Here is a 57,127-nt window from a genome sequence, read left to right on the forward strand (position 1 = left end):
GGGCCAACAAGGGCTCGACAAAACGAGCAACCTTGTCGCGAATGAGGGGCTGCGCCTCGGCCTTGGGGTGGATGCCATCATTCAGCATGAGTTCAGGGCGAGTGGCAATATCATCGAGGAAGAAGGGCAGCAGTGGCCGCCCGTTCTCGCTGGCGAGATCCGGGAAGATCTGCTCGAACTGACGCAGGTAGCGTGCTCCGTAGTTGGGGGGGAGCTGGATCTGGGTCAAAATGGTGTGGATCCCCTGCTGTTTTGCCATGGTCAGCATCTTCGCCAGATTCTGGCGAGTGATGGCCGGTGGGAAACCGCGCAGGCCATCGTTCCCCCCCAGCTCGATCAGCAACCAGTCCGGCTTGTGCTGCTTGAGCAAGACAGGCAGTCTGGTCAGGGCTCCTTGCGTGGTTTCGCCGCTGATGCTGGCGTTGACCAATTGGTGCTGGCCACCGGCTTGCTGCCACTGCCGATCGAGCAGGGCAGGCCAGCTCTGCTCGGCCTGCATCTGATAACCGGCACTCAGGCTGTCGCCCAGTACCAACAGTGTCTGTGCCTGCAACTGGCCACAGGCCATCACCCACATTAAGGCGAACAGGATACGCGCCATGACTTCAACTCCCATCATTTCGATTAGCAACCTCGGCAAGTCGGTGCGCCTTGGCAGTGACAATCTGACCATCCTTGAGGGGATCTCGCTGCAAGTCAAGGCGGGGGAGACGCTGGCCCTGGTCGGTGCCTCAGGTTCGGGCAAGTCGACCCTGCTTGGCCTGCTGGCCGGGTTGGATCTGCCGACCAGCGGCGAGATCCGCATTCAAGGTCACTCCCTCGGTGAGCTGGATGAAGAGGGCCGCGCCCGCTTGCGATCCGATCACATCGGCTTCGTATTTCAATCCTTCCTGCTGTTGCCCACCCTGAGCGCGCTGGAAAACGTCATGCTGCCAGCCGAGTTGCGCGGCGAGCGCGACTGCGAACCCAGGGCTCGCGAGCTGCTGGCCGCAGTCGGCCTGAAAGACAGGCTGGATCACTTGCCACCCCGGCTCTCTGGTGGTGAACAGCAGCGGGTCGCCATCGCGCGTGCCTTCATGACCAGGCCAAGTCTGCTGCTGGCTGACGAGCCGACCGGCAACCTCGACAGCAAGACGGGGGATACCGTCATAGAGTTGCTGTTCGAACTCAATCGTACCCATGGCACCACCCTGGTGGTGGTGACTCATGATTTGGCACTGGCTCAGCGTTGCCAGCGTCAACTGACCATGGCCAGCGGCCGCTTGCAAGGCGGTCAGCACGGTGAAGCCAGCGCCGATGGTCGCGATGAGAGTGGCGCCCTGAGCGTCTGACGCAGCCCCGGGACCCGGTTTTATGTCGATAGGGAGCAGGAATGAGCCATTTAATCGGCTGGCATGAGCGCCAGCTTGTGAGGGAGCCGCAATGATGCATGTTCGATTGGCGCTGCGTCTGCTGCGCCGGGAAGGCGCCAGTGGCGAGTTACGCTGGTTCGTGCTGGCACTGGCGCTCTGCGTCGCCTGTGTGCTGAGTGTGGCTCTGGTCGCCGATCGGCTGGATGCAGGCCTCAAGGCGTCGGGTCGTGACTTTATCGCCGCGGACAGAGCCCTGGGGACGAGTCGTGCCCTGGAGCCCGAGCTGCTGGCCAGGGCGCAGCAGGACAAGGTGGCGGTGCAAGCCACCGTCAGCTTCAACAGCATGCTGTTTCATGGTGATGCTTTTCAGCTCACCTCTATTCGCGCCGTGCCAAATGGTTTCCCCTTCTACGGCACTCTGGAGCTGACTCCCCAGCGGGCACCAAAGCCGGGGGAGATCTGGCTGTCGGCGCGGTTGATGCAACTGCTGGACGTCAAGGTGGGTGAGGAGCTTGAGGTGGGCAATACCCATCTCAAGGTAGCTGGCCTGCTGGGCCGCGAACCGGATCAGGGTTTCAGCCCCTTTCTGCTTGCGCCGCGCGCCTTGATCCACAGTGATGACATAGCCGCAACCGGGGCCTTGTTGCCGGGCAGCCGCCAGCAGTGGCGCTACCTGTTTCAAGGAGCGAGGGCCGACATAGCCCGCTTCGAAGGCTGGATAAAACCCAAGCTGGTGTCGGGGCAGAAGTGGGTTACCCCGGATGACAAGGGTTCCCAGGTGGGGCGTTCCCTGGCCAACGCCGAGCGTTTCTTCCGGCTCGCGTCTCTGGCACGGGTGTTGCTCGGTGCCTTGGCCATGGGCATCGCCGTGCGGCATTTTGCAGAGCGCCAGACCAGCATGGTGGCCCTGCTCAAGACGCTAGGAGCGTCGAGGGGAACGCTGTGGCGCCTGATGGGCACCTTGCTGCTCTGCCTCACCTTGGTTGGCGCGCTGCTTGGTCTGGTGGCCGGCAGCGCCATGCAGTGGCTCACCCTGCATCTGCTCGGTGGTCTCTTGCCAGCCGACCTGCCACCGCCCTCCTGGCGTCCGTTCGCCCTTGGGGTGGCCGTGGCGCTCTTCATCACTCTGTTGCTCGCCTTCATCCCCTTCCTGCGTCTGCTCAAGGTGCCCCCGCTGCGGGTCTTGCGCCGGGAGCTGAGCGCCGGTGTGCCGCCCTGGCTGGCGCTGCCGGTGGGCCTGCTCGGTCTGTTCGCCCTGGTGTGGGGATTCACCGCCGAGCTCTGGTTGTCCCTGGGGCTGGTCGCGGGCATGGGCCTGCTGATGGTGCTGCTGGCCGTTATGGCGGCGGGCTTGCTCAAGCTCGGTGGCCGCCTCAAGGGCCCCCATGCCCTGCGTCTGGCCCTGGCTCATCTCTCCCGGGAGCGGGGCGCCGGCCTGTTCCAACTGGCGGGTTTCGCCCTGGCGCTCATGCTGTTTGGTCTGCTGTGGGCGGCCCGGGTCGATCTGCTCGACGAGTTCTCTACCCGCTTGCCCGCAGATGCGCCCAATCGCTTCTTGGTCAACATCAGCAGCGATGAGCGCATTCCCATATTGGCAGCCCTTGGCGAAGCGGGGGCCGTTACCTCGGACTTCTATCCCATGGTGCGTGGCCGCTTGATCAGTATTGCCGGCGATACCATAGGGCCCAATGGCCGGGAGGGGATAGACCGGGAACTCAACTTCACCAGCACGGTACAGTTGCCCGCCGACAACCGCATTACCCAGGGGCGTTGGCTCAGTGGCAAGGGCGAGGTCTCTGTGGATGACGAGGTGGCCGGGCGACTGGGCATCAAGCTGGGTGACAAGCTGGGCTTTAGCATAGAGGGGCGGGAGTTCGAGGCGAGTGTCACCAGTCTGCGTCATATCAAGTGGGACAATATGCGCCCCAACTTCTACATGATCTTCTCGCCGGATCTGCTGGCCGACTTCTCGCCGACCTGGCTTGGTAGCTACCGGCTGCCAACCAGTGGCAAGGGAGCCGAAGTGGCGCTTATTCGTCAGTACCCCACCGTCTCCCTCATCGATGTGGATGATCTCATTGAACGGCTGACTCAGGTCTCCCAGCAGGTGAGCCGGGCCCTGGCCTTGATGTTGGGACTGGTGACGGTGGCGGCCCTGCTGGTGCTGCTGACCCAGACCCAGGCCAGCATGGCGAGTCGACGCCGTGAGCTCTTGCTGATGCGCACCCTGGGCGCGAGCAGCGAGTTGCTGCAACGCATGTTGCGTTGGGAGCTGGTCGCGACTGGCCTGCTGGCGGGACTGTGCGGGGCGGCCGTGGTGGAGATAGCGAGCCTGGGTCTGCAACTGCTCTGGTTCGAAGGGCAGTGGCAGTTCCACTGGTTCATCTGGCTGGGCTTGCCGATGCTGGGGGCCGTGTTGGTCACCCTGGCCGGGCAGGGGATGCAGCGCCAGTTGTTGGCCGGCACCCTGAGCGATCGACTACGAGGTCTGGGTCAGGGGCTGCTGTAAGGCTGAGTCCATGTTGCAGCTTCCGCCTTGGCGATAAAAGCGAAACGCTTCACCCTTTGGGGGTGAAGCGTTTTTTTCTGTTAGGCATATCTGGTTATTGATTGGATGGGGGACGGTCAAGCAGATTGCTGAGCGCCTGGGGCAGAGCCGGGAAGCTGAAATGGAAGCCTGCGTCCTGCAGCCGCTTCGGCACGACTCTTTGCCCGGTGAGCAGCAGATCGGCGGCCTCGCCCATCATGAGCTGCAGAGCCCAGGCGGGAATGCGCATCAGATGGGGACGCTTCAATGACTTGGCCAACTGCTGGCTAAATTCTCTGTTGTTGACCGGGGTCGGTGCCGTGCCGTTGTAGATACCCTGGCAATCGTCATGTTCGAGCAGATAGAGCCAGGCGCGCACCAGATCCTGAATGTGGATCCAGGAGACCACCTGCCGGCCCTCACCCATGGGGCCGCCGAGACCGACCCTGTAGGGTGGCAGCATCTTAGGCAGCGCACCGCCATCGAGCCCCAGCACCAACCCGATGCGCAGTATGCAGACCCGGGTCTGTTCGCTGCTGGCCGCCAGGGCCAGGGACTCCCACCGATTGCAGAGCTGATGAGTGAACTCGAGACTGGGATGATCGCACTCCTCATCCAGGGGTTTGTCATCCTGGCGGCCGTACCAGCCGATGGCAGACGCACTGAGCAATGCCTTGGGGGGCGTGATGGAGAGCTTGATGAGGTCAACCAGCTGCTCGGTCAGCAGCCAGCGGCTATCGCACAGCTGCTGCTTGCGGGCCGGGTTCCAGCGTCCTTGGGCTATGGGTTCACCCGCGAGATTGATCACCACATCGATGTCGTTGAGATGGTCGAGTCTGTCCAGAGAATCAATCACCTGCACATCGTGACCGAGCAGGTGATACGCATGGCTACCCTGGCGGCTCAATACGACCACCTGATGCTGTACTTTAAGGTGGGCGACTAACTTGCGGCCGATAAAACCTGTCCCCCCTGTGATCAGTATCTTCATCTCGTCTTCCCCTCTCTTTCTGGCTCTACTCTAGTGAGTCGGCAGGCGATGAACAAGCCATGAGCGTGAGACAGGGTACTCCCGGTGGCACCATCTGTATCTGTTGTTTTCTTTCAAATGATCCAGAAACTATCCACAAAAGCTGTGGAAAAGTCTGTAGATTAGCGGTGTGTCTAGCGTTAGTTAGCTGATCTTAAAGGAGTATTTCATTATGATCTCGGCTGGGGTGCAATTGCGCAATCCTCTGGGGTGAGTGTGAGTGTTCGCTCAGGCGCTGTGCCAATATCGGCGAAGGTTTCAGGTCGCAGGACGAGATCTGCCAGGATCCGCTTTTGATCTGTGGGATCAACATAATCCCCGCCAGCCACAAAAAAACCCGCCGAGAGGCGGGTTTTTCACAAGGTTGCACGGCGGGGCTATTACTCGGCCTCGGCCTGGGCTGCCTGAATACCGGTCAGGGCGATGGTATAGACGATGTCGTCAACCAGGGCGCCACGGGACAGGTCGTTGACCGGCTTGCGCATGCCTTGCAGCATGGGGCCGATGGAGACCAGTTCAGCGGAGCGCTGTACCGCCTTGTAGGTGGTGTTGCCGGTGTTCAAGTCAGGGAACACGAACACGGTGGCTTTACCTGCTACCGGTGAGTTCGGTGCCTTGGACTTGGCCACGTTCTCCATGATGGCCGCATCATATTGCAGCGGACCGTCGATGATGAGGTCGGGGCGTTTGGCCTTGGCCAGTTGAGTCGCTTCACGCACTTTCTCTACATCGGCGCCGGCGCCGGAGGTACCGGTGGAGTAGGAGATCATGGCGACGCGCGGCTCGATGCCGAAGGCGGCAGCGGAGTCTGCGGACTGGATGGCGATCTCGGCCAGCTGTTCGGCGCTTGGATCCGGGTTGATGGCGCAGTCACCGTATACCAGCACTTGATCAGGCAGCAGCATGAAGAAGATGGAGGAGATGAGCGACGAACCTGGGGCAGTCTTGATGATCTGCATCGGCGGACGAATGGTGTTGGCGGTGGTGTGCACGGCGCCGGAGACCAGACCGTCCACTTCGCCACGCTCCAGCATCATGGTGCCCAGCACCACGTTGTCTTCGAGCTGCTCGCGGGCGACCACTTCGGTCATGCCCTTGTTCTTGCGCAGCTCGACCAGACGCGGCACATAACGCTCGCGCACTTCCAGCGGATCGATGATCTCGACGCGATCGGTCAGCACCACGCCCTGCTGTTCGGCGACACGGCGGATCTCTTCCCGGTTGCCCAGCAGTACCGGGCGGGCGATGCCACGCTCGGCACAGATAGCGGCAGCCTTGATGGTGCGCGGCTCTTCGCCTTCTGGCAGCACGACACGCTTGTTGGCCTGACGGGCCAATTCGGTCAGCTGATAACGGAATGCCGGCGGGCTCAGACGACGGGAGCGGGTGGATTTGGCAGAGAGGGACTCTATCCAGTGCTTGTCGATGTGGCCAGCCACATAGTCCTGCACCAGCTCGATCCGCTCGCGGTCATCTTCCGGAATATCGACGTTGAAGTTCTGCAGGCTGACCGCGGTCTGCCAGGTGTTGGTGCCGGTGATCATGATCGGCAAGCCGGTGGCCATGGCCTGTTGGCACAGGGCCATCACTTGCGGCTCCGGGTGATAGTTGCCGGTCAGCAGCAGGGCACCGAGCTTGACGCCATTCATGGCGGCCAGACAGGCGGAGACGATGACGTCGGAGCGATCGCCGGAGGCGACCAGCAGGCTACCCGGACGGAAGTGCTCAACCATGTTGTGGATGGAGCGGGCACAGAAGGTCACGGTCTGCAGGCGGCGGCTGTCGAGCTCACCCTTGTGCAGGATCTTGGCGGCCAGGTGCTTGGAGAGATCCTTGGCGCGGGGGGCGATCAGCTGGGTGTTCCAGGGGATGCAGCCGAGGATGCGCAGCGGGCTCTTGCCGAACACCTGCAGCACTTCCAGGTTGTGGGCGGTGTCGGAGGTGTGGTGATGCGCCTCGAACATCTCGGTGAGATCGGGGCGGGTCACGCCGTGTTCGTCAACCGGTGCGCCAACTTTGTTGATCACGCAGCCCACGATACGGGGGTTGTTGACACCACCGAAGTTGGAGCAGGCCAGCTCGATACGCTCTTTGAGCTTCTGGCTGGAATCGTGACCCGGGTGGGTGACGAACACCATGTCGGCGTCCAGCGCCTTGGCCACGTCATAGTTCAGCTTGTTGGCGAAGGGTTGCTTGTCGGTGGGCACCATGCCCTCGACCACCACCACTTCGGCGCCACTGGCCTTTACGTGCCCTTCGAAGCGCGCAACAATCTCTTCCAGCAGGATGTCAGTGTTGCTGGTGGTGATCATGTTCTCGGCGTAGGAGAGGTCGAACGGCTCGGGCGGGTTGATGTTGGCAGCTGCGCGGATCACGGCGGTGGAGCGCTCGGCTCCTATCTCGCCCGGACGCGGCTGGGCAACCGGTTTGAAGAAGCTGACATTGACACCGTGACGTTCCATGGCGCGAACGACGCCAAGACTCACGGAGGTTACGCCGACACCAGTGCCGACCGGGATGAGCATAATAGTGCGTGCCACTTATTACCCCTTGTTCATTTTTTGGGATCAGGAAAAGGCCGCCCTGAGGCGGCCTTGCTCTACAGCTAAATTATGCGCCGACCAGTTCCAGCGCGTCGTGGGCGATGACCCACTCTTCGTTGGTCGGGATAACCAGGGCCTTGGTGGAACCAGCCTTGGTGATCTCGCCACCCTTGCCGAAACGAGCAGCCAGGTTGGCTTCGCTGTCGACGTCAAAGCCCAGCAGGCCCAGTTTGTTCAGGGTGATTTCACGGATCGGGGCGGAGTTCTCGCCGATGCCACCGGTGAAGACCACGGCATCCAGACGACCGTCCATGGCGGCGGCATAAGCGCCGATGTACTTGGCCAGGCGGTAGCAGTAAACGTCCATGGCGCGCTTGGCTTCTTCCTTGCTGTCGTAGTTGTCTTCAACGAAACGGCAGTCGGAGGTGACTTCGGTCAGACCCAGCAGGCCGGATTCCTTGGTCAGCATGGTGTTGATATCCGCTACGCTCATGCCCAGTTTGTCGTGCAGGAAGAAGATGATGGCCGGGTCCAGATCACCGGAACGGGTTCCCATCACCAGGCCTTCCAGCGGGGTCAGCCCCATGGAGGTATCGACAGACTGGCCATTCTTGATGGCGCAGACGGAGCCGCCGTTGCCCAGGTGGCAGTTGATGATGTTCAGCTCGGACACCGGCTTGTTCAGCTGCTTGGCGGCTTCCAGGCTGATGTAGTAGTGGCTGGTGCCGTGGGCGCCGTAGCGACGGATGCCGTTCTCTTTGTAGAGTTTGTACGGCAGGGCGTACAGGAAGGCTTCTTCCGGCATGGTCTGGTGGAAGGCGGTATCGAATACGGCCACGTTCTTCTCGGCCAGCTCAGGGAACACCTTCAGCGCGGCACGGATGCCGATCAGGTGAGCCGGGTTGTGCAGCGGCGCGTAAGGAATGGCGGCTTCGATACCGGCGATCACGGCTTTGCAGATGCGCACGGAGGAGGTGAATTGCTCACCGCCATGTACCACACGGTGACCGATGGCGATCAGATTCTGGGACAGTTCCGGATTGAGCGGCAGGATCTTGTTGACGATGTAGTCCAGCGCTTCCTGGTGAGCGGCACCAGCGCCCAGATCGGCACTGCCCTTCTCACCGTTGAGTTTCCACTTGATGCGGGCATCGTCGAGACCGAAGCATTCGGCCAGGCCGGACAGCAGGTCGTCGCCTGTGGTGGCATCGATCACGGCAAACTTCAGGGAAGAGCTACCACAGTTAAGTACAAGAACCAGCTTACTCATGAATAAATCCTATCGCAGATTGGGTTGTGTAGGAGGACTGCACGGACGCAAGGGCGTCCAACATCTTCAACTTATCCTTATGAGGGTTGGCAATCTGTTGCTTGCCCCTTGTATAGTGATACAAGACCCGAAATCCTGACGCCTTCCGATGGGGTCCCGAAGGGGCCACCGGCGGTAAAAATAGGCGGACAAAGGATAACCTCATTGTTGAAAAATAACAAAGTCATCCTAAACCTTTGCTATGTTCCATCAAATTTTTACGCGGTTTTGCCGTTAATACGTTCAAAATTAGCTCGGAGGTAATATGAGCACGAATTCTTTTGGAACTAAGTTACAGCAAGGCCGACATTATATGACGATTTGGCCGCGCCGTCCCGAGCTCAATCCGTTGTTTCCTGAAAACCGGGTGATCCGCGCCACCGAGTTTGCCCTCAAGGTGATCCCGGCCTTGGCGGTGCTCAGCATCATGCTGCAGTTCCAGTTTGGCCAGGATTACTATTGGCCCTCGGTGATCACCAGCGTGCTCTTCCTGCTCAGCCTGCCGCTGCAAGGCTATTACTGGCTCGGCCAGCGTGCCGCCACCCGCCTGCCACCGTCTCTGGCCAGTTGGTACCGGGAGATCAACGGCAAGATGAATGAACAGGGTGGCCGCCGTCAGCTGGTGGCCCAGCCTCGCTATGAAGAGCTGGCCGATACCCTGAACGCGGCCTTCAAGCAGTTGGACAAATCCTTCCTCTATGAATGAGGCCAACTCGATTCATCAAGGCGCCTTGGGGCGCCTTTTTTATTGGCCTGGTTTTGCATCCGCAGCGCCTTTAGGCTGCCAGTATGTTGCGGATCTCCTGAATGGAGAGCTTGTACTGGCGGGGGCACTGACGCCAGAGGGCCAGCATCCGCTGGTATTTCTCGCGCATGGCGATGTCGCTTGAGAGCTCATCGCAGGGGCAGTCCAGTTCGGGGAAGCGCTTGTCCACCTCGAGCAGGAAACAGACATAGTCTGCCAGGGCTGCCTCCTGGCTGCGGCTGTAGCCATTGAAGCGCAGGCGGCTGGCCGCTATCTCCCCCTGATTGGCCGGGTCCAGATTCCCCCAGGAGATGGCCAATGCGTGGTGCAGTTCCAGGGTATCGAGCACTTCCTGGCAGGTGGCAAGGTCTAGGTGTCCAAAATCCTTCTCCAGCGCCAGGATCTGCAGACAGTAGCCCTTTTCGATGATGGTACTGGCCCGCTGATACTGGGCGGCTTGCTCGGGGTTGAGCTTGGCCAGGATCTCATACTGGTTGCTGAGGATCAGGCGTTCGGTGTGGCTCATGTTCATGGGGCTTTCTCGCTGCAAAAATGAAACTGGCACCAAGTTAACCCAGATATCAGATGAATTTTTTGATCTCGAAGGGGAGTTGTCGTCAAAAACCCAGGCAGGGAGGCTGGTGAGTTGAGTTGAGTTGAGTTGAGTTGAGTTGAGTTGAGCCGACGTGGCGTATCAATAAAAAGTGCGACAGTACTGCAAGTCACAAGGCAAACAATAAAGAGGGCCCGGGGGCCCTCTTTATTGTGTTATCCGTCTCACCCCAGCCATGGTGCCCGGGCTGCCCCTGTGCTGGGGGGGTTAGCCCTTGACGTAGTCCAGTACCACCTGGTGGTGGTTGCTGGTCTTGAACTTGTCGAAGCGGTGGACAATCTTGCCCTCTTCGTCGATGAGGAAGCTCAGGCGATGGATGCCGTCATACTCCTTGCCCATGAATTTCTTCGGACCCCAGACCCCGAAGGCATCCGCCACCGCATGGTCTTCGTCGCTGAGCAGGCGGAAGTTGAGGTTGTCGCGCTGTGCGAATTTTTTGAGGCGTGTGCTGGCATCCGGGCTGATAGCGAGCACCACCACATTGAGGGCGGCCAGCTCGGCATTGACGTCGCGCAGGCCGCAGGCCTGAGTGGTACAGCCTGGGGTCATCGCCTTGGGATAGAAGTAGACCAGCACCTTTTTGCCGCGCAGATCGCTCAGGCACAGAGGCTGGCCATCTTGATCCGGCAGGGTGAAATCGGGTGCAATGGCACCGGCTGACAAGGGGTTGATGGGGTCAATGGCGGACATCTTTGCTCCTTGGTGACGCAGGCAGTCGGTGGGGGATCCCACCTCAGGTATGCTTGCGGTGAATGATGAATTCGAACGACTCGGCGCCCAGGTTCTGACAGAAGGCCGAGAAGGCGGCCTCAGAGTCGGTGACTTCACCTGCGCGGGTCAGATTGAGTTGAAAGGCGGCCTTGAAACGGTTGTAAGGCTGCTGCTCCCGGGTCTCGGTCTGCATGGCCTGGATGTCCCAGCCGTGATCAATGAAGAACTGGGTGCACTGACTGACGATGCCCGGCTCGTCCCGGATCAAGATCTCGGCACTGGCATTGATGTCGTATTGCAGGGAGTGGTGGCGCTCGGTGCGCTTCATCATGGTGATGAGATCCCACTCCTGACTGCGCAGAGGCAGGCTGATTTCGAGCTGCATCAGGCTGTTCCAGTCACCGGACAGCAGCATGATGAAGGTAAATTCGTTACCGAAGATGCCAAGACGACTGTCGACAATATTGCAGCCACAGCCACTCACGTGGCGAGTCACTTCGTTTACTATGCCAGGCCTGTCCGTGCCGATGGCCGTTACGACCAGGTAATGCGTCATAAGTCCTCTCTCGTCCATTCATTTCTCTGGCGCAGACCGGCTCGGATGAGCCTGGGTCCACTCTGGGACATTCCACTGTGGGACATAGCGCCGTTTTGTGGCGGATGGTAACACGGCTTGCCACCCGCCTCCCTTGTTTTTCAAAGGGGGCAGCTTTACCATTACGCCCCTGAAAATCGGGAGAAATATCCATGTTACGCGGTAGTCTTGTCGCTCTTGTCACCCCAATGCTGGCTTCAGGTGAAGTTGACTGGGCCAGTCTGGCCCGCCTTGTCGAGTACCATGTGGCCGCCGGGACCTCGGCCATCGTCTCGGTCGGCACCACGGGGGAGTCGGTTACCCTGAGTGAGCAGGAGCATATCGCCGTTGTGGAAAGGACCGTGGCCCTAGCTGGCGGACGCATTCCTGTCATCGCCGGTTGTGGCTCCAACAGCACGGCTCACGCCACCGCACTGTCTCGGCGTCTTGCCCAAACTGGCGTGGTCGCGGGTCTCTCCGTCACCCCTTACTACAATAAACCGACCCAGGAAGGTCTCTATCGTCACTATTGTGCGATCGTCGAGGCTAGTGGTCTGCCTCAAATTCTTTATAATGTGCCGGGACGTACTTGTTGCGATCTCAAACCCGAGACAGTTGCTCGGCTGGCCAAGGTGCCGGGGATCATAGGCTTGAAAGAGGCAACCGGCGATCTGACGCGTACGCCACTGCTGCGCGAGCTGTGTGGATCCGATTTCCTTCTCTACAGTGGCGATGATGCGACTGGATGTGATTTTATGCTGCAAGGGGGCGATGGGGTGATCTCCGTCACCACCAATATTGCAGCGGCCCAGATGGCCGACATGTGTCGTGCTGCCCTGACTGGTAATGCCGGTCTGGCCCACGACATCAACAATCGATTGATGCCGTTGCATCGGACTCTGTTCTGCGAGCCGAGTCCTATCCCCGTCAAGTGGGCCTGTGCCCGATTGGGATTGATAGCGACGGCGACCCTGCGTCTGCCGCTGACCGACCTCACCCCCGAGGGAGAACAGGTGATGACGCAGGCTCTGACGACTGCGGAGTTGATGGCGAGTGTTTAAAACAAACGGAAAGGGAAGTGCAGTGCGTCTGGTGATGAGTGTGGTGACCCTGGCCGTACTGGCCGGTTGCAGCTCACCGGCAGAACGCAAGATGGCCAACCGTGGTTTTGAGTATGAGGAAGCCCGCCTGGAAGGCCGCGCTTTCCTGATACCTGCCGGGTTGCAGACCCCCGCCTTTAACAGCGATTTCAATATTCCCGCCCTGCCCGAGAGCAGCCGCGAGGGCGCCATTGGCGCCAATGTGGACGTACGTCCCCCCGCCCAGTTGTTGACTGTGGTACCGGGTAGCCAGGTGGTGGCCAATGCGACTGACCCCACTGTCTCTTTCTATGCCCTGAGCACCAGCCAGGACATTCAGAATGATGCCTGGACCTTCCTGATGAACTTCCTGGCCAAGCACAAAGTCACGACCGAGAAGCTGGATCGTCAGGCCGGTGTGTTGGAGACCGGCTGGTTCGATAACACCTTGGCGCTCGATGGCTGGGGTGAAGAAGATGACGATTACCAGATCCGCCAGCGCTACCAGTTCGTCCTGAAAAATGATGTCCAGCGCCATGCGGTCAACATGTCGGCGAAGGTCATCGATCATGAAGAGACCCTCGACGGCGAGACCAGTACCAGCCTGACGCCAACCGAGGCCAAGCGCTACGCGACCCGGGCCCTGAACCAGTTCTCCCTCTATTACGATAAAGAGCTCAAGGCGCGCGAGCAGCACAAATCCAGCGATGGCATGACGTTGCAGCTCGGTCTGGACAATAACGATTTGAGTGCCTGGATTGCCGATGGATCCTTCGATCAGGTGTGGCGTCGCCTCAACCAGATCCTGCCTGGCTACGGTTTCATCATTAAGGATACCCAGCAGTCCCTGGGCTGGATCGACGTCGAGTATGAGGATCCGGGCAGCGACTTCTGGAAAGCCAAGGGGAGTGAACCCTTCAAGCTGGAGGAGGATAAATACCGCTTCCAGCTCGGTGAGATGGCGGGGGGCAAGACCTCCATCACGCTGTTCGACAAGGACAAGAAGCCTGTGTCGTCCGGGGCCATTTCCCAGATGTATATCAGCCTGTCCGAGGCATTCGCCAAGGCCCAGGCCGATAAAGCAGCAACAGCAGAATAGAAACAGGGGCCTAGTGCCCCTGTTTTGTTATGCAATACCCCTTGAAAATAAGGGGGATAGCACGCTTGTTTGATTGCAGTAACCCCACAAACAGGGGCTTGGTGCTCTTGTTTTATTAGTCCCACAACAGGAAGTGTTAAAAGCCATGAGTCTTGCAGATCAAGTATTGGCGGTGAATGACGATTTGCCGATCCGTACCGATAAACCTGTCCATTCCGGCAAAGTGCGCAGCGTCTACTGGTTAACCCCGGCAGACAGTGCCCGGCTCATCAGAGAGAAAGGCTATGATGTGCCGGCCGATGCGCCCCTTGCCATCATGGTGATCAGTGACCGTATCTCTGCCTTCGATTGCATCTGGCAGGGGGTGGACGGGCTGAACGGTGTGCCCGGCAAGGGGGCGGCGCTCAACGCCATCTCCAGCCATTGGTTCAAGCTGTTCAAGGAGAAGGGACTGGCCGACAGCCACATCCTGGATATTCCCCATCCGTTCGTATGGATAGTGCAAAAAGCCCGTCCCGTGATGATTGAGGCCATTGCCCGCCAGTACATCACCGGCTCCATGTGGCGTGCCTACAAGAATGGCGAGCGTGAATTCTGCGGTATCACACTGCCAGAAGGTCTGCAAAAGGATCAGAAGCTGCCCGAGACCCTGATCACTCCTTCCACCAAGGGTGTGCTGACCGGTCTGGAAGGGGTGCCCGAGGCCGATGACGTCAATGTCTCCCGTGCCGACATCGAGCGCCACTATCAGGGCTTCAACTTCAGCAGCCTGGATGACATCGATCGCTACGAAGTGCTGCTCAAGGAAGGTTTCAATGTCATCAGCGATGCCCTGGCCGCGCTGGATCAGATCTTCGTCGACACCAAGTTCGAGTTTGGCTACGTCCATGATGCTGCCGGCCGCGAGAAGCTCATCTATATGGATGAAGTGGGTACCCCGGACAGCTCCCGTATCTGGGACGGCCCGGCCCTGCGCGAAGGTGAGATCATCGAGAAATCCAAAGAGGGTTTCCGTCAGTGGCTGCTCAATCATTTCCCGGATCCGGATATACTGCTCAACAAGCACCGCATGCCGGAACGTTTTGCCTTGGCTCGGGACAACAAGTTGCCCACCGAGGTGATGATGGATATCTCCAACACCTATGTAGGCATCGCCGAGAAGATCATCGGCCACAAGCTGGTGCGCTCCGCTCATCCGAAGCAGGAAATCATCGAAGTGCTGCGTGAGCAGTACGGCCTGATCGATTAAGATCCTCCGCTTTTTTATCGCCGCAAAACAAACGTTTGCTGGCGATGAAAGCAGTCAGCTGATAAATGAACGGGCCCCCTTTCGGGGCCCGCTTTTTATGCTGATCTGGCTTGGCAGCGAGGTCGCAGGTATCAACCATTGACCCTGAACACCTGGCCGGTCTGCACCCCAAGCACGGATTTCTGATAGGCCAGAGCCACTCGGGCGGCCGGCACTGGCTCGAAGCCGGGGAAGAAGGCTGAGTATTTATCCATCGACTCGGTCAACACGGTCGGGCTCACCACGTTGATACGCAGCCCCTTGGGCAGTTCGCAGGCAGCGGCCTTGACGAAATGTTCTACGGCGCCGTTGATGGTGGTGGCGCTGACCCCCCAGTAGATGGGCTCTTCGCTCAATATGCCGCTGATAAGGGTGACTGAGCCCCCTTCGTTCAGATAGGGAACGGCGGCGCGAGTCAGTTTGATCTGACCCATGAGCTTGCTCTCCAGGCCGAGTTGCCACTGCTCATCGCTCAGTTCAGTCAAAGGGGCGAAGGCGACATTGCCGCTGGCAACCACCAGGGCGTCAAAGGGGCCTATACCCTCGAACAGGGCATCAATGGAGGCACCATCCGTCATATCGACCAAGGCATCTCCCTGGCTGTGACCGACCCGGACAATTTCGTGCTGATTTGCCAGCAGGTTGCTGACGGCGGAACCTATTGTGCCACTGGCACCGACAATCACAATTTTCATGGCTGCACTCCTGATTGGGATGTGTTGATATTAGCGCGTCAAAAAAGAAGAAAAAGCGCTTAAAATAAACTCACTGTTGCCATTTTGGAGCTAATTACCGTGGATATAGGTCACTTGTCGAGCTTCTATCAGGTGGTGTTGAGAGGCAGTTTCTCGGCCGCCGCCGACACGCTCGGGGTGAGCAAAGGTATGCTGAGTCGCCATGTCAGTGCCCTGGAAGCCGCCCTCAATGCCCAGTTGCTGCAACGCACCACCCGCAGGCTCAGTCTGACCGAGGCAGGCAAGACTCTTTATCAGCAGGCTGGTCAGATCTTTGCCCTGGCCCAACAGGCCCAGCAGGACATACAGGCGTTGACTGAAGAGGACAGTGGTCGGCTGCGCTTCACGTGTCCGGTCAGCACTGGAGACAGGATGGCGGCCGAGTTGCTTGAGCGTTTCAGCGCAATCTGTCCCGGGGTGACGGTCGAGTTTAATTTCACCAATGCTGCTCTCGACATGAGTCAGGGGGAGCATGACATCGCCCTGAGAGCCATGGAGCGGATACCGGACAATCTGGTCGCCCTCTCTCTGGGGCGACTCAGGGATGTGGTGGTGGCGAGCCCGGCCTGGGTGGCGGCCAATGGTCTGCCCGCGACCCCCTATGAGCTCGCAGCTCACTCCTGTTTGCTTCAGGATCACAATCCGGCCTGGGAGCAGTGGCATTTCAACAGGGAAGGAGAGGAGGTCAGCATATTGGTGCAGGGCCGGGTTCGCGCTAATCACTACAGCACCTTGCTGCAACTGGCAGTGGCCGACATGGGGCTTGCCAAATGCCCGTTGATGCTGGTCGAGCCTCTGTTGGTTCGAGGTCAGTTGCAACTTTTGTTGCCAGAATGGCAAAGCGCGTTGCATCCCGTCCATATAGTCCATGCCCAGCAGCGGAGGGTGCCGCGCAAGATCAAGCTGTTCAAGCAACTGCTGCAGGCGTGGTTTTATGAGCGCCCTCACTATCTGGTTTGAGGGCGCGCAAGGTCGGGCGGCAAAAAGGGACATAAGCTCTACGCACTCGGTGCGGGGAGATGAAAGATGAACAGAGAGAAACATGGCATGAAGCAGGTGCTGGCGGTGGCCGTTTTGCTGGCCAGTCCACAGGCAATGGCTGCCCCCTCATTTGATTGCCGCAAAGCCAATGGCAAGGTCGAAGCCCTGATCTGTCAGGATGCGGGGCTCATGGCCCTCGACAACACGCTGGCCAAGGTCTACTCAAAGGCGCTGGCCGACATGGCGGCAGAGGACAAGTAGCGGGAAAATCGATGCAGCGGGGCTGGATCAAGGGGCGCAACGAGTGCTGGAAGGCCGATGATCTTCGTCAATGCGTACTGACCAACTACCAGCAACGCATCACCGAGCTGCAGATAAAAGGGGGTCAGATGATGGTGCCATCCCCCGTCATCTATCAGTGCGGTACTGTCCAGGTGAGTGCCTACTTCTACGCCGACACCTAACTGCCAAGTGCTGTCATCAACCAAGATGCCAATCCCCCTCTGCTGACCTATGGGGTGAGCAGTGGCAGTGGCGCCAGGTATGAGGGGCAGGATCTGAGCTTCTGGAACAAGGGGGATGAGGGAGTCCTGAGTCGCTATGGCGAAGAGGACATCCGCTGCACTGTGCGCAAATAGCCGCGATCCCCGGACATTGCGTCCCGCCTTGGGGCTGTTATCTGCTTGTCACAAAGGCTTGCTAAGGTAGCGGGCCATGAGTGCAACAGATAATGGATGACGAGATGAAAAGAGCATGGGGCCTTGCCCTGTTATTGGGCGCAGGGTCATGGAGTGCGGCCGCGCTGGCCGAGGTCAAGGTATCGGTACCCGCGCCGTTTCAGCTGCTGGCGGTGCAAGAGGGCAAGCTCCTGGATGAGCACAGCGCCACAGTGAAGGAGGGCGTCGCCCAGCTGCTGGTTCGCTATGACGGCGTGGAAGAGAGTCGCACCAGCAGCGACAACGACACCCATCATATTTCGCAGCCGCAGGTGGTGCGGATCGAACTCCACAGCGGTCAGCTGTTGCTTCTCCCCGAGGTCGCAGCCGCTGGGCTGAACAGCGGTGAGCAGATGGCCGCTTTTGCCAAGGAGCCAACGCTCGATCTGCGTGATGGCCAAGGCCAGCCAGTCGCCTTTACTCAGGATGAGCTGGCCAGCAAGGGTCTGCAACTGGGCATCGATTGGTCCGAACGTTTGGCAGATTACAACCGTGATGGCGGCGCTGCGGCGCTGGCACTGGTTATTCCGGCCCTGGCCGCGGGAGGCGAGCAGGCAGGAAAACCTCAGTCCCAGGGTGCCACCGGTCTGGAAGCCCAGTTGCAACAGCTGTTCTTGCAGGCAGATCCGGCGCTGCGCAAGCGCTTCATCGGCTGGGCCGTGCCCCAGCTCTAGCAGTCAAGTGACTGCGCTTGCCATCGCGGGTCTCCCGCTTTCCTTGCCGAAGCGCTTGCAGTAAGGTGGGCACATTCCAGTGCCCCTTCATCGCGTCGAGGTTTTCATGTTCGAACTGCATCCCCGTCTGGCCGCCGATACCCTGGTGCTCGGCGATTTGCCCCTGTGCCGTGTCTTGCTCGCCAAGGAGAGTCAATACCCCTGGCTGATACTGGTGCCCAAGGTGGCGGGATTGCGGGAAATCCATCATCTGACGACCGGGCAGCAACAGCAGCTGATGCTGGAGTCCTGCGCCGTCGCGGCCTTGATGGAGCAGAGCCTCAACCCTGACAAGATCAATGTGGCGGCCCTTGGCAATCTGGTTCCCCAGCTGCATCTGCATCATGTGGCACGTTTCAGCGGCGACAAGGCCTGGCCAGGTCCGATTTGGGGGGCGCACCCCGTCATCGCCTATGAACCACAAGTTTTGGCCCGCGAGGCCGATACATGGCAGATGCAGCTCGCCACCCTCGCCAATTTCATCCCGGCCAATGCTGATGAGTGACACAAGAGGGTGCTGGCTCCCAGCTTGATGGCAAGGAGCAGTTCGTGCAGCCGAGTTGTGCTATAGATAAGCCCATTTTTCGCCGTTCAGGAAGATACCATGATAGTAACGAGAGCCGATGACGATACCGTGTTGACCACGGAAGATGTACTACTGAGCCTGTGCAACTCGGTCACCAAGGTGCTGAGTGCGGCCAGCCAGAGTCAGGTGCGCTTCTCCGGCATGGTGCAGAAAATCAGCAAAACTTGCCTCAAGCCCGACATCGGCTGCTTCGTGCTGTTCGATGGTGGCTTCTCCGGCCTGGTGGTGATCAACTTCTCTGCCGCCGCGGCCATGGAACTGTACGAGAGTTACATGCTGAGCATGGGCCTCTCCAGGGAGGATCTCGCCATCTCCCACACCTCGGATGAGGTGAGCAACGTGATGGGCGAATTGATGAACCAGATTGTCGGCAACTTCACCCACAAGGTGGGCCGCGATTTGGAGACGCACATCACCCAGAACCAACCCAAGATGCTGGCCCTCAACAAGCAGGTCATGCTGAGCGTCGATACCAACCTGGACAACCCGGAATCGCGCCGGGTCACCTTCTTCACGGCCCGCAACAACATCTTCTATCTGGAGCTGGCCATGGACAAGGCGGAGTTCATTCGTCTGCACAACGAGGGACGGGATCAGGAAGAGTTGAGCCCGGACGAGCTGATTGCCCTCACCAAGCAGGGCCAGGTGGCGCCGCCGAGCGCCGTACCCAAGGCCGCAACGGCCAACGATCATGACGATCTGCTCGACTCCCTCGGTCTCTGAGTTCCGGGTCTGCGACGACTCGCCAGCATGAGCGGCAGGTTCATGTCTAATGCAAGAAGGCCACCCTGGGGTGGCCTTCTTGTTATGACGCCAGCGCTCAGAAGTTGTAGAGCAGACCGGCGCTCAGGGAGCTGGCGTTAGCGTCGTAGAAGCTGATGTCCGAGTCGGCCTTGGCGTAGCTGGCGCTCACCACCCCGGACAGGGGGGCGACCCCGAACAGCTGGTGCCAGAAGAAGGAGCCACCGAGGGCGAACTCTTTGGCATCGGCGCGTTTGCCAAAGATGGGCTGGACGGCATCGTAGTCGCGCTGGCCGAGATAGAGGTTGCTGACCAGGGACCATTGGCTGCCCTTGACGCCGTAGCTCAGCTGCACCCCCGTGCTGTCATAGCTCTCGGCGCGGCCATCGAGATCCGCCTGCTTGTAGACCAGGGCAGGCTCAAGCAGCTGACCCGGGGCAAAGCGCCACAGATAACCGAGTTCGAACGCATATTCATGGCCGTTGCGATCCAGCTGGTGGGCGACATCGTGGCCATAACGTTCGCCGCTGTGTTCGTTGTCGATATCAATCTTGCGCACCGTTGCCTTGCCGTTGAAATTCGAGCCCCAGATCTTGTCCCAGCTCAGACGCATGCCACGGGAGCTGCGATCCGTGGTCTCTCTGTCTACCCCGGTGGCGAAGGGATCTTGCCACTGTTCGGTGGGCAGGGCACTGAACACGTAAGAGCCGGCGATGATGCCCTTGTCACCTATCTGCTGGCGTACCCCTAACTGCTGGGTGAAGTCAAAACGCACCGCATCCTGGATAAGGTTGCCCAAGAACAGCTGGGTGCGGGTATCTGCGAAGGTGTAACGCAGATCCGCATTGATCAGGGGCGTCAGGCCATCGGAGCGCTCGGCCGAGCCCAGATTGTCGATGCGGTCATGACTGTCATGTCCCTTGTAGAAGTTGGATTCGTAGCTGCTGGCGTTGATGCCACCGAGCAGGAAGCCTGAGAAACCGGACTGGGCCGGGATCTCGATGATCTCCGCATGAAGGGGACCTGCGGCCAACAAGCCCAGTCCGAGCAACAGACTCTTGTGCATTTCTAACTCCTCAAACGAGAACATTTCAAACCTATAAGCGGCTGGCATTATAGAGCGGTGATGGCCTGCTGTCTGCGCCAATGGCGGCTGTTTTGGCCAAGGCATGGCTTCGCATTTTACTGAGTTGTTTGTCAGGTGACGCTGCGGGAACCGGGCCCGGGGTTGCTAAGCGCGCTGACCAAGAGCAGAACCCTGGCTTGACGCCAGTGGGGCTTGGCTCACAAAGGCGAGGGGCGAGGCGCAATCCTCGCGAGGGAGGGCAAGCGTTCCTGCGTTGAGGCTGGTATTCTGGAAAGCGAATAACGGGGAGAAAACAACGAGATGAAGCAGATTAAATCCTGGGCCCAGTATTATGTGGATCTGATGACCAAGCTGGGGCTGGTGCGATTTAGCATGTTCCTGGCGGCGGCTATCATAGTGCTGGCGGTGTCCATCCAGATGGGGGTTACCCTCTTTCTGCGCGGCACCATCGACGTGGTCGATCTGGTGCGATCCGTCTTCTTCGGTCTGCTGGTCACTCCCTGGGCCGTATACTTCCTTTCCATCGTGGTGGATCAGCTCGAGGACTCCCGGCAAAGGCTGAGCCGCATGGTGCGCAAGCTGCAAGAGATGCGCGAGCGCGACCTCGAACTCAACAGCCAGCTGCAGGAGAACATCAGTCGTCTCAACGTCCAGATAGCCGAGACCAACAGGGCCGAGACCCTGCGTCAGCAGGCCATCGAAGATCTGGAGAATGAGGTGTTTCAGCGGGAGAAGGCCCAGCTGCACCTGGGGGAGCGCACCGCCCTGCTGCGATCCTTCATCGACTGCTCCCCTGATCTCGTCTATTACCGCAACGAAGACGAGCAGTTCTCCGGTTGCAACACCGCCATGGAGCAGCTCACCGGCCGGGTAGAGGCTGAGCTGATCGGCCTGACGCCCTTTGATGTCTACAAGCTGGATATTGCCAATAAAGTGGTGGAGACCGACCGGCAGGTGTTCGCCACCAATGAGCCCATGACCTATGAGCAGTGGCTCGAGTATCCCGATGGTCGCAAGGCTTATTTCGAACTGCGCAAGGTGCCTTTCTTCGACCGCTTCGGCAAGCGGCTCGGCCTGCTCGGTTTTGGCCGCGACATCACGGAGCGCAAGCAGTATCAGGACAAGCTGGAGAAGGCGAGTCGTGACAAGACCACCTTCATCGCCACCATCAGCCACGAATTGCGCACCCCTCTCAATGGCATAGTGGGTCTGAGCCGCATGCTGATGGACACGCCGCTCTCCCCCGCCCAGCACCAGCAGCTCAATACCATTCACCTGAGCGCGGTGACGCTTGGCAACATCTTCAACGACATCATCGATCTCGACAAACTCGATCGACGCCGGCTGGAGATAGTGCCGACGCCCATCGATCTGCCCGCCTTCCTCGATGAGCTGGAGACGCTGTCACGCATCCAGGCAGAGCAGAAGGGGCTCTATCTCCATTTTGACCGGGATGGCGACATGCCGCAGTTCGTCATGGCCGATGGTACCCGCTTGCGTCAGGTGTTGTGGAATCTGGTCGGCAATGCGGTCAAGTTCACCGATGAGGGCGGCGTCACCATTCGCTGTCTCGCCCATGAGGCCGAAGCCCCGGGCAAGCTGGCACTGCACTTCGAGGTGGAAGATACCGGCATCGGCATTCCCCGTCCCCAGCAGGAGAAGATCTTCGCCATGTACTATCAGGTGGAGGGGCAGAAACATGCCACCGGCACGGGGATTGGCCTGGCCGTCTCCCGCCAGCTGGTGCAGTCCATGGGGGGCCAGCTCTATGTGGACAGCGATGTCGGGGAGGGCTCCTGCTTCACCGCCGAGCTGGAGGTCGCCTGCGTCGAGCCGGTGAGCGAACCCGAGTCGCCCGACAGTGGTCTCACCCTCGACATACTGCTGGTGGAGGATGTCGAGCTCAATGTTACTGTTGCCTGCGCCCTGCTCGGTAAACTGGGGCATGAGGTCAAGGTGGCCCGTACCGGCAGTGAGGCCATCGCCATGGCCAACCCGGATGATTTCGATTTGATCCTGCTCGATATCCAGCTGCCGGACATGACGGGGTTCGATGTCGCCAGCATTCTGTTGAGCCAGTATGGCGACAGCCTGCCCCCGATGGTGGCCTTGACCGCCAATGTCACCGGCGATCGTCAGTATTATCTCGAGCGCGGCATGCAGGATGTGATCAACAAGCCCCTGCGTTCCCAGGCGGTGCGAGCCGTCATCGCTCACCTGTTTGCCGATCTTGCCGATGAGGAGGACGAGGCCGCCAGCGAGCAGATGCAGCAGAACGACTTGTTGGATCTGGGCTTTTTGACTGACTACGCCGACACCGTCGGCAAGCCTGTTCTGCTGTCGAGCGTGGACTTGTTCGAGAAGATGATGCCCGATTACATGGCGGTGCTCGATTCCAACATGATTGCCAGGGATCAGGCGGGGGTGGTGGAAGAGGCTCACAAGATCAAGGGGGCTGCTGGCTCAATCGGCCTGCGCCGCCTGCAACAACTGGCCCAGCTCATTCAGACTCCGGATCAGCCCGCCTGGTGGGAGAATGTGGAAGACTGGATTGAATCGCTGCGCCGTGCCTATCCCGGCGACATAGCCCGACTACGCACTTGGTTGCAGGAGTGAATCCCATGTACCAGACCCTGATCCCGGCCCTGCGCATCCACCCCCGTGTTTTGCCCCAGGGGGAGGAGAGCCTGCTGGCGGCGACCGAGTTTGACCGGGCTCGCATCGTGCAGGCGGCGCCGGTGCGCCGCTTGCAGCAGAAGACTCAAGTATTCCCTCTTGACGTTAAGGCATCGGTGCGTAGCCGATTGACTCACTCCCTGGAGGTGCAGGAGACGGGCCGTCAGATCAGCCGCCAGATTTTAGGGGCACTGCCCCCTGATGCCGTCTGTCCCTGGTCTTTTATCAATCTGGTGGAGATGGCCTGCCTGCTCCATGACGTGGGCAACCCGCCATTTGGCCATTTTGGCGAGCAGGTGATGGGGCAGTGGCTCGGCGAACAGCTCGATCCGCTGTTTGCTGCCGCCGTGGGGCAGGGGAGCGAGCAGTGGCCGCTATTGCGAGCGGATCTGCTCGGCTTTGATGGCAATGCCCAGAGCCTGCGTCTGGTGCACAGCCTGCATGAACTCAACCTGACCCTGGGCCAGCTGGCGGCCTTGTGCAAGTATCCGGAGCAGCTCAGCCACGCCGGGGGGCTCGCCCAGCACCACGGCTGGGCGACCAAGCGTGGCATCTTCTTCAGTGAACAACCCCTCTATGCACAGCTGAGTCTGAGCCTGGGGTTGGCGCCTGGTTGCCGCCATCCGTTGGTCTACATCATGGAGGCGGCGGATGACATCTCCTATTGCATCGCAGATCTCGAAGATGCGGTGGATAGACGCATTCTCAGTCAGAGCGAGCTGAGGCGCGCGTTGGCCCGGGCGGATGAGGGAGACTATATGCAGGCCCTGTTGCATGCGTCCCGGCAGGCTCCCGAGGGATTCTTCCCCCACTTTAGGCAGCGACTGACCGATGATCTGGTGGCCCTGGCGGCGCAGACCTATCTGGCCGAGCATGATGCCATTCTCTGCGGCAGTTATCCCCATGCGCTACTCAGTGGTCAGGCCCCGGCGGCGCGGGTGCTCGAGACCCTGAAACAAGTGGCCCGTGAACAGGTCTTCATGCGCCCGGAGGTGGAAGCGCTGGAGCTCGAAGGCTACGCCGCCCTGCGCGGTGTGTTGTCGACCTACTCCTGCTTGCTGGCCCTGCCCGAGCCCCAGTTTGAACGCTTGCTGGCAGGGGTGGGGGGAGCCGAACTCTTCTTCGCCCGCCGCCTGTTCCACCGCTTGTCGGCGCGTCATCTCAAGGCATACCGCCTGGCGGTGGCGCACCCGGACACCCGCTTTCAGCGCCGCACCGAGCAGGAGTGGTACTACCGGATGCGGCTGCTGCTCGATTACGTCAGCGGCATGACGGATACCTATGTGCTGGAGGAGTACCGGCTGCTCTCCGGTATCTGAAGTGGTTATCCCGCAGTGACAGGCTGAAGTGGTCACCCTCCCCAGATGGGGGTGAGAGCAAGGGGGATAGTTGAATTGAATCCGCTGCTTTTTTACACTCTCGACACTTGTTCCACTTTTCACCCTAAGGAGACGAATATGCAACAGTCAATGTTCAACGTTGCGACTCGACACGGCACTGACCGTGTGTCCATTCGTACCCTTTTGCCGCGTGGAGTGGGCAGGTAACACTGTCACTATTTATCACCCGCGGTTCTTCCGCCGGGTGAATTTCCCCGCTCTTCGGGAGAACTGCAACGTTCAAACGGAGAGATCATATGTCTATCGAACTGACCCTGCTGCGTGGCGCTGCGCGCCTCATCGAGTTTCGTATCACCCGTATCGAGCAGCGCCGTACCCTGCTCAATCTCTCGCCCGCCCTGCTCAAAGACATTGGGCTGGAAGGAGAGGCCGTGCAGGTTTCCCACCTGCGCGAGCGGGAATACCAAACCGATTACCGGCTTGGGAATCGAATAACCTGATGGATGGGGGCAAGGTCCCCATCCCGGCTAACAGCGGGCCCCCAGGGGCCCGTTTCGCCGAAAGTCACCCACTCTTCCCCGGTATTTCTCCTCATGAACCCTAGCCCCACGTCCGATAAGTCCTAAAGGGCCATCTGCTAGTGAGGCCAGTGGCTGCCCCTGCCAGCAGTGTCTGTGATAATCTCGAACCTGGTTGGCAAGGATCCACCCAGCCATCAGTAGAGGTCGCTACAGGTGGCATCCCCTGGTCGCCAGACTCATCGACTCAGCGCTCAAGCGCTCTCCCCGGAACAAGGATGTTCATGAAAATTGCCGCAAAACTGTTACTCGCCTTCGGCTTTGTCAATCTGCTGATCCTGCTATCAGCGGTACTCATTCATCATCAACAGAACAAGATAGGTGCCTCGGAGCAGGCACTGATGCACCAAGCCCTGCCCGCCTTGCAGCGAGATGAGGCGAGCCAGAAAGCGTTGGTGGCCACCGTCTCAGCCTTGCGTGGTTATCTCATCCTCGGTGAGGATCCCGGTCAGGCGCAGCGGCTCAAGCAAGAGTGGCAAGCTGCCTGGCAGCTTATCGAGGGGCAGACCATGGCGCCGGCGCTGGGTGAGCGCTTGGCCGCCTTCAAGCTGAGTCAGCAACAGCTGTGGGAGCTGGCCCATACCGACGACAACTTGCCGGCCCATACCCTGATGTTGCAGGAGGCGGGCCCCCTGGCGGAGGCGGCCCTCGATCAGTTGCAGTCGTTCACCAACGAGGAGGTGGCGAGCGAGGAGAGCCAGTTGTCCGGAGACAGACGCCGCCTGCTCAAACAGGTAGGTGATGCTTATAACGGTCTCTCCAATGCTCTCTCGGCACTGCGCGACTACCTCATCTCGGGGGAGGGGGACTATCGTCAGAAGTATCAGGATTACTACCAGTTCCATCGCCAACGGGTTGCGGAGATCAAGGGGCAGGCTGCCGACTTCACCGAGGCGCAAAAGAGGCTCTGGGATCTGTTCGAGGAGATGTCGACTCCCTTCAGTGACCTGGTCGAGCAGGTGATCGCCAAGCGTCAGGCACCGGACTGGAACCGAGCCAACTATCTGATGGCCAAAGAGATAGAACCGGCGCTGCAGGAGCTGGCCGCTCAGCTTGCGGAGCAGGTCAGTCAGACCCATGCCGAGGTGGAGCGAATGGGTGTGCAGATGGATGGCGCCAGTAGTCGCATTCGCACCATGCTGCTTGTCTCCACGTTGGCGGTTTTGCTGCTCAGTACCCTGGTGGCGCTCTGGATCAGCCGCCATCTGACGACGGACATCCGGCTGCTCGAGCGCCGTGCCAGTCTGGTGGCATCCGGCTGCTTGCCCGCCGAACCATTGCCGCTGCATCGCCGGGATGAGCTGGGTGGGCTGACCGGTTCTCTCAACCAGATGTCGGCCCAATTGCGCCAGCTGGTGGCCGATATTCAGGAGGCGGTCAACCGGGTGAGGGCGCTTGTGGTGACGTGAGCAGCACGACCCGCACCATAGTGCAGGATCTCACCAGCCAGCATCAGCGGGTGGATAGTGTCGCCGCCGCCATTGAACAGATCTCTGTCACCAGTGAGGATGTGGCGGGCAATATAGCCCAAGCTGCTCGCGCCGCGGCAGATGCCGAAGTGCAAAGCCGGGCGGGGGAGCAGGCACTTGGCCAGATGGTGGACACCATCGGGCGCCATCGCGGCCATGATAGCCGAGGCCAATGGCGCCATGACGAGGCTTAGCGAGCAAAGCGAGCAGGTGGGCAGAGTCACCGAGGTGATCGCCACCATCGCCGAGCAGACCAATCTGCTGGCCCTTAATGCCGCCATCGAGGCGGCGCGGGCCGGGGAGCAGGGGCGAGGTTTCGCCGTGGTGGCTGATGAGGTGCGCCAGCTGGCCAGCCGTACCAGCCAGTCCACCGCCGAGATCAGTCAGACCATCGCCAGCATCCAGCAGCAGACCCGTCAGACCGTGGCCACGGTGAGCGGTGGTACCTTGCTGGTGGAGGAGGGGAGCCGGGCGGTCGGCAGCGTCAGTCAGACCTTGCAGGGGGCCATCGGCCAGGTACAGGCGCTGTGCGAGCAGCTTGCCGCCATAGCCACGGCCACTGAGCAGCAATCGCGCACCGCCAGGGAAGTGGCCGGCACTGTGGAGGAGATAGCCGGACTCAGCGCCCAGTCAAGCCGCCATAGCCAGCAGGGGGAGGCCATCGTCGCCCGCCTGTCTCAAGACACGGGCCGTCTGAGTCGGGCGATCAGCCGCTTCGAACTGCAATGACGTGACCATCGATAAGAAGGCCCCGCAGCCTGTCAGGTTGCGGGGCCTTTTGCATTGTCTGCTTACGTGCTCCGGGCGGGGAACCCTATCAGTCCAGACGCAGGAAGGCCTGGTTGTCGAAGCTGCTGCTGGTTTCCTGATTGAGCAGGCTGACCAGCAAGAAGGGTGCGCTTCTCGCCATCGGGAGCCAGCTCAGTTCAGACGCCGGAAGGCCTGGGTTGTCGAAGCTGCTGCTGGTTTCCTGATTGAGCAGGCTGACCAGCAAGATAGCCCGCTTCTCGCCATCCGGCTCCAGATAGATTGCCTCGAATCCGGCCAGGGGGCCTGACTCGATGAGCACCTTGTCGCCCTGGCTCGGCAGGCAAGCGTAGCTGGCTCTCGCCTCATCGCTGTCATCCTTGCTCATCAGCTGATAGACGAGCTGACTGCTGATGGGGGTCCACTCCCGACCGAAGTGGATGATGCGGCTGATGCCCCGGGTCGATTTGAGGGTGACGGGGGTCACCTCTTCTAGGTCCACGTAGATGAACAGGTAGTTCGGGAACATGGGCTCGCGCACCGGTACGCGTTTGCCACGGCGCAGCTTTTCGACTTCCACCATGGGGTAATAGGATTCAATGCCTTGAGCTGCCAAATGGACTCGGGCGCGCGCCTCTTCCTTGGGTTTGCAATAGGCCAGATACCATAGTTTCATGTTTCTTATTTCTTATCGTCATCGTGCCCGAGGCTATGATAGCGGCAGAGATAAAAAAGGCCACGTTGACGTGGCCTTTTTTGCTGGTGTGGCGGGTGACTTACCAGCCTTTGACCAGTCCACCGTTGAACAACGTCATGCCTTTTTGGTAGACCTCATCGGTCTGGAACGCTTGGACGAACTGTTTGACCTTCTCGTCATCCTTGTTGTCTTCACGGGCGACGATCAGGTTGACGTAGGGGGACTCTTTATCTTCAACAAACAGACCATTCTGGGTCGGGGTCAGCCCAATCTGACCGGCGAAGGTGTTGTTGATGATGGAGAGAGAGACATCTTCCAGGGAGCGCGGTAGCTGAGCGGCTTCCAGCTCAACAATCTTGAAGTTGCGCGGATTGGCCGTGATGTCCAGCACTGTCGCTTCCAGACCCGCGCCCTCTTTCAGGGTCAGCAGACCCTGTTTTTCCAGCAGGATCAGGGAGCGACCGAGGTTGGTCGGGTCGTTCGGGACGGCAATCTGGTCGCCATCTTTCAGTTCGCTCAGCGCTTTGATCTTTTTGGAGTAACCGGCAATCGGGTAGACGAAGGTGTTGCCGACCGGCACCAGCTTGAAGCCACGATCACGGATCTGGGCATCCAGGTACGGCTTGTGCTGGAAGGCGTTGATGTCGATGCTGCCATCGTTCAGGGCCACGTTGGGGGTGACATAGTCGGAGAAGGTCACCACTTCGACGTTCAGGCCGTATTTCTCCTTGGCGATCTTGGCTGCGGTCTCGATAAGTTCAGTCTCGGGACCGGCAATGGCGCCTATCTTCAGGGTCTTGCTCTCTTCTTTCTGGCCGCAAGCGGTCAGAACCAGACCAGCCAGCAGGGCCGCCGCGATGGATTTAATACCTAATTTCATAAAAACCTCCTGTTTAGAAATCGATGCTCAGCGATGATCGCATTGCTTGACCAGACGCTCACCCGCGCTCTGGATGAGTTGAACCAGTACGACCAGAATGGCCACTGTTACCAGCATGACGGTCGGGTCGAAACGCTGATAGCCGTAACGTATGCCCACGTCTCCCAGGCCACCGCCCCCGATGGCACCGGCCATGGCGGAGTAGTTCACCAGTGTGACGAGGGTAATGATGACGCTGTTGAGGATGCCGGGCAGGGCTTCTGGCAGCAACACCTTGGTGATGATCTGCAATGGCTTGGCACCCATGGCCTTGGCCGCCTCGAGCAAGCCATCCGGCACTTCCATCAGGGCCCCTTCCACCAGACGGGCGATGAAGGGGATTGCGCCTATGGTCAGCGGCACTATGGCGGCTATGGTGCCGATGCTGGTGCCGACGATGAGCCGGGTCAGCGGTATGATGGCGACCAGCAGTATGATGAAGGGCACTGAGCGGCCTATGTTGACCACGATGCCAAGCAAGCGGTTCAGCAGCGGGTTGGCCAGGATCTGACCCGGCTTGGTCACATAGAGGGCGACGCCCAAGGGCAGGCCGAGCAGGCAACCGAACAGGGCGGAGGCTGACACCATGATCAGGGTGTCGCCCAGGGCCGTGATGAGCAGATTAATCATGGCGTCGGACATAACCCATTACCTCCAGCTGTATGTGGTTGTCGATGAAGAATTGTTGGGTGGCCGCACACTGGGCCTCGTCCCCAAACACCTCTGCCAGCAGGAAGCCGAACTTGACTCCTCCTGCGTATTCGATGTCCGCCGCCAGTATGCTGACGTCTATGTTGAAGCGGCGACTCGCCTCGGAGATGAGCGGGCTGTCGACGCTGGCTCCGGTGAAGCCGAGCTTGAGCAGCGGGTAGCTGTTGGGCTCCCGGGTCGGAGTCATCCTGTCCTGATACTCCTGGGGCACATCCAGGTGGATGGTGGAGTGGATGAAGTCACGGGCCAGCTGGGTTTTGGCATTGCTGAAGAACCAGGCGACCTCGCCCTGCTCTATCAGGCTGCCGTCGCTGATGATGGCGACTTCATCACAGATGCCTTTCACCACGTCCATTTCGTGGGTGATGAGCAATATGGTCAGTCCCAGCTTGACGTTGATCTCCTTGAGCAGGGTCAGGATAGAGCGAGTGGTCTGGGGATCCAGGGCCGAGGTGGCTTCATCGCACAGCAATACCTTGGGAGCCGGAGCCAGAGCGCGGGCAATGGCAACCCGCTGCTTCTGGCCGCCGGAGAGCTCGGACGGATAAGCATGGGCGCGGGCCTCAAGGCCAACCAGCGCTAGCAGCTCATCGACCCGTCCCTTGATGCGGGCCTTGTCCCAACCAGCCAGCTCCAGGGGGAAGGCCACGTTGGCGAAGACGCTGCGCGAGGAGAGCAGATTGAAGTGCTGGAAAATCATGCCAATTTGGCGGCGTGCCAAGGTCAACTCGGCGTCGCTGAGGGCGGTCAGATCCTGGTCATCGACTACCACCTTACCGTTTGTGGGACGTTCGAGCAGGTTGACGCAGCGAATGAGAGTGCTCTTGCCGGCACCGGAGGCACCTATCACACCGAAAATCTTGCCCTGGGGTACATGCAGGCTCACGTCACGCAGGGCGTGTACGGCATCACTGCCTTTCCCGTAGACTTTGTTGAGGGCATTCAACTTGATCATGGATTCTTCCGTGCCAAAGCCTTAAAGCACAGGGCGCTACAGGCGGGTAAATTGGGCAGAGGTTACACTGGGTTTGCTCTGTCATCATGGTTGATGATGCTAAGATGTCTGGATGGCTATGTCAATGTGTGTTTCTACGTCTAGACGTCTAAAATATGGATATCAATAGTCGGATATTCGCTATAAAAAAACCGCTCCGAAGAGCGGTTCAGGTCACCTGGGTCAGGTGAGAGGGGCAATGCCCTCCGGGGCTATTGGGTCTTGCTGCTATTGGCCTCCTGGCTCTGCTCCTTGAGGAAGCTGATCCAGGGGGTGGCCCGGCCGCTGACCTGGCCATTCTGGGCGGCCTGGGTAAACGCGGTGAGTGCCTCCTTGGGGCGGTTTTGCTCGAAATAGGCAACCCCGGTCAGAAACTTGAGGTCAGCCCGCTGCTCGCCGCTGGCATTGCCCGCCGGCTTGCCCGTCAAGGCGACCAGATCCTGATAGCGCTTGCTCTGGATCATCATGCGCGCCATCTTGAGCTGCAGCTCGGCATTGGGCGCCTGGCGGTAGGCCGTCATCAGGGTATCGATGGCCGGGTTGAGCTCCTTGGCCTGATGCCAGTAGTTGGCCAGCGTCTTGAGGTTGGCCACGCTGCCATCTATCTGACCCGCCTTCATGGCCTTCTCCAGTACGCGGGCTCCGCGATGGGGGATGCCGGCGAAGGCGAGGTAGTTGGCCAGTCGCAGCAATTCGGGCTGCTCGGTCAACATGCCAAGTCGGTAGGCACTCTCAAGGGCCGCCAGCGCCTTGGCGTCATTACCCGCCTGCATGTACATGGCCGAGAGCTGGGTCCAGTACTTCTTTTTCTCCGGGAACATGCCGACCAGGGTGGTCAGTACCTCGGTGGCCGGCTTGTACTGTTTCAGCTCGTAGTGCGCCCCCATCTTGAGCAGATACCAGGACTCTGGCGCCTTGCCGGCGGAGAGTTTTATTGCCTGATCCACTGCCGGAATGGCTTCCCGATACTGCTTGAGCTGGACATGGGCGTTGGCCAGGGTGATGTAGGCATGAGGTGTTGGCTTGTCATCCTTGCCAAGGTTGGCAAACCACGCCTTCATGGTCGTCACAGACCCGTTGAAATTGCCATCGGCCATATAAAGCTGGGCCAGGTTGTAGCGCACCTGCTGGGCCACGGGTTGGGGAAGACCGCCGGTCGCAATGGCATCGGCGAAGTACTTGGTTGCCTTGCCGTATTGATCCTGCTGCGCCGCCACAAAACCCAGGGTTTGCAGTATCACGCCCTTGTCATAGACCTTCTCGCCAGCCCCCGACAGGGCTTCTTGCAGCTTGGCATTGGCCTCGCCATATTTCTTGGCGGCAATCAGCTCCTGGGCCTTGTTGACCGCGCGGTAGGCACGGTCAGACAGTGAGGGTTGCTCGGCGGCCCAGCTGGCAGTGCTCATCAACACGGCCAGGGCGACCGGGGCCAATATCCCCTTGTGTAACTTGTTCATCGCCACCTTCCTTAGTTGACCGCGAATTCGATCTCTTGCTGCATGCGACTCGCCTGCGGCTTGCCATCGACCATGGCCGGTTTGAATGTCCACTTGGCCACCGTCTTGCGCGCCTCCTTGCCGAGGTCGTAGCTGCGGGGCTGTTCCTTGACGACCCGCACATTGCTGACGGTGCCGCGCTCGGTGACGGTAAACTCCAGCAACACCTTGCCAGATGCCAAGCCCGCCAGAGCGGCCTTGCGCGGCATCATGGGCTCGAAGGTCGCCAGTGGTATGGCGCCGTTGTTGCCGCCCATGCCACCGCCGCCCCCCCCAGTGCTGTAGGCGCCGAGGGCATTGCCCCCCGCGATGTTGACCGGCAAGTCCAGCTTGGGCATGTCCATGGCCATGGTCTGCATCTGCGGCTTGTCCGGGCTTGACACCTCCATCTCGGGAGGCGGTGGCGGTCGCTTGGGCGGCGGCGGTTTGGGCAGTTCTCTCTGCTTCTCTTGCAGCGTCTCCTGGGGCTTGAGGCGGACAAAATCGACCATGCTGACGTCGTCTTGTTCCAACAGCTCCCGGCGATCCTGGTTAACCAGCTTGTCCATTCCCCAGAACAGGCCGAATACCACCAGAAAAGCGGCTGCGAAGGATATCAGGTATCTCATTGGTGACCCCTGGCATCAGCCTTCTTTGTTGGCCGCGATGGAGATGTTCTGCACCCCGGCCATGCGGATCTGATCCATGACTTCCACCACGATACCGGACTTGGATTCGGTATCGGCCTGGATTACCACGGCGCCCTCCGGGTTCTCGGCACGCAGTCGCTCGATGTTGGCACGCACGGCGCCCACCTCGACCTGACGCTTGTCGACCCAGACCTGACCGTTCTCACGTACGGCCACCATGATGTTGCCTTTCTTGACCGTTTCGGCGGTATTGGCGCTGGGGCGATTGATCTCGACCCCGGCCTCCTTGACGAACGAGGTGGTGACGATGAAGAAGATCAGCATGATGAACACTATGTCCAGCATGGGGGTCATATCGATCGCCGCCTCGTCTGCGCTGCTCGCGCTGTGACGCTTTCTCATAGCAAAAACTCCTTGCTTGTCGCGGGTGGCAAAGTCGGGCTTTGCCACCGAATCATTCCCTGACTCAACCGTGCTTCAGGCTGTCTTCCAGCTTGTCGACCGCGAGCCTGGCTTTATGCTCGAGGCGGCTGGCGAAGAACAGACCCGAGAGGGAGGCCACCATGCCAGCCATGGTTGGAATGGTGGCCTTGGAGATACCGGAGGCCATGGCCCGTGGCGATCCCGTGCCCGTGATGGCGAGGGTGTCAAACACCTGCACCATGCCAACCACAGTGCCAAGCAGGCCCATCAGCGGGCAGAGGGCGATCAGCACCTTGATGACTGGCATCCCTTTGTCCACTGCCAGGGCCACCCTGGACACCAGCTCACGCCGGATCTGCCTGGCAGACCAGGATCTATGGTCACTGCGGGCCAGCCAGGTGTGCTGGGTTCCCCTGGCTTGCTGCGGATAGACGGTCAGAAAATAGATCCAGCGCTCGAGCAACAAGGCCCACATCAAGAGGGTGAGGAAGAAGATGGCGACCAGCACATCTCCCCCCATGCCCAGAAAGCGCCGGATGGATTCCACTTCCTCAATCAACCAGAACCACATGGAAGACTCCTTAGGCTGCGGCTTTGGCGGCGTGCAGACTTTCCTGATAACGGGCCACGAAACCCGCGCTCTGCTCTTCCAGCACCTGGATCAGGCGACGGCTCTGGGTCTGTACCACCGTGTAGAGGAACAGCATGGGCACCGCGACCACCAGGCCTTGCATGGTGGTGACCAGGGCCTCCGAGATGCCGCCAGCCATCAGCTTGGGATCGCCTGTACCAAACAGGGTGATGGCCTGGAAGGTCGCAATCATGCCGACTACCGTACCCAGCAGACCCAGCAGGGGGGCGACCGAGGCGATCAGCTTGATGATGCCCACGCCCTTCTCCAGGGTCGGCACATTGCGCAATATCACCTCGTCGAGCTTGGACTCCAGATCCTCGATGTTGTCGCCCTTGTGACCTTGATAGGCGGTCAGCATTTCACCCAGCGGGTTGCCCTTGATGATGGCGTCCGACTTCATCTGCTTGCGCATGGCGCCGCCGATGAGGGAGAGACGGGCACCGCAGAACAGAGCGATCAGCAAGCCAACGGCGCCCAGCGCCAGGATGACGTAACCGACCACGCCGCCCTGATCGATACGCTCGGCCAGGGTAGGGGATTGCACCAGCAGCGAGAGGATGACGCCGCGAGAGGGATCCACGTAGATGGGTTCAAGCCCGGCCCCCCCTTTCTCGAAGTCGGCGATGAGGGAGGTCATCTTGCTGTCCGGTTGACGGGAGAGCTCCTCGAACTTGCCGGTTTCGGGGACGAAGTTCAGGTACTTGCCATCGGCAACCGTGTTGAACTCGCCAATCTGGGTGACGGTTTTATCGGCCTGGCTACCCTCGCCATAGACGACTGTGGCCGGGATCTGACTCACTTTTCCAGCATCGACCATGCGACTGAGGATGGTGGTCCAGAAGGCTTCCAGCTCCTGGCTTGAGGGCAGCTCCTTGCTATCGGCCAGTTTGGCCAGCAGCGGGGCCTGATCCGGATGCTCGACCCGCATCGGCGAGGCATTGAAGATGCCCTTGAACTCACCGGCGAACTGACGCACCACGCCGAACATCTCCCCCATGTTGCCGGAGCGCTGGCGCAGGGTCTCGGTCAGCTCGGTGAGTTGCTTGTCGTTGGCATCGAAGCTGGCCTTGAGCTGATCGCCTTTGGCCGTTTCGGCAGCCAGGTCGGCCTTGGCCTTGGCCAGCAGGTTGGCCTGCTCGTTCTTGTCGGCCAGGAAGCGGGCCTCCCGCTCTTTGTTGAGCTGGGATTCGGTCAGGCTGTCGGCCTTGATTTGGCTGAGCAGGGCATTGAGATCCACCGGCTTCTCGGCGGCGGTGACCGGCAGGGTGAACAGGGCGGCACCCGCTATCAGCGAGGCGATCGTGAGTCTGAGTCCTTTCATGATGCTTTCTCCGCAGTTTGAACCGGCAGCTTGATCAGGGCAGGGGGGGCCTGCTTCTTGGCGATGCGAAGGCCTTGTTCAACTGCACTGCGATACTCCTGGGGCAGCGCTTCCCACTGGCGGGTCTGCTTGTTCCATACCCCTGTCTCCATCCCGTCCGGGGATTGGTAGAGCAGGGCGATGCGGCCGACGCGCAGGAATTCATAGGTCTTCTGGGCGCCATCTTTTTCCAGACTGGCCTTGTAGGCTTCAATGGTGCGACTGAAGCCCTCTTCGATCTGGTAGGCCTCGAGGATCTTGCGGTATTTTTCCGAGATGGTGACATCGGCCCTGTCCATCAGGTGGGTCAGGGCGGCGACCCTGTCTTCACGCTCCACCTTCTGGAACGGCAAATCCAGGCTCACGAACTGGTCGAGGGCGTCAATCATCTTGAGCATCAACGGCACCACTTCGGTGCTGGTCTGATCAATCTGGGCTATCTGGCGCTGCATCGAGGCCAGCTCGCTGCTCTGGGAGTCGACCATCTTGCCGACCTGTTCGTTATAGACGTGCAGGCTGTCGAGCTGACGCAGGCTCGCCTTGTACTGGGCCAGGGCTGATTCTGCGGTTTCGGCGTAGCTATCTATCTTTTGCTGAGACACTTTCGAGGCATTGTCGGTGGCTGCCTGAGTGTCCACGGCTTGCCCTGCGGTGGCAGCACTCAGGTTGAAGCTGGTCAACAGAGCGGCCGATATCAGGCTGCCCAGAAGCGCTTTCTTCATTGCAATAGTCCTTGTTTTCATAGGATTACCCTATCTCCGTTACTTCCTTGGGACCTTGGGTAAAGCCGGCCCGAAGGCCGGCTCACTGTGATGTCAGCAAAAGGATTAGAACTTCTGGGTGTAGTCGAGGTAGTAGATGCGACCGTCAATGCTGTAGATGTCTTCGTCATAGGTGAAGCCATCGCTCTCGAGAGACGGAATACGGTTGAACATGTTCTTCACACCGGCCTGCAGCTTGCCATCCCAGGGGGTATCGACCCCGACGTTCAGATTCCAGGTGGTGTTGGAGGCGATGTGGCCCGTCTCTTCACCGCTGTCGGCGAGATAATCCTGGCTCTGGGAGTCGATGTAGTTCGCGCTCAGGTAGGTATCCATGTTCCACCACTGCGGCACGTTCACGCCTATCCCCGAGTTGAAGCGCAGCTGCGGCTTGCCGTTCTGGCCTATCTTGTCAATCTCTGGGCCACCGGCGTAGAGACCTTCCTTGTACTCCAGGATGTAGGTGCTGCCGAAGTCATAGCGGATGGTGGCGAAGTTCAGGTCGTAGCGATAATCCGCCTTGAAGTCCAGACCGCTGGTGTTGAGATCTCCCAGGTTGACCATGGGTGCGGTGACCGAGCGGATCTTGCCATCACTGCGACGCTCGACCAGGCTGGAACCGCCGTTGTTGAGCTCGTCATAGATGATGGACTGGGTGGAGTTGAGCTGGATGACGTCCTCAATCTTGATGATGTAGTAGTCCAGGGAGAAGTTCAGATCGTCGACTGGGCTGTAGCTGGCACCGAAGTTCAAGGTGTTGGCCGTCTCTTCCTTCAGCTCCTCGTTGGAGGTACGGACCGTGGTGTACTGCTGGTTCGGGCAGTCTGCCGCGGAGATGCCGTTGTTCTGGCAGTAGACGTAATCCTTGGCCCAGTCCGCCGAGTCAGCATTCGCCGCATAGAGATCCTGCAGGCTGGGGGCGCGGAAGGATTGCGACCAGGAGGTGCGGAACATCAGGTTGTCCAGGGGCTGATAGCGCACGCTGGCCTTGGGCGAGAAGGCGCTGCCAAAGTCGCTGTACTTGTCATAACGACCAGCGATGCTCAGCTCGACCTCGTCCAGTACCGGGATCAGAGTCTCCACATAGACAGCTGTGACGTTGCGATCGCCGCCGGAGGAGTTGCCGGAAGAGCCTATGATGTTGCCCGCTTCGGACTGGGCATCATATTTGTCGGCGTAGACCCAGTCGTTGTACTCGGCCCCCGCGTACCAGCTGACCGGACCGGCAGGCAGCTCGCCCATGTCCCATTGCACACCGGCATACCACTGGTAGAAGTCCATGGTGGCGCGGCGGCTGGTGTCGGCCGCCATGGAGGCGGTGGTGCCGGCATCAAACTCGCCGTTGACGAACTTGCCATCGGCCACAGCCTGCTGGGCGGCGGGGGCCAGCACGTAACCGGTACCGTTCTCCTTGTTGTCGGTTTTGGAGTACATGTAACCGGCGTTCCAGATCAGATCGCCGACGGCTTCGGTGGGCAGGGTGCCCTCGAACGCCAGGTTGAGGCTGCCGGTGGTATCTGTGACCAGATTGTCACGGGTGCCAACGTTGTTGAAGCGGTAGTAGACGTAGGCGGCCTCGCCCAAGCTCTGGGTGGCGCTGGCATCCAGGCCGTTCTGGTTGTAGAAGTTGGCATTTTTCGGGTTGGCCGCATCCACGGTAAAGGCGCCAGCTGCCGGGGCGAAGCGCCCGAAGCTCTCAACCCGGGAGGCGACTATCTGCGGCACGAAATCGACGCTGTCGTTGATATGGTAACGGCCGTTGAGGTAGAGGGTATCCCGGCTGCGCGAAGCCGTCTTGGCGGCGACCTGACCGTAGTCATAGTTGCAGCCACCATCGAAATTGGTGAAGGGCTCTTTACAGGTGCCGTTGGCATCCGTGGCGCCTGCCAGGGGACCATATGTCCACTGGGCATCGCCATTGCCATCGACACCGGTGATGCCTTCGACGTTACGGCCATAGGCGCTCGGTGACTCCTTGCCCTGCTTGACCAGATAGTCGCGATCCCGGGAGTAGATGATGTCTTTTTTGTCGTGCTCATAGACGGCCATCAGGGAGCCTTTCTCCCCGGTGATCCCGGCCATCACGGAGCCGCTCTTCTCGTCACCGCCGTCTTCAGACGGGCTACCGAGGCGCCCCTGGAACTGCAGGCCCTCGTAGTCCTGCTTGAGGATGACGTTGATCACGCCGCCGATGGCATCGGAGCCATAGATGGCGGAGCCGCCGTCCAGGTTGACTTCGACCCGCTCAACGGCCGCCATGGGAATGGTGTTGAGGTTGATGGCGGTGCCACCCATGGTGGGAGAACCCGCGACCCGCTTGCCGTTAAGCAGTACCAGCGTTCGCTCTGAACCCAGGCCACGCAGGCCGACCGTGCCCTGTGACTGGAAGGAGCTGCCCGAGGAGGGGGAGACGCCACCGAAGGAGTTGTAGGAAGCCTGCTTGAGGTAGTCAGCGACGGTTTGCTGGCCGGATTGTTCTATCTGGGCCTTGCTGACGGAGACGACAGGGGTGGAGCCTTCGACATCGACGCGGGAGATGCGTGAGCCAGTGACCTTCATTTTCTGCAGCTGTTCAACGGATTGGCCCTCTCCTTCGGCATAGACAGAGGGGGCAACTACTGCGGCAGCGCTCGCCAACGCGAACGCGATGGCAGCAGAGATCCTGCTTTTCCTAAGCATCGCTTATATCCTTCCTGGTTGTTTATTGTTTGCTTCCTGAACCGCCCTCGTTGGAGCGGTGCGTAAGGCTTATCAAGTTTTGGCGGCGGGAGTCAATTGATGGTCACTGTATGGGGAGTGCATGCATTTTGGCGGCGCAATATTAAATGCATAACGTTTTCTTGGTTATATATTCTGACATTACGCAAAATACAAGGTTAATATTGTGTTAATTGGCTTTGTTGCAAAGTATTTGTTTGATGCTGAACTTATTAATGACGATGAGGTCTTGCTGGTTTTCATCTCACTTTTCCAGCCCTTTACGATATTTCACTCTGCTGGGTCGTGAGGTTAACCCGATAAGTGCATTGACTGGTCAGATGAGGTGTTCGTTTATTGCTTCTTTATAGTCACTTAATAGGTTGTTTGTTAAGCGATTGATTTTTATGCGATTAAATTAAATCTCTACATGGTTAAAACAAATTTTAAATGTTTTGAATATTTTTTTGATTAGTGGTTTTTTATTTCGAATTTAGGTTTTCAGCAAAAAAAGTGCAGAGGTTTACGCTGCATGCGACATGCAAGGGGATGGCCTGAGAGCAAGGGTTCGTTTTACTTGATTTTTGTTGCAGAGGTTTTACAGTGGCCGAGCGGATTGTTTGTCAAATAGCCAGTCAATCCAGCTTGTCGTGCCAGGAAGGAGAGGTCAGCCACAGGAAATGACTGACCAAACAATAACAACAAGGACGAGGTTTAACCCACCATGCTGTCGTATTTCTTACGTCGGATGCTTTTGATCATCCCGACGTTTCTGGGCATCACGCTGCTGGTCTTCACCGTCACCCGTTTCGTGCCGGGCGGCCCGGTCGAGCGCATGCTGCTGCAGGCGCAGGTCTCGCAAAATGAATCCGGGCGTTCCAGTGGCAGCAAAGGCGGCCAGGCTCTCTCCGACGAGCAGATCGAGGAACTCAAGGCCTTCTATGGCCTAGACAAGCCGATGCTGATCGCTTATTGGGAGTGGCTGCAGAAGCTGGTGGTGCTGGATCTCGGCGAGTCGACCCGCTACTACGAGCCAGTGTGGGATCTTATCAAGGACCGGCTCCCCGTCACCGCCTTCTTCGGGCTTGCGACCTTCCTGCTCAGTTATGCCGTCTCCATCCCCCTCGGGGTTGCCAAGGCGCTCAAGCACAACAGTCGCTTCGACTCCTTAAGCTCCATGCTCATCTACATGGCCTATGCCTTGCCCGCGTATGTGGTGGGGATCTTCCTCATCACCGTCTTTGCGTTCCACCTGGAGTGGCTGCCCATGGGCGGCTTCCCGGGCGACGATTATGAGTACATGGAGAGTAGCTGGGACAAGATGGTGGCCGTCTTCTCCCACGCCTTGTTGCCGCTCATCGCTTATGCCATCGGCGACTTTGCCATCCTCACCATGACCATGAAGAATAGCTTGATGGAGAACCTGTCGGCGGATTATGTGCGTACCGCCGTGGCCAAGGGGCTGCCGTTTCGCAAGGCGGTGACCGACCATGCCATGCGTAACAGCCTGATCCCCATCGCCAGTCACCTGGGATCCGTGCTTACCGTCTTCTTCGGCGGTTCCTTCCTCATCGAGACCATCTTCAACATCGACGGCATAGGTCTGCTCGGTTACGAGGCCATCGTCGAGCGGGATTACCCTACCGTCATGGGCATACTCGCCATCACCTCCATGCTGATGCTGGTGGGGAATATTGTTTCCGATATTTGCGTGGCCCTCGTCGATCCCCGCGTGCGGTTTGGAGAATGACCATGAACCTGAATCCGGTCACCCTGAAGAAACTCAAGCGTTTCAAATCAATCAAGCGGGGCTACTACTCCTTCATCATCTTTTCAATCCTGCTGATCCTGGCGTTGCTGGCCGAGCTGCTGGTCAACAGCCGGGCGCTGGTGGTGAACTATCAGGGGGAGCTCTACTTCCCCACCTATGGTGACGTGATCCCCGGTCAGCACTTCGGGCTGGATTACCAGTACGAGACCAACTATCGACAGTTGCAGACCCGTTTCGCAGAAGCGGGAAAAGGAGACTGGGTGCTGTTGCCCCCGGTGCCCTGGAATCCCTACGAGCAAGACTTCAAGCAAGATGTTTATCCCCCCTATGCCCCCAGCTTGGCGGATCGCCACTTTCTCGGCACCGACACCAGCGGTCGGGATGTGCTGGCGCGACTGGTATACGGTTTTCGCATCGCCATCGGCTTTGCCTTCATCGTCCTGGTGGCGAGCTATCTCATCGGCGTCAGCATTGGCTGCATGATGGGGTTTCTGGGTGGCAAGTTTGACCTTTTCTTGCAGCGTTTCATTGAGATCTGGTCCCAGGTGCCTTTCCTCTACGTCATCATGATCCTGGTCTCCCTGGCCAAACCCAACTTCGGCCTCTTCGTCGGCATCAACGTGCTGTTCGGCTGGATGGGGATCACCTGGTACATGCGTACCCTCACCTACAAGGAGCGGGCGCGAGACTACGTCATGGCGGCGCGGGCCCAGGGGGCCAGCACCAAGCGGATTATCTTCAACCACATACTGCCCAATACCCTGGTGATGATAGTGACCCTGGCCCCCTTCGCCGTGGTCGGCAACATCTCGACCCTGACGGCGCTGGATTACCTCGGTTTCGGGTTGGCGCCGCCGACGCCCAGTTGGGGGGAGCTGCTCTCCCAGGGCATCAACAATCTGGATGCCATCTGGATTGTCAGCTCTGTGGTGGTGGCGGTGAGTCTGGTGCTCATCATGGTGTCCTTCATCGGGGAAGCGGTGCGTGAAGCCTTCGATCCTCGCAAATTTACCCGTTATCAATGAGTGGTCGCCACGCCTGTGCAAGAGGCGGGCGCACCTTGTGAATGTTACCCGTTATCAATCAGTGCCCCGTGCAGGGATGCAGTGACCAGGAGATCAAGATGAACAACAAGATGAAATGGATAGGGGCCCTCTTCCTGTTGGTGAACGGGCAATGGGTGTGGGCGGCGACACTGCCCCAAGGCCTTGTCTGGGAGACCAATGACAAGGATCCCCAGTTTGCTTCTGCCAAGGCGCTGCCGGGCGGCACCTTCAATATGTTTGTGGACAGTTTTCCGCTGACGTTTCGCACCGTGGGGCCCGATTCCAACGGCGCGTTTCGCTCCTTTATCCTGGACAACCAGCTGCGCCTGATCAGTTTTCATCCCAATACCGGCAACCCCATCCCGTCGCTGGCGACCCAGTGGGCCATAGCACCGGACAATCAGACCGTCTATTTCAAGCTGGATCCGAGGGCCAAGTGGTCTGATGGCAAGCCGGTCACCGCCGATGACTACACCTTTGGTTACGAGATGATGCGATCCAAGCACATCAAGGGCCCCTGGTTTAACAACTACTACACCACTGAGGTGGTGGCGGTAGAGAAGATTGATGCCCACACCATTCTGGTTAAGGCCGGTAACCCCAAGGCCAAACTCGACTTGCTCAATACCACTGAGCTGTGGCCCCAGCCCAAGCACTATTACACCCTCGATGAGAACTGGGTGAAGAAGTACAACTGGGCCGTGGTGCCGACCACCGGGCCCTATGTGATGACAGAGGTCAAGAAGGGCAAGTCAGTCACCTTCAGCAAACAGAAGGCGTGGTGGGCCCAAAGCGATCGTTACAACCAGCACAGATTCAACGTCGATACCATCAAGGTGCAGGTCATTCGTGATCGCAACATCGCTTTTCGCCACTTCCTGAAGGGGGAGTTCGACAGCTTCGAGATGTTGTTGCCGAACTGGTGGCACGAGAAGGCCAACACCCAGGAGTACAAGCAGGGGCTGGTCAAGAAGGTGATGGCCATGACGGACACCAAGCAGGGTGCCCAGGGGCTGCACCTCAATATCGCCAATCCCAAGCTGGCCGATATCAATGTCCGGCTCGGCATCCAGCATGCCCTCAACATCGATAAGATGATCAAGACAGTGCTCTATGGCGACTATCAGCGCTCCACCACCTTTGATTCAGGCTTTGGTGCCTTTACCGATGTTGCCTTGCCCGAGCGTACCTATGACATCAACAAGGCCCGAGACTACTTTGCCAAGGGCGGCTTCGACCAGGCTGGGCCGGATGGAATACTGCAAAATGGCAAGGGGGAGCGGCTCAGTCTGGCCATCACCTATGCCACCTCGGAGCACACCAAGCGTCTGACCGCGCTCAAAGAGGAGGCCAAGAAGGCGGGTCTGGATCTGGAACTCAACCTGGTCGATGGCGCCACCGGCTTCAAGGTGATGCTGGAGAAGAAACACGAGGCGGCCTGGCTTGGCTGGGGGGGCGGTGGCCTCTATCCGCAATATTGGGAGTTCTTCCACTCGGATAATGCCAACAAGTCGCAGACCAACAACTTCTTCAATGTGGCTGACAAGGCGCTCGATGCCCTGATCGATGCCTATGGCAGCGAGTTCGACACCGACAAGCGTGCCACGCTCTCCCAGCAAATTCAGCAGCGCATCTATGATCTCGCCATCTTCGTGCCTGGTGCCCAGCTCAACTATGTGCGGGCCAGTGCCTGGCGTTATGTGATGCTGCCCGAGGTGCCTGCCACTCGAAACTCCCCGGATCTGCTCTATTGGCCCATGGACGGTTACCCTTATAGCAGTGGCGGCTTGCTCTGGCTCGATCCCAAGGTAGAGGAAGAGACCAGCAAGGCCAGGGATGCGGGCGAGAGCCTGCCCTCGCAAGACATGGTCGACAAGACCTATGCACGCAGTTGAGAGGGGCGGTCAGATGTCGATAAGCAAGCAGCCTATCCTGGAGGTTCGGGATCTTGAGGTGGAGTTCAGCGTCGATGATGGCAAGATCAAGGTGCTGGACGGCGTCAGCTTCTCGGTCGCCGCGGGCCAGACCTTGGGGATCGTCGGCGAATCAGGTTGTGGCAAGAGCGTCACCTCCCTGGCCATCATGGGGCTGCTGCCCAAGCCCCATGGTCAGGTGGTGGCTGGTTCCATCAGGTTTCAGGGCGAGGAGCTGCTCAGTTTAAGTCCGCAGCAGATGTACAAGGTGCGCGGCAATCGCATCTCCATGATCTTTCAGGAGCCGATGACCGCGCTCAATCCGGTCAAAACCATAGGCGCTCAGCTGGTGGAGGTATTCACCCTGCACAGGCCAGAGTACAGCAAGGCCCAGCGTTTCGATGCTGCCATCGCCATGCTGCGCAAGGTGGGGATGCCGGAGCCCGAGACAAGGTTCAACGTCTATCCTCATAATCTCTCTGGCGGTATGCGCCAGCGGGTGATGATCGCCATGGCACTCTCCTGCGAGCCAGATTTGCTCATCTGCGACGAACCGACCACGGCGCTGGATGTCACCATTCAGGCCCAGATCCTGGAGCTGATGAAGGAGTTGCAAGCCCAGACTGGCATGGCCATCCTCTTCATCACCCATGATCTCGGGGTCGTGGCCGAGTTGTGCGACGAGGTGGTGGTCATGTATGCCGGGCGCGCGGTGGAACGAGCCCAGGTGTTCGACCTGTTCGAGCAGCCCCATCACCCTTATACCCATGGTCTGCTGAGCTCCATTCCTCGCTTGGAGGATGAACCAAAGACGTTGCTCAACACCATCAAGGGCCAGGTGCCGGCGCTTTCCGAGATGCCCGCTGGCTGCCGTTTTTCCAACCGTTGCCCCCATGCCAGCGATATCTGCGTGAGCCAGGTTCCGTCCATCGAGTTGCTCCACAACCGGCACGCCGTGGCTTGCCACCATTGGAAGGAGATCCGGGTATGACGTCACTGTTGAGTGTCAAAGGGCTCAAGCAGCACTTCGTCATGGGCGGAGGCTTGTTGCAGAAAAAGTACACCGTCTATGCGGTGGATGGCATCAGCTTCGATCTCAAGCAAGGGGAGACGCTGGGTCTGGTAGGGGAATCCGGCTGTGGCAAGTCGACGCTTGGGCGCTCCTTGCTCAAGCTGTTCGAGCCGACGGCGGGGCAGATCTGTTTCGAGGGGCGGGACATCACGGCGCTGAGTGCCCGGGAGATGCGCTCCTTGCGCCAGGAGATGCAGATCGTCTTTCAAGATCCTGCGGAATCCCTCAATGGTCGCCATACCGTGGGCCAGATCCTGGAGGAGCCCTTCATTATTCACGGCAAGGGGAGCCGCAGTGAGCGCCAGTTGTGGGTGCGAGAGCTGCTCGGCAAGGTGGGACTGCCCGAGACGGCGGCGGATCGTTTTCCCCATGAGTTCTCAGGTGGACAGCGTCAGCGTATCGGCATCGCGCGCGCCATTGCGCTTAAACCCAAGCTACTGGTCTGCGACGAGGCGGTGTCGGCGCTGGATGTGTCCGTTCAGTCTCAAATCGTCAATTTGTTGCTGACCTTGCAGCGGGAGATGAACCTGGGTCTCATCTTCATCGCCCACGACTTGTCGGTGGTCAAACACATCTCGGATCGGATCGCCGTCATGTATCTGGGACGCATCGTCGAGATAGCACCGGCCCAGCAGCTTTACCGTAATCCACGCCATCCCTATACCCAGGCGCTGATTTCCGCCATCCCTGTGCCGGATCCCCGCCGGCGCAATCAGCGTATCTTGTTGACGGGGGACGTACCTTCTCCCATTTCGCCGCCCCCCGGCTGCCATTTTCATCAGCGCTGCCCCCATGCCGGTGAGCGTTGTCGCAGTCAGTCCCCCCAGCTCGAGCCCTGTGCAGGAGAGGCCCATCAGGTGGCCTGCCACTTCCCCTTGCCCCAGGAGGCGCCAACGCAGGCCGCAGTGATAACGCTAGGAAAGGCTATTTGAATGCAAGTGGCGCCAGGGCGCTAGTCGCTGGGTTGCAGCCGGATTAAAAATTGGGGCCCGTGGGCCCCATCTTCATTGGTAGCGTTCAGGTTCGGCCTGGGGGTGCGTGAGCACAAAGGCCTTGGCAGGACTGCCTTGCCGGATGGCATGGCGGCTGTGTGTGGTATTTTTATAGGTGTTTTGTTGGCTAATAACGACATTGTTGTCGCCGTGGCTAGGCACCGTAACGGAAGTAATAGTTACGAGTAGACGGGGCGTAGGTGTCTTTTTCAACACCGCCTTTTTTCTTGCTGGTGGCACCTTTAAGGTGGAACAGTACGGCCAGGTTCTCAAACATGATTCACCTCGTTGCTCTGTTGTTTATCGTGTTTTTTGTGACTCAAGTCACAGTGCAATCCTAGCGATTAATGTGATGCAGATCAAATTTTGAGGTAATTAAACAACATAACTCATGGAAAAGGTTTTCCTGTGCAAGTCGGCTCATGGATAGGTTTTCAGAAAGCGGTTGCAGGCAGGCTCTGGACCTAAATGCGGGATAACAGGGCATCTGCGGCGGTGAATTCGCCATCCAGAATAAGAGGGGAAGGCAGGGAAGGGGTAGGAATAGCGGGGGGATGACATCATGCCCCGCACAAGGCGAGGCATGATGTTTGCCTGGCTCTTATTTGACCGGGATCTGCTCGAGCACATGCACCAGCAGCTGCCAGAAGCGCTCGACCGCCGGGATATGGACCCGCTCGTCCGGGGAGTGGGCACCGCGAATGGTCGGCCCGAAGGAGACCATGTCCCAATCCGGGTAGGCGCCCTTGAACAGACCGCATTCCAGCCCAGCATGGATCACCATGACATTGGGCAGGTCGCCGAACAGGGTCTGGTAGCTGTTGCGCACCAGCGCCATCACGGGAGAGTTGACGTTCGGTGCCCAGCCTGGATAGGCGCCGGTGAACTCGCAGCTGGCGCCAGCCAGGCTGAACAGGGAGCGGGTCATCTGTTCGACGCTCTCGCGGCCCGAGTCATGGAGGGAGCGGATCAGGCACTGAACATAGACTTCGTTCTCGAGGGTCTTGATGACCCCCAGGTTGGTCGAGGTTTCGGTCACCCCCGGAATGGCATCGCTCATGCGGATCACGCCATTGGGGCAGGCCATCAGGGCGTCGAGCAGGCGGCGCTGCAGATCGTCAGAGAGCAACTGGCTTGGAGCATCCTGCTCTTGCAGCAACACCGTCAGGTTTGCCTCGACGGCGGCCAGCTCAGTCTGGTAGATACCGGCATACTGGTCGACCAGGGCTTTGAAGTCAGCTACACTGGCAGTGGGCACCAGCAGCTTGGCACGGGCTTCACGGGGGATGGCATTGCGCAGGGTGCCGCCGCTGATATCGCTAAGACGAACTCCCAGCGGATCGGCGGCCTTGAGCAGGCGCACCAGGAGTTTGTTGGCGTTGCCACGGCCACGATGGATGTCGACCCCGGAGTGGCCGCCGCGCAGCCCCTTCACTTGCAGTTCGAAACCCGTGCCCTCAGCGGCAGCAACCTGCTCCAGTGGGAAGCGGATATTGGCATCCACGCCACCGGCGCAGCCCATGTAGACCTCGCCATCCTCTTCTGAATCTGTATTGAGCAGGATCTCGCCTTCCAGCCAGCCAGCTTCCAGACCGAAGGCACCCGTCATGCCGGTCTCTTCATCCGTGGTCAGCAGCACTTCCAGCGGACCGTGCTTGATATTCTTGTCGGCCAGCACCGCCAGACAGCCGGCCATGCCCATGCCGTTGTCGGCGCCGAGGGTGGTGCCACGGGCGGTGACCCACTCACCCTCTATATAGGCATCGATGGGATCGGTGGCGAAGTCGTGCTGAGTGTCGGCATTGGCCTGAGGCACCATGTCCATGTGGGCTTGCAGCACCACAGCTGTGCGGTTCTCCATGCCCGGTGTGGCCGGCTTCTTGATGATGAGGTTGCCCACGGTATCCTGTTTGACCGCCAGACCTTCACTCAGGGCCCAATCGGTGATCCAGGCACTCAGTTTGGCTTCATGCTTGGAGGGATGGGGAATGGCGCAGATCTGTTCGAAGAAGTGCCAAATCAGTTTGGGGGATAGAGAACTAAGAGGTGCCACGTCAGACTCCTTACCAGCACGGGAAATAACCGGGCCCACCAGGGCCTGATGAAGAGGGTAACGATAATACAGTCAATCCCGTAAAACTGTGAGCGATCAGCACAAATCATGGCCGTCACTCGCTTTGGCCAGGCTGGCAAGCTGGCGTTACTATGAAATCTGGTGATTTATTTTTGTGACTTGAGTCACAAAAATATTGAGTTTTGCGATGGTGCTGGTAAATTGTCCTCCGTGGTCTCCACCACCGTCAGGACGACGAGAAGTGCCTCCAAGGAACCGAAGCAAAGCAAGTGCGCCTCCATGGAACCGAGTATCAGCTTAAGGATTAAAGCCCGCATTAAGGTTCGTAACTTGTTAAGCAATCAGGAGTTTATATGTCAGGCAGTAGCGCAACTTATTGGTTTACCCCCTCTCTCTACACCCAGGGCTTCAGCTATCCGAATGCCTTTGTCAATCGTCGTTAAGAGGCGATAGGGCCCAACGGCGACATCCATGGGCTCAAGTAGAGAAAACAGCAGGCGTGAGGTTTCCTCCACCTGCTTTTTTTTGCCCGCAAGTTACCTCTTCTTTCTCTCATGCTCTCTGGCGCTTCATCTCTGCACGATGCGCAAGCTTGCAGAACACCTCGCGCCTCGCGGGTCACTGGTCAAGGGAATCAAACGATACTCATCAACAGCTCTCCTGATAAAAAGGCATACGTTTGCCACCCTTTTCAGCGGAAAATGGTGCTAACATAGCCGCCCAATAGCCTGTCCATGCCCATCCCTTGCGATGCGTCGTCATGGCGAGCCCAGACTGCCCCTCTATCTTTGTTCGTTTCCAGCCCGGCTCACTTAGCCCGAGCGGGATTAAGTGCAAGCTAAATTTGGCGCAGGAGAAGGTGGTATCACCCTGGGGACAAGCGCTGGCAGGCAATAAATTTCAACTGTTCACCTGTTTTAAAATAACTTGTCGAGATCGATAGCATGCCTAAGAAATTCTACGTGTCATGGGATAACCTGCAGCGGGAAGCCCGTCGTCTGGCTCGTCGCCAACTGCCAGTCAGCCAGTGGAAAGGGATCATCGCCGTCAGTCGTGGTGGTCTGGTCCCCGCGGCCCTGATGGCCCGTGAACTGGGCATTCGCAACGTAGAGACCCTGTGCATCTCCAGCTATGACCACAACAACCAGCGCGAGCTGACAGTGGTCAAGGCCGCGACCACCGCAGGGGATGGTGAAGGCTGGCTGGTGGTTGACGATCTGGTCGACACCGGGGGGACCGCCAAGGCCATTCGCGAGCTCTATCCCAGAGCCAAGTTCATCACCATCTTCGCCAAACCGCTGGGCGAGCCGCTGGTGGATGACTTCGAAGTCGCCATTCCGCAAGACACCTGGATTGAACAACCCTGGGACATGGCGCTGGAGTTCACCACGCCCATCTGCGAAGAGCAGTAATTCCGGCGGCCGTTGCCGGCACGTCTTGCTGATACACAGGGCTCCTTCGGGGGCCCTGTTTCGTCGCCCGCGTCTCATGAAGCCAGTCTGGGGTGGTCTGCCATGACAAAACATGGGTAAGATGGGTCACTGATTGATGGCGATGAGACGATTCTGTGAAGCCAAGCGACGACATTAACCTGACCGAACAACTATTTACCCGCGTCAAGAAGGTACAGGAGACCTCGGCAATTTCGAACAGCAGCCCCCTTGAACCACAGGATGAGACGGAAGATTTCATCGATGGTTCTGCGGTGCGCAGCTGGTATCGTCTGCTGCGTCGTCCTTCCTGGGCCTGGCAAGGTGCGGATCCGGTCGAGGTGGAGCAGACGCTGGCCCGGATCGCCATGGGCAAGGGGGAGCGCAGCCACCCCGATTTGCTCGATACCATCAAGGGGTATGTGCCGGGTAACTGGGTCTTTGAATGGAGCCAGCAGGCCAGCGGTCACTTCAAGGAGGGAAGAGCCCTTGCCGAAGCCGGTCAGCGTCCGGAGGCAATCAATGCCTTGCTCAAGGCGGTGCGCTACTACTCCATCGCCAGTTATCCCCATCTCAAACACGATGAGCTGGCCGATCAGGCGCAGTTGCTCGGTAATCTCGCTTACCGGGAGGCGGGGCGCCTGTTCGATGTGCCGCTCAAGGAGATACAGGTTCCCTTTCGTGGCAAGCACATCCAGGGCTACCTGCACCTGCCGACCATTGACAAGCCGGTGCCGCTGGTGATGGTGAGCGGTGGCATCGACTCTCTCCAGCTCGACTACCTCAATTTCTATCGCAAGTACCTGGCCCCGAATGGTATTGGCATGCTCTCCCTGGACATGCCGGGCATTGGGTATGCCGAACATTGGCCCCTGGTGCAGGACACCAGCCGCCTGCATCAAGCCGTGCTGCACTATCTGGCCGAGGTGGCCTGGGTCGACCATCAGCGCATTGCCATGGTGGGTTTTCGCTTTGCGGGCAATGTAGCGGCTCGACTCGCCTTCATTGAACCGTTCAAATTACGCACTGTGGTATGCATCGGTGCCGGGGTGAATCAGTGCTTCGCCGACCCATCGCTTTTTGCCAAGTGCCCGCGCATGATGCGTGATAGTCTGGCTAACAGACTGGGTGCCAACGCCGCCGACTGGGAGCAGATCCGCACCAAGAGTCAGGTGTTTTCCCTGAAAAAACAGGGGTTGATGAGTACGCGGACCTCAGTCCCCATCCTCAGCATCGGTCACAAGCGAGACTTTATCTGTCCGGAGCAGGATGTCAGGGCACTGGCCGCTTGCAGCCGTAATGGCAAGGCGGTGGTGTTTGACAAACAGCCGTTGCGGGAGGTCTATGACAAGGCGCTTCACGAAACGGTAACTTGGCTCAAGCAACATCTATGTACTTGATTATCTTCTTTTTACGCTGTCACCATCTCGGTTGATGGGATGGCACTGCTTGTTCAACACGGAGGTTAACATGCCAGAAAGAGTCACCTATAAACGCCTGTTGCGGCAATTTGCCGCCATTGGCCCCTATTTGCGCGAAGATCTGTGCGAAGAGGGTCGCTACTACTTCGACTGCCTGTCGGTCTGCGTCAGCGCCAAGGCGGCGCCGGACAAGCGGGAGTTCTGGGGGTGGTGGCTGGTGCTGGAGCAAGATGATCACCACTTCCAGTACCACTATCAGCTCGGTTTCTACAATGGCGAGGGCAACTGGATAGACAAGCCGCTCCCCAAAAAGCATCAGGTAGAGGTAGACCGCTCCTTGCGACTCTTCTATCGGCTGCTCAATACCAAGCTGACGCAACTCGAGTGTCAGCTTGCCCCCGCGAAGCAGGTCACCCACGAGTTATCTGTCACGGCCGCCTGACCCGACTGCCCTGCGGGGGTTAATTGCCTTGCAGGGCAGCAGGGGCTGGGTATAAAGGGAACCCCTATCTTTTTGCCTTATCGTCTCCATGGAAAACAAAACCATAGTCGTCAAGTTGGGCACCAGCGTGCTCACCGGGGGTTCTTCCCAGCTCAATCGTGCCCACATGGTCGAACTGGTTCGCCAGTGCGCCGCGTTGCACCGCCAGGGCCACCGGGTGGTGTTGGTCAGTTCGGGGGCCATCGCCGCCGGTCGTGCCCACTTGGGTCACCCCCCCCTGGCCCCGACCCTGACCAACAAGCAGATGCTGGCGGCCGTGGGCCAGACCCAGTTGATCCGGGTCTGGCAGGATCTGTTCAACCTCTATGATCTGCATGTCGGCCAGATGCTGCTGACCCGCGCCGATCTGGAGGACAGAGAGCGTTATCTCAATGCGCGCGATACCCTGCGCACCCTGCTCGATCACCGCATCATCCCCATCATCAATGAGAACGATGCCGTTGCCACCGCCGAGATCAAGGTGGGGGACAACGACAATCTTTCCGCTCGCGCCGCTATTCTGGCCGATGCGGATCTGTTGATCCTGCTCACCGATCAGACCGGGCTTTTCACCGCGGATCCGCGTACCAACCCGGATGCCCAGCTGATCGAGGAGGTGCAGACCATAGACGATACCCTGCGTAAATTGGCAGGAGGCAGCGTCAGTGGCCTGGGAACTGGCGGCATGGCGACCAAGTTGCAGGCGGCCGATGTGGCCCGCCGGGCCGGGGTCGATGTGGTGATCGCCACGGGGCAGGTGCCGGAAGTGGTGGGGCGTCTCGCCAATGGCGAGCGGATCGGCACCCGCTTCCCGGCCCTGGCTTCTCCCCTTGAGGGGCGCAAGAGCTGGATCCTGGCAGGCCCTCCGCCCCTTGGCGAGGTGCAGGTCGATCTCGGCGCCGTGGCCGCCATGCGCGACAAGGGCTCCAGCCTGTTGCCCAAGGGCATTACCGGGGTGAGGGGCATCTTCGTGCGTGGCGACGTGGTGCGGATCCTGGATCCTCATGGCAGCGAGCTGGCGCGCGGCATCTGCCGTTACAACCACGAGGAGCTGACACGGCTGCGCGGCGTTCACTCGGATCAAATCGAGACGCTGCTGGGCTACGGCTATGGCGCCGTGGCCATTCACCGCGACGATATGGTACTGCTGTAACCTCAAGGTAGGGCTATGACCCTGCGCGAGTACATGGTATTGCTGTTATCAAGGTGGCGGGTCAATCCCGCCAGTAATGAAAGGATCGAAAGATGAGTCTGGAGACATTGGGACAAGCGGCCCGCGGCGCCGCCTATCAGCTGGCGACCATCAGTACGGCCCAGAAGAATCAGGCACTGCTGGCCATCGCCAGCGAGCTGGAAGCCCGGCAGAGTACGATATTGGCCGCCAACGCCAAGGACATCGCTGCGGGCCGGGAGGCGGGCCTGTCCGAGGCCATGCTCGATCGGCTGCTGCTCACCCCTGAGCGGCTGGCAGGCATTGCCAATGACGTGCGCAAGGTAGTGAGCCTGGATGACCCGGTCGGCGCAGAGCTCGATAGCCGGATGCTGGAGAACGGCCTGCGCCTCTCCCGGCGCCGGGTGCCCATCGGCGTCATCGGCGTCATCTATGAGGCGCGCCCCAATGTCACCATCGACATAGCGGCCCTCTGCCTCAAGACCGGAAACGCCAGCATATTGCGCGGCGGGCGCGAGACCTTCCACTCCAACCTGGAGCTGGTCAAGGTGATCCAGGCCGCCCTGGCCAGTGCAGGGCTGCCCATTGCTGCGGTGCAGTACATCGACAACCCGGACCGAGCGCTGGTCGCCGAGCTGCTGCGCCTGGATCGCTACGTGGACATGATCATTCCCCGTGGTGGCGCCGGTCTGCACAAGATGTGCAAGGAGAACAGCTCCATTCCCGTCATTATCGGCGGTTTTGGGATAAGCCATGTGTTCGTGGATGCGAGTGCGGATCTGACCCGCTCCCTGGCCGTCATCGACAATGCCAAGGTGCAGCGCCCCTCTGCCTGCAACGCCCTCGATACCCTCTTGGTCCATGAGGCGATCGCCGCCGATTTGCTGCCCCAGCTGGTGCTGCGCATGAACGAACAAGGGGTGAGCCTGGTGGCCGATGCCACGGCCATGGGCTTGCTGGCCGATGCAGACGGTCTGCGCGAAGCCGGTGCCGAGGATTTTGATACCGAGTGGCTCAGTCTGACCTTGGGGGTCAAGGTGGTGGCGGACGTACACGAGGCGCTGGCACACATGCGCGAGCACAATGCCAGCCACTCTGATGCCATTCTCACCAATGATCTCTACAACGCCGAGTGCTTCATCAATGGCGCCGGCTCTGCCGCCGTTTACGTCAATGCCTCGACTCGCTTCACCGATGGGGCACAGTTTGGTCTGGGGGCCGAAGTCGCTGTCTCTACCCAGATGCTCCATGCCCGGGGCCCCATGGGGTTGGCCGAGCTGACCAGCTACAAGTGGGTGGGTCAGGCGGATTATCTCTCCCGTCCCTGAGCCTGCTGATGCGGCGTCCTGGCCAATGACATGCCGACCCCGGGGTCGGCATTTTTATTGCCGGAGATGAGAGAGGTGCTCTGACAGTAGTGGCTAGCGCACGCTCATTAGCTTCATTAGCGTACTATCAACACGGGGCAGGGCGCGTGACGCACCACGGATTCCGCAACGCTGCCAACCAGCAGGTGGCTGAGGCCGGAGCGACCATGGCTGCCCATTACCACCAGATCCACCTTGTCCTCCTTGGCCTGGGCGACGATTTCGTCGGCGGCGCGGCCAAAGCGCACGATGAAGTCGGCAGGGATCGGCAGCGTCTCGATGAGCCGCTGTATTTCTTCCTTGGCGTGACGCTCCATCTCGTGGGTGATCTCGATGGCGGTCATGTGCAGTATTTTGTAGCTGTCAAAGCCATGCAGCTGATCGACCACATGGATCAGCTTGAGGCTGGCATTGTGGCTCTTGGCCATGAAGACGGCATAGTCCAGTACGGGTTGGGACATCTGGGAGAAATCGACGGGACAGAGCAGGGTGCGGATAGACATGGAAGGCTCCTTACGCGAGTTGTCTATGGGGGTAAGCCGTGCAAATGGGCTACCAATGAATCTCATCTACAGTTTTACCTACTTGCCGCGCAATAACTTGCGACTGGCTCGCAAATTTGAAAAATGGTCGCACGGCCTTGATCTGAATGGGCTGATCTTCAGGGTCAGCCGTGCATAATCAAAAGCATGGTGCCGGAAGGCGAGAGGAGAGGGAATGCAGATACTGATACGAGTCCTATTGATCTGCGGTTGCCTCTGTCCCCTGATGACTCGGGCTGAGGATCTCCCCGTCTATTGTGATGATTGGCCCGGCTTTTGCGAGGCGGATGGGGGGGGACTCTATCTGGATTTGGCACGGCACATCTATGAGCCGCTTGGTTATCGGGTTAAGCCACAATCGATGCCCTATAAGCGGGCGCTGGCCATGGTGGTCAAAGGAGGGTATGGCATCACCATGGGGGTCTATCTCAATGAGGTGGAAGGGGTGCGCTGGCCCCATTATCCGGACGGTGCCGACGATGTGACCGTCTTCATGCTCGACAAGTGGCGAGCGAGCTGGCAGGGGGAGCAAAGCCTGGCCCAGCAGCGGGTGCTCTGGCAGCGGGGTTGGGCCTTTGACAAGTACATCAAGGTGCCGATGCGCTGGCATGAAGTGAACAGCCATGAAGATGCCATGGCACTGCTGCCCAAGGAGCGGCACCGTTATTACCTGAGTGCCGGGGTGCTCTATGCCAATGACCCGCTGCCGCCCCACATCAGCCGGGTCTTCCTGCGCTGGTTGCCAAGTTACCCCATCTTTGCAAACAGCGACGCCGGGCTCAAGTTGCAGCAAGAGTGGGATAGAGGCATAGCTCGCCTCATTGACAGCGGCGAGTTGACCCGGATCTACCGGGAGAATCGCTTGCTCGACTACTACCGCGATTTTTTACGGGGGCTCAAGCAGGAGCGGCGGGCTCAGTCTGCCCGATAAGCCTTGGCCAGCCGGTCATAGAGGATGACGTTGACGGTGGCGGCCAGGTTCATGCAGCCGTGGGTCGGGATATAGACTACCCGCTTGACCCCGGAAAACAGCGCCGGTTCCAGGGTGCCATCCTCGGGGCCGAAGATGTAAAAAGCCCGGGCCGGATGGTCGAACTCCGGCAAAGGGGTAGCCCCCTCAATCAAGTCCACCAATACCGGCTCGCAGCCAGCAGGCATCACGCTGAGCAAGTCATCCACGCCGAGCAAGGGGATCTTGTCCACCATCTGCTTGGTGTCGGTGGCAAACCGGCGCGCCAGTTCGAAGCGGCTGCCGGTATAGCACACCTCGTCGGCCCCATAGCAGCCTGCGGCCCGCATCACGGCCCCCACATTGCTCGGTGATTTTGGATTGACCAGGCCCAGGCCGATGTAGTCGCAGCTCGCGTCCCTTGCCGGCTCGACGCCTTCGTTATTGTTCTGTTCACTCATCTCGCTCTCCTGGATTGCGGCGCCATTATAAGGGGCCTAGCCGCGTTCTGCCCAGTCTACTGATGCGGTGTCATTGGCAGCCTCATCGGGGCCTTGCTCGCTGGGTTGCGACATCTGCAAGCCGACCCTGGCCTTCCTCCTGGTGCCGCGCTGGAGAAGCTTCCCCGCAGCCTGCAAGTGGCCATTTTTTTGCTCGGGGAGCGAGTTTATGCTCTGGATGACAGGGATCCCGTCTCGGGCGTAGCCCTGCTTTCCCGAGGCATAGTGGGGGATCTGGGCGGCGAACCCGTGGTGGCCTCTCCCCTCTACAAGCAGCGCTATGGGTTGGATGATGGTCGCGGCCTCGATGACGCCGGCCTGGCGGTACGCAGCTGGCCGACCCGGCTCGATGGCGACCTGGTCTGGATCAATCTCGCATGAGCCCATCTGGCGGCGGATTGTGCCATTTGCAATAAACACCGGGCCTGTGCCCGGTGTTTTTCTGTGCGCAGACCGACAAATTTTCATCCTCCCGATTGTATCGAAACGTTTTCCTTGGATTATAGACATAAGTTTGTAAATGGATGTTTGTCTATGACTGAGCGAGAGCAAGAGATCCTGGCCCTGTTGCGCCAGGACCCCATGATTGCCCAGCAGGAGCTGGCGACCCGACTCGGCATCAGCCGCTCGGCCCTGGCCAGCCATGTCTCCAGCCTGATCCGACAGGGGCTGGTGATGGGGCGGGGCTATGTGCTGCGGGAGGGGCCCTACGCCGTCGTGGTGGGGGGCGCCAACATGGATATCTGCGGCCAGAGTCGGGCGGCCCTGCGCATGGGGGACTCCAACCCGGGCTCGGTGCGCACCTCGGCCGGTGGCGTGGGGCGCAACATAGCCGAGAACCTGGCGCGGCTTGGCACCGATACCCGCCTGGTGACGGCGGTGGGCAACGATCAGCATGGCCATCAGCTGCTTGAGGCGAGCCAGAGTGCCGGCGTCGACGTGCGCCAGGTGCAGGTGCTCGATGGCAAGGCCACCTCCTGCTATCTGAGCCTGCACGATGGCCTGGGGGAGATGAGTTGCGCCATCAATGACATGGGCATCATCGAGGAGCTGACCCCGGCCAGATTGACACCCCTTGGCGGTTTTCTTTCTGCCGCCAACGTGCTGGTACTCGACACCAACCTCGCCACCTGCACCCTGGACTGGCTGTTCGACCGCCATGGGGAACAGGTACTGTTTGTCGATACCGTCTCGGTGGCCAAGGTGGAGAAGATCCGCCCCTGGCTCGGCCGCATTCATACCCTCAAACCCAATCGCAGCGAGGCCGAACAGCTGTGCGGCTTCGCCATCGAAGGGCCGGATACCTGGCCCAGGGCGGCGCACTGGTTCCACAGTGCCGGCGTGCAGCGCCTGTTTCTGAGCCTGGGCGAGCAGGGCATTTTTTATAGTGACGGGGAGACGCAGGGTCACCTGCCCATCCTCGGCTGTCCGGTCAACAACGTGACCGGTGGCGGTGATGCCTTCATGGCCGGATTGGTCCATGGCTGGCTGGCCGGCAGCGACATGGCGCAAACCACCCGTTTTGCCCTCGGCTGCGCCGCCCTTACCGTCGGTTGTCATGAGACCGTCTTTTCCGGCCTGTCCAAGGCCGCCGTCGAACGTATTCTGGAGGAGTACCCATGTTGACAAGCTATCTCGATATCCAACCCGAAGTCGCCGCCGCCCTCGCTGCCGGCCACCCCGTCGTGGCGCTGGAGTCCACCATCATCTCCCACGGCATGCCCTATCCGCAAAATGTGGAGACGGCGCGCCGGGTCGAACAGGTGGTGCGCGACAATGGCGCCATTCCGGCAACCATCGCCATCATGGATGGCCGACTCAAGGTGGGATTGGATAACG

At 59.4% G+C, this 57,127-nt stretch carries 53 protein-coding genes and 2 pseudogenes (1 of these 55 cut by a window edge); 31 read left to right on the top strand and 24 right to left on the bottom strand.

Going from position 1 to position 57,127, the window contains the following annotated elements; translation table 11 throughout:
• Window positions 1-601, bottom strand: a 601-nt coding sequence (locus tag G113_RS02220) for an arylesterase (RefSeq protein WP_005892463.1), incomplete at its 3' end; no start/stop codon positions are given.
• On the opposite strand from G113_RS02220, the gene G113_RS02225 reads away from it, so the two are divergent.
• Complete coding sequence (locus G113_RS02225; RefSeq protein WP_005892465.1) at window positions 600-1,331, top strand: ABC transporter ATP-binding protein; 732 nt, start codon at window positions 600-602, stop codon at window positions 1,329-1,331. The genes G113_RS02220 and G113_RS02225 overlap by 2 nt on opposite strands.
• A 91-nt stretch (window positions 1,332-1,422) precedes the next feature.
• A complete protein-coding gene (locus tag G113_RS02230; protein ID WP_040318834.1) occupies window positions 1,423-3,861 on the top strand; it encodes an ABC transporter permease in 2,439 nt (812 codons plus the stop codon).
• A gap of 94 nt (window positions 3,862-3,955) precedes the next feature.
• Here the strand turns inward: G113_RS02230 and G113_RS02235 are convergent, their stop codons facing one another.
• The 3 genes from G113_RS02235 to G113_RS02245 all read right to left on the bottom strand — a co-directional run bounded on the left by G113_RS02235 (window position 3,956) and on the right by G113_RS02245 (window position 8,722).
• Entirely contained in the window at window positions 3,956-4,870 is a 915-nt protein-coding gene (locus G113_RS02235; protein ID WP_005892467.1) for a TIGR01777 family oxidoreductase, read from the bottom strand.
• Window positions 4,871-5,289: 419 nt separating this feature from the next.
• A complete protein-coding gene (gene pta / locus G113_RS02240) occupies window positions 5,290-7,449 on the bottom strand; it encodes a phosphate acetyltransferase (RefSeq protein ID WP_005892468.1) in 2,160 nt (719 codons plus the stop codon).
• Window positions 7,450-7,519: 70 nt separating this feature from the next.
• Window positions 7,520-8,722 carry an acetate kinase gene (locus G113_RS02245; protein ID WP_005892470.1) on the bottom strand — a complete coding sequence of 401 codons (1,203 nt, stop codon included), beginning with the start codon at window positions 8,720-8,722 and terminating at the stop codon, window positions 7,520-7,522.
• Between the two features lie 304 nt (window positions 8,723-9,026).
• On the opposite strand from G113_RS02245, the gene yfbV reads away from it, so the two are divergent.
• The gene (gene yfbV / locus G113_RS02250) at window positions 9,027-9,467 is read left to right on the top strand and encodes a terminus macrodomain insulation protein YfbV (protein ID WP_040318835.1); all 441 of its coding nucleotides are present in this window, start codon (window positions 9,027-9,029) and stop codon (window positions 9,465-9,467) included.
• 70 nt (window positions 9,468-9,537) lie between these two features.
• Here yfbV and G113_RS02255 read toward each other — a convergent pair whose 3' ends face one another.
• From G113_RS02255 to G113_RS02265, 3 genes are all read right to left on the bottom strand, one after another.
• A complete protein-coding gene (locus G113_RS02255; RefSeq protein WP_005892474.1) occupies window positions 9,538-10,038 on the bottom strand; it encodes a YfbU family protein in 501 nt (166 codons plus the stop codon).
• A gap of 288 nt (window positions 10,039-10,326) precedes the next feature.
• The gene (bcp, locus tag G113_RS02260) at window positions 10,327-10,791 is read right to left on the bottom strand and encodes a thioredoxin-dependent thiol peroxidase (protein WP_040318840.1); all 465 of its coding nucleotides are present in this window, start codon (window positions 10,789-10,791) and stop codon (window positions 10,327-10,329) included.
• A 61-nt stretch (window positions 10,792-10,852) separates the two neighbouring features.
• Window positions 10,853-11,386: a glycine cleavage system protein R gene (locus tag G113_RS02265; protein WP_005892478.1), complete on the bottom strand. Its 534-nt coding sequence runs from the start codon at window positions 11,384-11,386 to the stop codon at window positions 10,853-10,855.
• Between the two features lie 191 nt (window positions 11,387-11,577).
• On the opposite strand from G113_RS02265, the gene dapA reads away from it, so the two are divergent.
• From dapA to G113_RS02280, 3 genes are all read left to right on the top strand, one after another.
• Window positions 11,578-12,465 (top strand): 4-hydroxy-tetrahydrodipicolinate synthase, encoded by an 888-nt coding sequence (gene dapA / locus G113_RS02270; protein ID WP_005892480.1) that lies wholly within the window; start codon window positions 11,578-11,580, stop codon window positions 12,463-12,465.
• Window positions 12,458-13,582 (top strand): outer membrane protein assembly factor BamC, encoded by a 1,125-nt coding sequence (gene bamC / locus G113_RS02275; RefSeq protein ID WP_152435924.1) that lies wholly within the window; start codon window positions 12,458-12,460, stop codon window positions 13,580-13,582. The genes dapA and bamC overlap by 8 nt, the downstream gene beginning before the upstream one ends.
• 145 nt (window positions 13,583-13,727) lie before the next feature.
• A complete protein-coding gene (locus G113_RS02280; protein ID WP_005892483.1) occupies window positions 13,728-14,831 on the top strand; it encodes a phosphoribosylaminoimidazolesuccinocarboxamide synthase in 1,104 nt (367 codons plus the stop codon).
• Window positions 14,832-14,962: 131 nt separating this feature from the next.
• Here G113_RS02280 and G113_RS02285 read toward each other — a convergent pair whose 3' ends face one another.
• Window positions 14,963-15,565 carry a short chain dehydrogenase gene (locus G113_RS02285; protein WP_005892485.1) on the bottom strand — a complete coding sequence of 201 codons (603 nt, stop codon included), beginning with the start codon at window positions 15,563-15,565 and terminating at the stop codon, window positions 14,963-14,965.
• Window positions 15,566-15,664: 99 nt separating this feature from the next.
• On the opposite strand from G113_RS02285, the gene G113_RS02290 reads away from it, so the two are divergent.
• The 7 genes from G113_RS02290 to G113_RS02310 all read left to right on the top strand — a co-directional run bounded on the left by G113_RS02290 (window position 15,665) and on the right by G113_RS02310 (window position 19,323).
• Window positions 15,665-16,564, top strand: coding sequence for a LysR family transcriptional regulator (locus G113_RS02290; protein ID WP_040318836.1), 900 nt, complete (start codon window positions 15,665-15,667; stop codon window positions 16,562-16,564).
• A 66-nt stretch (window positions 16,565-16,630) separates the two neighbouring features.
• Complete coding sequence (locus G113_RS22110) at window positions 16,631-16,846, top strand: lysozyme inhibitor LprI family protein (protein WP_236611699.1); 216 nt, start codon at window positions 16,631-16,633, stop codon at window positions 16,844-16,846.
• 11 nt (window positions 16,847-16,857) lie between these two features.
• The gene (locus tag G113_RS22115; RefSeq protein ID WP_236611700.1) at window positions 16,858-17,049 is read left to right on the top strand and encodes a lysozyme inhibitor LprI family protein; all 192 of its coding nucleotides are present in this window, start codon (window positions 16,858-16,860) and stop codon (window positions 17,047-17,049) included.
• A 54-nt stretch (window positions 17,050-17,103) separates the two neighbouring features.
• Entirely contained in the window at window positions 17,104-17,223 is a 120-nt protein-coding gene (locus G113_RS22120; protein ID WP_005892489.1) for an MliC family protein, read from the top strand.
• 104 nt (window positions 17,224-17,327) lie between these two features.
• Entirely contained in the window at window positions 17,328-17,975 is a 648-nt protein-coding gene (locus tag G113_RS02300) for a DUF2057 domain-containing protein (protein ID WP_005892491.1), read from the top strand.
• A gap of 106 nt (window positions 17,976-18,081) precedes the next feature.
• Complete coding sequence (locus tag G113_RS02305; RefSeq protein ID WP_040318841.1) at window positions 18,082-18,519, top strand: HIT domain-containing protein; 438 nt, start codon at window positions 18,082-18,084, stop codon at window positions 18,517-18,519.
• Between the two features lie 99 nt (window positions 18,520-18,618).
• Window positions 18,619-19,323 (top strand): DUF3334 family protein, encoded by a 705-nt coding sequence (locus tag G113_RS02310; RefSeq protein ID WP_005892496.1) that lies wholly within the window; start codon window positions 18,619-18,621, stop codon window positions 19,321-19,323.
• 97 nt (window positions 19,324-19,420) lie between these two features.
• On the opposite strand, the gene G113_RS02315 is transcribed toward G113_RS02310, so the two are convergent.
• Complete coding sequence (locus G113_RS02315) at window positions 19,421-20,407, bottom strand: DUF2860 family protein (protein ID WP_005892499.1); 987 nt, start codon at window positions 20,405-20,407, stop codon at window positions 19,421-19,423.
• A gap of 321 nt (window positions 20,408-20,728) precedes the next feature.
• Here G113_RS02315 and arcB point away from each other — a divergent pair, with 321 nt between their 5' ends.
• The 4 genes and pseudogenes from arcB (at window position 20,729) to G113_RS21675 (ending at window position 27,220) form a co-directional block, all read left to right on the top strand.
• Window positions 20,729-23,044 carry an aerobic respiration two-component sensor histidine kinase ArcB gene (gene arcB, locus G113_RS02320; RefSeq protein ID WP_005892502.1) on the top strand — a complete coding sequence of 772 codons (2,316 nt, stop codon included), beginning with the start codon at window positions 20,729-20,731 and terminating at the stop codon, window positions 23,042-23,044.
• A gap of 5 nt (window positions 23,045-23,049) precedes the next feature.
• Window positions 23,050-24,423 (top strand): dGTPase, encoded by a 1,374-nt coding sequence (dgt, locus tag G113_RS02325; protein WP_005892504.1) that lies wholly within the window; start codon window positions 23,050-23,052, stop codon window positions 24,421-24,423.
• Window positions 24,424-24,740: 317 nt separating this feature from the next.
• The gene (locus G113_RS02330) at window positions 24,741-24,944 is read left to right on the top strand and encodes a DUF1127 domain-containing protein (RefSeq protein ID WP_005892507.1); all 204 of its coding nucleotides are present in this window, start codon (window positions 24,741-24,743) and stop codon (window positions 24,942-24,944) included.
• Window positions 24,945-25,246: 302 nt separating this feature from the next.
• Window positions 25,247-27,220, top strand: a pseudogene (locus tag G113_RS21675) (methyl-accepting chemotaxis protein).
• Window positions 27,221-27,412: 192 nt separating this feature from the next.
• Here the strand turns inward: G113_RS21675 and rfaH are convergent.
• The 11 genes and pseudogenes from rfaH to G113_RS02395 all read right to left on the bottom strand — a co-directional run bounded on the left by rfaH (window position 27,413) and on the right by G113_RS02395 (window position 38,541).
• A pseudogene (rfaH, locus tag G113_RS02345) lies at window positions 27,413-27,914 on the bottom strand (transcription/translation regulatory transformer protein RfaH).
• 100 nt (window positions 27,915-28,014) lie between these two features.
• Window positions 28,015-28,815 (bottom strand): methionine ABC transporter substrate-binding lipoprotein MetQ, encoded by an 801-nt coding sequence (gene metQ / locus G113_RS02350; protein WP_005892510.1) that lies wholly within the window; start codon window positions 28,813-28,815, stop codon window positions 28,015-28,017.
• A gap of 27 nt (window positions 28,816-28,842) precedes the next feature.
• Entirely contained in the window at window positions 28,843-29,496 is a 654-nt protein-coding gene (locus G113_RS02355) for a methionine ABC transporter permease (RefSeq protein ID WP_005892511.1), read from the bottom strand.
• Window positions 29,477-30,520 (bottom strand): methionine ABC transporter ATP-binding protein MetN, encoded by a 1,044-nt coding sequence (metN, locus tag G113_RS02360; RefSeq protein WP_005892513.1) that lies wholly within the window; start codon window positions 30,518-30,520, stop codon window positions 29,477-29,479. The genes G113_RS02355 and metN overlap by 20 nt, the downstream gene beginning before the upstream one ends.
• Window positions 30,521-30,771: 251 nt before the next feature.
• Window positions 30,772-32,016, bottom strand: a complete 1,245-nt coding sequence (locus tag G113_RS02365; RefSeq protein ID WP_005892515.1) for a tetratricopeptide repeat protein — start codon at window positions 32,014-32,016, stop codon at window positions 30,772-30,774.
• 11 nt (window positions 32,017-32,027) lie between these two features.
• Entirely contained in the window at window positions 32,028-32,663 is a 636-nt protein-coding gene (locus G113_RS02370) for an energy transducer TonB (protein ID WP_005892518.1), read from the bottom strand.
• 15 nt (window positions 32,664-32,678) lie between these two features.
• The gene (locus tag G113_RS02375) at window positions 32,679-33,086 is read right to left on the bottom strand and encodes an ExbD/TolR family protein (protein WP_005892521.1); all 408 of its coding nucleotides are present in this window, start codon (window positions 33,084-33,086) and stop codon (window positions 32,679-32,681) included.
• Window positions 33,087-33,150: 64 nt separating this feature from the next.
• Window positions 33,151-33,678: a MotA/TolQ/ExbB proton channel family protein gene (locus tag G113_RS02380; RefSeq protein ID WP_005892525.1), complete on the bottom strand. Its 528-nt coding sequence runs from the start codon at window positions 33,676-33,678 to the stop codon at window positions 33,151-33,153.
• 10 nt (window positions 33,679-33,688) lie between these two features.
• The gene (locus tag G113_RS02385; protein ID WP_005892529.1) at window positions 33,689-35,062 is read right to left on the bottom strand and encodes a MotA/TolQ/ExbB proton channel family protein; all 1,374 of its coding nucleotides are present in this window, start codon (window positions 35,060-35,062) and stop codon (window positions 33,689-33,691) included.
• A complete protein-coding gene (locus G113_RS02390; protein WP_005892532.1) occupies window positions 35,059-35,823 on the bottom strand; it encodes a DUF3450 domain-containing protein in 765 nt (254 codons plus the stop codon). Before G113_RS02390 ends, G113_RS02385 begins: the two co-directional genes overlap by 4 nt.
• A 105-nt stretch (window positions 35,824-35,928) precedes the next feature.
• Window positions 35,929-38,541 carry a TonB-dependent receptor plug domain-containing protein gene (locus G113_RS02395; protein ID WP_005892535.1) on the bottom strand — a complete coding sequence of 871 codons (2,613 nt, stop codon included), beginning with the start codon at window positions 38,539-38,541 and terminating at the stop codon, window positions 35,929-35,931.
• A gap of 742 nt (window positions 38,542-39,283) precedes the next feature.
• Between G113_RS02395 and G113_RS02400 the strand changes: the two genes are divergently transcribed.
• From G113_RS02400 to G113_RS02420, 5 genes are all read left to right on the top strand, one after another.
• Window positions 39,284-40,309: an ABC transporter permease subunit gene (locus G113_RS02400; RefSeq protein ID WP_005892537.1), complete on the top strand. Its 1,026-nt coding sequence runs from the start codon at window positions 39,284-39,286 to the stop codon at window positions 40,307-40,309.
• Between the two features lie 2 nt (window positions 40,310-40,311).
• Complete coding sequence (locus G113_RS02405) at window positions 40,312-41,355, top strand: ABC transporter permease (RefSeq protein WP_083940342.1); 1,044 nt, start codon at window positions 40,312-40,314, stop codon at window positions 41,353-41,355.
• Window positions 41,356-41,453: 98 nt separating this feature from the next.
• Complete coding sequence (locus G113_RS02410; RefSeq protein ID WP_005892541.1) at window positions 41,454-43,271, top strand: extracellular solute-binding protein; 1,818 nt, start codon at window positions 41,454-41,456, stop codon at window positions 43,269-43,271.
• Window positions 43,272-43,284: 13 nt separating this feature from the next.
• Entirely contained in the window at window positions 43,285-44,280 is a 996-nt protein-coding gene (locus tag G113_RS02415) for an ABC transporter ATP-binding protein (protein WP_005892542.1), read from the top strand.
• Window positions 44,277-45,293: an ABC transporter ATP-binding protein gene (locus tag G113_RS02420; protein WP_005892544.1), complete on the top strand. Its 1,017-nt coding sequence runs from the start codon at window positions 44,277-44,279 to the stop codon at window positions 45,291-45,293. The genes G113_RS02415 and G113_RS02420 overlap by 4 nt, the downstream gene beginning before the upstream one ends.
• A gap of 214 nt (window positions 45,294-45,507) precedes the next feature.
• Here the strand turns inward: G113_RS02420 and G113_RS21950 are convergent, their stop codons facing one another.
• Window positions 45,508-45,630: a hypothetical protein gene (locus G113_RS21950; protein WP_005892548.1), complete on the bottom strand. Its 123-nt coding sequence runs from the start codon at window positions 45,628-45,630 to the stop codon at window positions 45,508-45,510.
• Window positions 45,631-45,954: 324 nt separating this feature from the next.
• Window positions 45,955-47,406: an aminoacyl-histidine dipeptidase gene (locus G113_RS02425; RefSeq protein WP_005892551.1), complete on the bottom strand. Its 1,452-nt coding sequence runs from the start codon at window positions 47,404-47,406 to the stop codon at window positions 45,955-45,957.
• A gap of 965 nt (window positions 47,407-48,371) precedes the next feature.
• On the opposite strand from G113_RS02425, the gene gpt reads away from it, so the two are divergent.
• From gpt to G113_RS02450, 5 genes are all read left to right on the top strand, one after another.
• Entirely contained in the window at window positions 48,372-48,839 is a 468-nt protein-coding gene (gene gpt, locus G113_RS02430; RefSeq protein WP_005892554.1) for a xanthine phosphoribosyltransferase, read from the top strand.
• Between the two features lie 155 nt (window positions 48,840-48,994).
• Window positions 48,995-50,257, top strand: a complete 1,263-nt coding sequence (gene frsA / locus G113_RS02435) for an esterase FrsA (RefSeq protein WP_005892556.1) — start codon at window positions 48,995-48,997, stop codon at window positions 50,255-50,257.
• A 70-nt stretch (window positions 50,258-50,327) separates the two neighbouring features.
• Window positions 50,328-50,720, top strand: a complete 393-nt coding sequence (crl, locus tag G113_RS02440; protein WP_005892558.1) for a sigma factor-binding protein Crl — start codon at window positions 50,328-50,330, stop codon at window positions 50,718-50,720.
• 88 nt (window positions 50,721-50,808) lie between these two features.
• Window positions 50,809-51,912: a glutamate 5-kinase gene (gene proB, locus G113_RS02445; RefSeq protein ID WP_005892561.1), complete on the top strand. Its 1,104-nt coding sequence runs from the start codon at window positions 50,809-50,811 to the stop codon at window positions 51,910-51,912.
• Window positions 51,913-52,004: 92 nt separating this feature from the next.
• Window positions 52,005-53,258: a glutamate-5-semialdehyde dehydrogenase gene (locus G113_RS02450; RefSeq protein WP_005892563.1), complete on the top strand. Its 1,254-nt coding sequence runs from the start codon at window positions 52,005-52,007 to the stop codon at window positions 53,256-53,258.
• Between the two features lie 116 nt (window positions 53,259-53,374).
• On the opposite strand, the gene G113_RS02455 is transcribed toward G113_RS02450, so the two are convergent.
• Window positions 53,375-53,800 carry a universal stress protein gene (locus tag G113_RS02455; RefSeq protein WP_005892565.1) on the bottom strand — a complete coding sequence of 142 codons (426 nt, stop codon included), beginning with the start codon at window positions 53,798-53,800 and terminating at the stop codon, window positions 53,375-53,377.
• A gap of 214 nt (window positions 53,801-54,014) precedes the next feature.
• Between G113_RS02455 and G113_RS02460 the strand changes: the two genes are divergently transcribed.
• Window positions 54,015-54,770 carry a substrate-binding periplasmic protein gene (locus G113_RS02460; RefSeq protein WP_005892567.1) on the top strand — a complete coding sequence of 252 codons (756 nt, stop codon included), beginning with the start codon at window positions 54,015-54,017 and terminating at the stop codon, window positions 54,768-54,770.
• Here G113_RS02460 and G113_RS02465 read toward each other — a convergent pair.
• The gene (locus G113_RS02465) at window positions 54,755-55,249 is read right to left on the bottom strand and encodes an RNA methyltransferase (protein WP_005892569.1); all 495 of its coding nucleotides are present in this window, start codon (window positions 55,247-55,249) and stop codon (window positions 54,755-54,757) included. The two genes, G113_RS02460 and G113_RS02465, sit on opposite strands and share 16 nt — an antisense overlap.
• 105 nt (window positions 55,250-55,354) lie before the next feature.
• On the opposite strand from G113_RS02465, the gene nirD reads away from it, so the two are divergent.
• The 3 genes from nirD to G113_RS02480 form a co-directional block, all read left to right on the top strand.
• Window positions 55,355-55,669, top strand: coding sequence for a nitrite reductase small subunit NirD (gene nirD / locus G113_RS20365; RefSeq protein ID WP_269077621.1), 315 nt, complete (start codon window positions 55,355-55,357; stop codon window positions 55,667-55,669).
• A gap of 153 nt (window positions 55,670-55,822) precedes the next feature.
• The gene (locus G113_RS02475) at window positions 55,823-56,914 is read left to right on the top strand and encodes a PfkB family carbohydrate kinase (RefSeq protein ID WP_005892574.1); all 1,092 of its coding nucleotides are present in this window, start codon (window positions 55,823-55,825) and stop codon (window positions 56,912-56,914) included.
• Window positions 56,908-57,127: part of a pseudouridine-5'-phosphate glycosidase coding region (locus tag G113_RS02480; protein WP_005892577.1), annotated on the top strand (this coding region is incomplete at its 3' end). The annotated region continues 256 nt past the right edge of the window; the window shows 220 of its 476 annotated nt. The genes G113_RS02475 and G113_RS02480, both read left to right, overlap by 7 nt.

The organism is Aeromonas molluscorum 848, from assembly GCF_000388115.1.
Taxonomy (GTDB): domain Bacteria; phylum Pseudomonadota; class Gammaproteobacteria; order Enterobacterales; family Aeromonadaceae; genus Aeromonas; species Aeromonas molluscorum.

Bases quoted from the DNA above. Each gene is read 5' to 3' on its own strand.
- G113_RS02225 (WP_005892465.1), top strand. From the start codon at position 600: ATGACTTCAACTCCCATCATTTCGATTAGCAACCTCGGCAAGTCGGTG.
- G113_RS02230 (WP_040318834.1), top strand. From the start codon at position 1,423: ATGATGCATGTTCGATTGGCGCTGCGTCTGCTGCGCCGGGAAGGCGCC.
- G113_RS02235 (WP_005892467.1), bottom strand. From the start codon at position 4,870: ATGAAGATACTGATCACAGGGGGGACAGGTTTTATCGGCCGCAAGTTA.
- G113_RS02245 (WP_005892470.1), bottom strand. From the start codon at position 8,722: ATGAGTAAGCTGGTTCTTGTACTTAACTGTGGTAGCTCTTCCCTGAAG.
- yfbV (WP_040318835.1), top strand. From the start codon at position 9,027: ATGAGCACGAATTCTTTTGGAACTAAGTTACAGCAAGGCCGACATTAT.
- G113_RS02255 (WP_005892474.1), bottom strand. From the start codon at position 10,038: ATGAACATGAGCCACACCGAACGCCTGATCCTCAGCAACCAGTATGAG.
- G113_RS02265 (WP_005892478.1), bottom strand. From the start codon at position 11,386: ATGACGCATTACCTGGTCGTAACGGCCATCGGCACGGACAGGCCTGGC.
- dapA (WP_005892480.1), top strand. From the start codon at position 11,578: ATGTTACGCGGTAGTCTTGTCGCTCTTGTCACCCCAATGCTGGCTTCA.
- G113_RS02280 (WP_005892483.1), top strand. From the start codon at position 13,728: ATGAGTCTTGCAGATCAAGTATTGGCGGTGAATGACGATTTGCCGATC.
- G113_RS02285 (WP_005892485.1), bottom strand. From the start codon at position 15,565: ATGAAAATTGTGATTGTCGGTGCCAGTGGCACAATAGGTTCCGCCGTC.
- G113_RS22110 (WP_236611699.1), top strand. From the start codon at position 16,631: ATGAACAGAGAGAAACATGGCATGAAGCAGGTGCTGGCGGTGGCCGTT.
- G113_RS22115 (WP_236611700.1), top strand. From the start codon at position 16,858: ATGCAGCGGGGCTGGATCAAGGGGCGCAACGAGTGCTGGAAGGCCGAT.
- G113_RS02300 (WP_005892491.1), top strand. From the start codon at position 17,328: ATGAAAAGAGCATGGGGCCTTGCCCTGTTATTGGGCGCAGGGTCATGG.
- G113_RS02305 (WP_040318841.1), top strand. From the start codon at position 18,082: ATGTTCGAACTGCATCCCCGTCTGGCCGCCGATACCCTGGTGCTCGGC.
- G113_RS02310 (WP_005892496.1), top strand. From the start codon at position 18,619: ATGATAGTAACGAGAGCCGATGACGATACCGTGTTGACCACGGAAGAT.
- G113_RS02315 (WP_005892499.1), bottom strand. From the start codon at position 20,407: ATGCACAAGAGTCTGTTGCTCGGACTGGGCTTGTTGGCCGCAGGTCCC.
- arcB (WP_005892502.1), top strand. From the start codon at position 20,729: ATGAAGCAGATTAAATCCTGGGCCCAGTATTATGTGGATCTGATGACC.
- dgt (WP_005892504.1), top strand. From the start codon at position 23,050: ATGTACCAGACCCTGATCCCGGCCCTGCGCATCCACCCCCGTGTTTTG.
- G113_RS02330 (WP_005892507.1), top strand. From the start codon at position 24,741: ATGTCTATCGAACTGACCCTGCTGCGTGGCGCTGCGCGCCTCATCGAG.
- metQ (WP_005892510.1), bottom strand. From the start codon at position 28,815: ATGAAATTAGGTATTAAATCCATCGCGGCGGCCCTGCTGGCTGGTCTG.
- G113_RS02355 (WP_005892511.1), bottom strand. From the start codon at position 29,496: ATGTCCGACGCCATGATTAATCTGCTCATCACGGCCCTGGGCGACACC.
- metN (WP_005892513.1), bottom strand. From the start codon at position 30,520: ATGATCAAGTTGAATGCCCTCAACAAAGTCTACGGGAAAGGCAGTGAT.
- G113_RS02365 (WP_005892515.1), bottom strand. From the start codon at position 32,016: ATGAACAAGTTACACAAGGGGATATTGGCCCCGGTCGCCCTGGCCGTG.
- G113_RS02370 (WP_005892518.1), bottom strand. From the start codon at position 32,663: ATGAGATACCTGATATCCTTCGCAGCCGCTTTTCTGGTGGTATTCGGC.
- G113_RS02375 (WP_005892521.1), bottom strand. From the start codon at position 33,086: ATGAGAAAGCGTCACAGCGCGAGCAGCGCAGACGAGGCGGCGATCGAT.
- G113_RS02380 (WP_005892525.1), bottom strand. From the start codon at position 33,678: ATGTGGTTCTGGTTGATTGAGGAAGTGGAATCCATCCGGCGCTTTCTG.
- G113_RS02385 (WP_005892529.1), bottom strand. From the start codon at position 35,062: ATGAAAGGACTCAGACTCACGATCGCCTCGCTGATAGCGGGTGCCGCC.
- G113_RS02390 (WP_005892532.1), bottom strand. From the start codon at position 35,823: ATGAAGAAAGCGCTTCTGGGCAGCCTGATATCGGCCGCTCTGTTGACC.
- G113_RS02395 (WP_005892535.1), bottom strand. From the start codon at position 38,541: ATGCTTAGGAAAAGCAGGATCTCTGCTGCCATCGCGTTCGCGTTGGCG.
- G113_RS02400 (WP_005892537.1), top strand. From the start codon at position 39,284: ATGCTGTCGTATTTCTTACGTCGGATGCTTTTGATCATCCCGACGTTT.
- G113_RS02405 (WP_083940342.1), top strand. From the start codon at position 40,312: ATGAACCTGAATCCGGTCACCCTGAAGAAACTCAAGCGTTTCAAATCA.
- G113_RS02410 (WP_005892541.1), top strand. From the start codon at position 41,454: ATGAACAACAAGATGAAATGGATAGGGGCCCTCTTCCTGTTGGTGAAC.
- G113_RS02415 (WP_005892542.1), top strand. From the start codon at position 43,285: ATGTCGATAAGCAAGCAGCCTATCCTGGAGGTTCGGGATCTTGAGGTG.
- G113_RS02420 (WP_005892544.1), top strand. From the start codon at position 44,277: ATGACGTCACTGTTGAGTGTCAAAGGGCTCAAGCAGCACTTCGTCATG.
- G113_RS21950 (WP_005892548.1), bottom strand. From the start codon at position 45,630: ATGTTTGAGAACCTGGCCGTACTGTTCCACCTTAAAGGTGCCACCAGC.
- gpt (WP_005892554.1), top strand. From the start codon at position 48,372: ATGCCTAAGAAATTCTACGTGTCATGGGATAACCTGCAGCGGGAAGCC.
- crl (WP_005892558.1), top strand. From the start codon at position 50,328: ATGCCAGAAAGAGTCACCTATAAACGCCTGTTGCGGCAATTTGCCGCC.
- proB (WP_005892561.1), top strand. From the start codon at position 50,809: ATGGAAAACAAAACCATAGTCGTCAAGTTGGGCACCAGCGTGCTCACC.
- G113_RS02450 (WP_005892563.1), top strand. From the start codon at position 52,005: ATGAGTCTGGAGACATTGGGACAAGCGGCCCGCGGCGCCGCCTATCAG.
- G113_RS02455 (WP_005892565.1), bottom strand. From the start codon at position 53,800: ATGTCTATCCGCACCCTGCTCTGTCCCGTCGATTTCTCCCAGATGTCC.
- G113_RS02460 (WP_005892567.1), top strand. From the start codon at position 54,015: ATGCAGATACTGATACGAGTCCTATTGATCTGCGGTTGCCTCTGTCCC.
- G113_RS02465 (WP_005892569.1), bottom strand. From the start codon at position 55,249: ATGAGTGAACAGAACAATAACGAAGGCGTCGAGCCGGCAAGGGACGCG.
- G113_RS02475 (WP_005892574.1), top strand. From the start codon at position 55,823: ATGACTGAGCGAGAGCAAGAGATCCTGGCCCTGTTGCGCCAGGACCCC.